This is a genomic window from Kitasatospora sp. NPDC056446 (genome assembly GCF_042796115.1).
Classification (GTDB): Bacteria; Actinomycetota; Actinomycetes; order Streptomycetales; family Streptomycetaceae; genus Kitasatospora.
This window is the reverse complement of record NZ_JBHTRF010000033.1, coordinates 1-55,903: the sequence shown is the minus strand read 5'-3', so window position 1 is coordinate 55,903 and position 55,903 is coordinate 1. Positions and strand designations below refer to the sequence as shown.

General features: G+C 74.3%; 49 protein-coding genes and 3 pseudogenes (1 of these 52 cut by a window edge). 23 read left to right on the top strand and 29 right to left on the bottom strand.

Annotated elements, in window-relative coordinates; genetic code table 11:
• Window positions 1-204: the final stretch of an MFS transporter gene (locus ACFQ6N_RS21555; RefSeq protein WP_380651207.1), read on the top strand. The gene continues 1,329 nt to the left of window position 1, outside the view; 204 of the gene's 1,533 nt are visible here — the last part of the coding sequence; its start codon lies off the left edge, out of view; the stop codon is at window positions 202-204.
• Here the strand turns inward: ACFQ6N_RS21555 and pth are convergent.
• From pth to ACFQ6N_RS21535, 4 genes are all read right to left on the bottom strand, one after another.
• Window positions 201-950 (bottom strand): aminoacyl-tRNA hydrolase, encoded by a 750-nt coding sequence (gene pth, locus ACFQ6N_RS21550; RefSeq protein WP_380651204.1) that lies wholly within the window; start codon window positions 948-950, stop codon window positions 201-203. The two genes, ACFQ6N_RS21555 and pth, sit on opposite strands and share 4 nt — an antisense overlap.
• Window positions 951-1,113: 163 nt before the next feature.
• On the bottom strand, window positions 1,114-1,743 hold the full coding sequence (locus ACFQ6N_RS21545) for a DUF305 domain-containing protein (protein ID WP_380651282.1): 630 nt from the start codon (window positions 1,741-1,743) through the stop codon (window positions 1,114-1,116).
• Between the two features lie 122 nt (window positions 1,744-1,865).
• Window positions 1,866-2,531, bottom strand: a complete 666-nt coding sequence (locus ACFQ6N_RS21540) for a DUF3105 domain-containing protein (protein WP_380651202.1) — start codon at window positions 2,529-2,531, stop codon at window positions 1,866-1,868.
• A 102-nt stretch (window positions 2,532-2,633) separates the two neighbouring features.
• Window positions 2,634-3,308: a hypothetical protein gene (locus ACFQ6N_RS21535; RefSeq protein ID WP_380651199.1), complete on the bottom strand. Its 675-nt coding sequence runs from the start codon at window positions 3,306-3,308 to the stop codon at window positions 2,634-2,636.
• 329 nt (window positions 3,309-3,637) lie between these two features.
• Between ACFQ6N_RS21535 and ACFQ6N_RS21530 the strand changes: the two genes are divergently transcribed.
• Window positions 3,638-5,359, top strand: coding sequence for a hypothetical protein (locus ACFQ6N_RS21530; protein ID WP_380651196.1), 1,722 nt, complete (start codon window positions 3,638-3,640; stop codon window positions 5,357-5,359).
• 604 nt (window positions 5,360-5,963) lie between these two features.
• Here ACFQ6N_RS21530 and ACFQ6N_RS21525 read toward each other — a convergent pair.
• The 4 genes from ACFQ6N_RS21525 to ACFQ6N_RS21510 all read right to left on the bottom strand — a co-directional run bounded on the left by ACFQ6N_RS21525 (window position 5,964) and on the right by ACFQ6N_RS21510 (window position 10,208).
• Entirely contained in the window at window positions 5,964-6,563 is a 600-nt protein-coding gene (locus tag ACFQ6N_RS21525) for a TetR/AcrR family transcriptional regulator (protein ID WP_380651193.1), read from the bottom strand.
• Between the two features lie 80 nt (window positions 6,564-6,643).
• Window positions 6,644-7,687: an agmatine/peptidylarginine deiminase gene (locus ACFQ6N_RS21520; protein ID WP_380651190.1), complete on the bottom strand. Its 1,044-nt coding sequence runs from the start codon at window positions 7,685-7,687 to the stop codon at window positions 6,644-6,646.
• A 92-nt stretch (window positions 7,688-7,779) separates the two neighbouring features.
• A complete protein-coding gene (locus tag ACFQ6N_RS21515; protein WP_380651187.1) occupies window positions 7,780-9,501 on the bottom strand; it encodes an urease subunit alpha in 1,722 nt (573 codons plus the stop codon).
• Window positions 9,498-10,208 carry an urease subunit gamma gene (locus ACFQ6N_RS21510; RefSeq protein WP_380651184.1) on the bottom strand — a complete coding sequence of 237 codons (711 nt, stop codon included), beginning with the start codon at window positions 10,206-10,208 and terminating at the stop codon, window positions 9,498-9,500. The genes ACFQ6N_RS21515 and ACFQ6N_RS21510 overlap by 4 nt, the downstream gene beginning before the upstream one ends.
• 570 nt (window positions 10,209-10,778) lie before the next feature.
• Between ACFQ6N_RS21510 and ACFQ6N_RS21505 the strand changes: the two genes are divergently transcribed.
• The gene (locus ACFQ6N_RS21505; protein ID WP_380651182.1) at window positions 10,779-11,366 is read left to right on the top strand and encodes an ATP-binding protein; all 588 of its coding nucleotides are present in this window, start codon (window positions 10,779-10,781) and stop codon (window positions 11,364-11,366) included.
• Window positions 11,367-11,719: 353 nt separating this feature from the next.
• Window positions 11,720-14,074: a SpoIIE family protein phosphatase gene (locus ACFQ6N_RS21500; RefSeq protein WP_380651180.1), complete on the top strand. Its 2,355-nt coding sequence runs from the start codon at window positions 11,720-11,722 to the stop codon at window positions 14,072-14,074.
• Window positions 14,075-14,138: 64 nt separating this feature from the next.
• On the opposite strand, the gene ACFQ6N_RS21495 is transcribed toward ACFQ6N_RS21500, so the two are convergent.
• The 5 genes from ACFQ6N_RS21495 to ACFQ6N_RS21475 form a co-directional block, all read right to left on the bottom strand.
• Window positions 14,139-15,257, bottom strand: coding sequence for a DUF2637 domain-containing protein (locus tag ACFQ6N_RS21495; RefSeq protein ID WP_380651177.1), 1,119 nt, complete (start codon window positions 15,255-15,257; stop codon window positions 14,139-14,141).
• A gap of 213 nt (window positions 15,258-15,470) precedes the next feature.
• Window positions 15,471-16,484, bottom strand: a complete 1,014-nt coding sequence (locus ACFQ6N_RS21490) for a (2Fe-2S)-binding protein (protein WP_380651173.1) — start codon at window positions 16,482-16,484, stop codon at window positions 15,471-15,473.
• A 160-nt stretch (window positions 16,485-16,644) separates the two neighbouring features.
• Window positions 16,645-17,505: a hypothetical protein gene (locus tag ACFQ6N_RS21485; RefSeq protein WP_380651169.1), complete on the bottom strand. Its 861-nt coding sequence runs from the start codon at window positions 17,503-17,505 to the stop codon at window positions 16,645-16,647.
• A 204-nt stretch (window positions 17,506-17,709) separates the two neighbouring features.
• Window positions 17,710-18,564 (bottom strand): hypothetical protein, encoded by an 855-nt coding sequence (locus ACFQ6N_RS21480; RefSeq protein WP_380651166.1) that lies wholly within the window; start codon window positions 18,562-18,564, stop codon window positions 17,710-17,712.
• Window positions 18,565-18,712: 148 nt separating this feature from the next.
• Complete coding sequence (locus tag ACFQ6N_RS21475; protein ID WP_380651279.1) at window positions 18,713-19,285, bottom strand: NTP transferase domain-containing protein; 573 nt, start codon at window positions 19,283-19,285, stop codon at window positions 18,713-18,715.
• A gap of 246 nt (window positions 19,286-19,531) precedes the next feature.
• Here ACFQ6N_RS21475 and moaA point away from each other — a divergent pair, with 246 nt between their 5' ends.
• The 3 genes from moaA to ACFQ6N_RS21460 all read left to right on the top strand — a co-directional run bounded on the left by moaA (window position 19,532) and on the right by ACFQ6N_RS21460 (window position 23,252).
• Window positions 19,532-20,527, top strand: coding sequence for a GTP 3',8-cyclase MoaA (gene moaA, locus ACFQ6N_RS21470; RefSeq protein ID WP_380651162.1), 996 nt, complete (start codon window positions 19,532-19,534; stop codon window positions 20,525-20,527).
• 213 nt (window positions 20,528-20,740) lie between these two features.
• The gene (locus ACFQ6N_RS21465; RefSeq protein WP_380651159.1) at window positions 20,741-21,514 is read left to right on the top strand and encodes an HNH endonuclease family protein; all 774 of its coding nucleotides are present in this window, start codon (window positions 20,741-20,743) and stop codon (window positions 21,512-21,514) included.
• 94 nt (window positions 21,515-21,608) lie between these two features.
• Window positions 21,609-23,252 (top strand): alpha/beta hydrolase, encoded by a 1,644-nt coding sequence (locus ACFQ6N_RS21460; RefSeq protein ID WP_380651156.1) that lies wholly within the window; start codon window positions 21,609-21,611, stop codon window positions 23,250-23,252.
• Window positions 23,253-23,334: 82 nt separating this feature from the next.
• Here the strand turns inward: ACFQ6N_RS21460 and ACFQ6N_RS21455 are convergent, their stop codons facing one another.
• Together ACFQ6N_RS21455 and ACFQ6N_RS21450 are read right to left on the bottom strand one after the other, a co-directional pair.
• Complete coding sequence (locus ACFQ6N_RS21455) at window positions 23,335-25,707, bottom strand: glycosyltransferase family 39 protein (RefSeq protein ID WP_380651153.1); 2,373 nt, start codon at window positions 25,705-25,707, stop codon at window positions 23,335-23,337.
• 206 nt (window positions 25,708-25,913) lie between these two features.
• Window positions 25,914-27,035, bottom strand: a complete 1,122-nt coding sequence (locus ACFQ6N_RS21450) for an alpha/beta hydrolase (RefSeq protein WP_380651150.1) — start codon at window positions 27,033-27,035, stop codon at window positions 25,914-25,916.
• Window positions 27,036-27,349: 314 nt separating this feature from the next.
• Between ACFQ6N_RS21450 and ACFQ6N_RS21445 the strand changes: the two are divergent.
• The 5 genes and pseudogenes from ACFQ6N_RS21445 to ACFQ6N_RS21425 form a co-directional block, all read left to right on the top strand.
• Window positions 27,350-28,036, top strand: a pseudogene (locus ACFQ6N_RS21445) (trypsin-like peptidase domain-containing protein); the annotation flags it as partial.
• Between the two features lie 204 nt (window positions 28,037-28,240).
• Window positions 28,241-28,969 (top strand): annotated as a pseudogene (locus ACFQ6N_RS21440) (putative Ig domain-containing protein); the annotation flags it as partial.
• A 95-nt stretch (window positions 28,970-29,064) separates the two neighbouring features.
• Complete coding sequence (locus ACFQ6N_RS21435; protein WP_380651146.1) at window positions 29,065-29,739, top strand: HAD family hydrolase; 675 nt, start codon at window positions 29,065-29,067, stop codon at window positions 29,737-29,739.
• Between the two features lie 86 nt (window positions 29,740-29,825).
• Window positions 29,826-30,728, top strand: a complete 903-nt coding sequence (locus ACFQ6N_RS21430) for an aminoglycoside phosphotransferase family protein (protein WP_380651276.1) — start codon at window positions 29,826-29,828, stop codon at window positions 30,726-30,728.
• Between the two features lie 145 nt (window positions 30,729-30,873).
• Window positions 30,874-31,179 (top strand): cupin domain-containing protein, encoded by a 306-nt coding sequence (locus tag ACFQ6N_RS21425; protein ID WP_380651143.1) that lies wholly within the window; start codon window positions 30,874-30,876, stop codon window positions 31,177-31,179.
• Between the two features lie 28 nt (window positions 31,180-31,207).
• On the opposite strand, the gene ACFQ6N_RS21420 is transcribed toward ACFQ6N_RS21425, so the two are convergent.
• Complete coding sequence (locus ACFQ6N_RS21420; protein WP_380651140.1) at window positions 31,208-33,061, bottom strand: CocE/NonD family hydrolase; 1,854 nt, start codon at window positions 33,059-33,061, stop codon at window positions 31,208-31,210.
• Window positions 33,062-33,280: 219 nt separating this feature from the next.
• Window positions 33,281-34,291, bottom strand: a complete 1,011-nt coding sequence (locus ACFQ6N_RS21415) for a hydrolase (protein WP_380651137.1) — start codon at window positions 34,289-34,291, stop codon at window positions 33,281-33,283.
• Between the two features lie 236 nt (window positions 34,292-34,527).
• Between ACFQ6N_RS21415 and ACFQ6N_RS21410 the strand changes: the two genes are divergently transcribed.
• A complete protein-coding gene (locus tag ACFQ6N_RS21410) occupies window positions 34,528-35,664 on the top strand; it encodes a HoxN/HupN/NixA family nickel/cobalt transporter (RefSeq protein WP_380651134.1) in 1,137 nt (378 codons plus the stop codon).
• 117 nt (window positions 35,665-35,781) lie between these two features.
• On the opposite strand, the gene ACFQ6N_RS21405 is transcribed toward ACFQ6N_RS21410, so the two are convergent.
• The gene (locus ACFQ6N_RS21405; protein WP_380651131.1) at window positions 35,782-36,717 is read right to left on the bottom strand and encodes an SGNH/GDSL hydrolase family protein; all 936 of its coding nucleotides are present in this window, start codon (window positions 36,715-36,717) and stop codon (window positions 35,782-35,784) included.
• Window positions 36,718-37,032: 315 nt separating this feature from the next.
• Here ACFQ6N_RS21405 and ACFQ6N_RS21400 point away from each other — a divergent pair, with 315 nt between their 5' ends.
• The 5 genes from ACFQ6N_RS21400 (at window position 37,033) to ACFQ6N_RS21380 (ending at window position 41,914) form a co-directional block, all read left to right on the top strand.
• A complete protein-coding gene (locus ACFQ6N_RS21400; protein ID WP_380651128.1) occupies window positions 37,033-38,688 on the top strand; it encodes an FAD-binding dehydrogenase in 1,656 nt (551 codons plus the stop codon).
• A gap of 103 nt (window positions 38,689-38,791) precedes the next feature.
• Complete coding sequence (locus ACFQ6N_RS21395) at window positions 38,792-39,064, top strand: hypothetical protein (protein ID WP_380651125.1); 273 nt, start codon at window positions 38,792-38,794, stop codon at window positions 39,062-39,064.
• Window positions 39,065-39,234: 170 nt separating this feature from the next.
• Window positions 39,235-39,663: a (2Fe-2S) ferredoxin domain-containing protein gene (locus tag ACFQ6N_RS21390; protein ID WP_380651122.1), complete on the top strand. Its 429-nt coding sequence runs from the start codon at window positions 39,235-39,237 to the stop codon at window positions 39,661-39,663.
• A 116-nt stretch (window positions 39,664-39,779) separates the two neighbouring features.
• On the top strand, window positions 39,780-40,097 hold the full coding sequence (locus ACFQ6N_RS21385; RefSeq protein WP_380651119.1) for a hypothetical protein: 318 nt from the start codon (window positions 39,780-39,782) through the stop codon (window positions 40,095-40,097).
• Between the two features lie 149 nt (window positions 40,098-40,246).
• Window positions 40,247-41,914 (top strand): fibronectin type III domain-containing protein, encoded by a 1,668-nt coding sequence (locus ACFQ6N_RS21380; RefSeq protein WP_380651116.1) that lies wholly within the window; start codon window positions 40,247-40,249, stop codon window positions 41,912-41,914.
• Window positions 41,915-42,014: 100 nt separating this feature from the next.
• Here ACFQ6N_RS21380 and ACFQ6N_RS21375 read toward each other — a convergent pair whose 3' ends face one another.
• Together ACFQ6N_RS21375 and ACFQ6N_RS21370 are read right to left on the bottom strand one after the other, a co-directional pair.
• Window positions 42,015-42,347 carry a YnfA family protein gene (locus tag ACFQ6N_RS21375; protein ID WP_380651113.1) on the bottom strand — a complete coding sequence of 111 codons (333 nt, stop codon included), beginning with the start codon at window positions 42,345-42,347 and terminating at the stop codon, window positions 42,015-42,017.
• Between the two features lie 32 nt (window positions 42,348-42,379).
• The gene (locus ACFQ6N_RS21370) at window positions 42,380-43,594 is read right to left on the bottom strand and encodes a pyridoxal phosphate-dependent aminotransferase (RefSeq protein ID WP_380651110.1); all 1,215 of its coding nucleotides are present in this window, start codon (window positions 43,592-43,594) and stop codon (window positions 42,380-42,382) included.
• 96 nt (window positions 43,595-43,690) lie between these two features.
• On the opposite strand from ACFQ6N_RS21370, the pseudogene ACFQ6N_RS21365 reads away from it, so the two are divergent.
• Both ACFQ6N_RS21365 and ACFQ6N_RS21360 read left to right on the top strand, forming a co-directional pair.
• Window positions 43,691-44,044, top strand: a pseudogene (locus ACFQ6N_RS21365) (winged helix-turn-helix transcriptional regulator); the annotation flags it as partial.
• Between the two features lie 302 nt (window positions 44,045-44,346).
• Window positions 44,347-45,132, top strand: a complete 786-nt coding sequence (locus tag ACFQ6N_RS21360; RefSeq protein WP_380651105.1) for an SGNH/GDSL hydrolase family protein — start codon at window positions 44,347-44,349, stop codon at window positions 45,130-45,132.
• Here ACFQ6N_RS21360 and ACFQ6N_RS21355 read toward each other — a convergent pair.
• On the bottom strand, window positions 45,123-45,899 hold the full coding sequence (locus ACFQ6N_RS21355; RefSeq protein ID WP_380651102.1) for a GNAT family N-acetyltransferase: 777 nt from the start codon (window positions 45,897-45,899) through the stop codon (window positions 45,123-45,125). The two genes, ACFQ6N_RS21360 and ACFQ6N_RS21355, sit on opposite strands and share 10 nt — an antisense overlap.
• A gap of 131 nt (window positions 45,900-46,030) precedes the next feature.
• On the opposite strand from ACFQ6N_RS21355, the gene ACFQ6N_RS21350 reads away from it, so the two are divergent.
• Window positions 46,031-46,978, top strand: a complete 948-nt coding sequence (locus ACFQ6N_RS21350) for a pentapeptide repeat-containing protein (RefSeq protein ID WP_380651099.1) — start codon at window positions 46,031-46,033, stop codon at window positions 46,976-46,978.
• A 28-nt stretch (window positions 46,979-47,006) separates the two neighbouring features.
• On the opposite strand, the gene ACFQ6N_RS21345 is transcribed toward ACFQ6N_RS21350, so the two are convergent.
• The 6 genes from ACFQ6N_RS21345 to ACFQ6N_RS21320 all read right to left on the bottom strand — a co-directional run bounded on the left by ACFQ6N_RS21345 (window position 47,007) and on the right by ACFQ6N_RS21320 (window position 50,630).
• Window positions 47,007-47,567, bottom strand: a complete 561-nt coding sequence (locus ACFQ6N_RS21345; RefSeq protein ID WP_380651096.1) for a DinB family protein — start codon at window positions 47,565-47,567, stop codon at window positions 47,007-47,009.
• Between the two features lie 136 nt (window positions 47,568-47,703).
• Window positions 47,704-48,441: a tyrosine-protein phosphatase gene (locus ACFQ6N_RS21340; RefSeq protein ID WP_380651093.1), complete on the bottom strand. Its 738-nt coding sequence runs from the start codon at window positions 48,439-48,441 to the stop codon at window positions 47,704-47,706.
• A gap of 10 nt (window positions 48,442-48,451) precedes the next feature.
• Entirely contained in the window at window positions 48,452-49,144 is a 693-nt protein-coding gene (locus ACFQ6N_RS21335) for a TetR/AcrR family transcriptional regulator (protein WP_380651090.1), read from the bottom strand.
• Window positions 49,145-49,296: 152 nt separating this feature from the next.
• On the bottom strand, window positions 49,297-49,626 hold the full coding sequence (locus tag ACFQ6N_RS21330) for a hypothetical protein (protein WP_380651087.1): 330 nt from the start codon (window positions 49,624-49,626) through the stop codon (window positions 49,297-49,299).
• Entirely contained in the window at window positions 49,626-50,135 is a 510-nt protein-coding gene (locus ACFQ6N_RS21325) for a DUF6232 family protein (RefSeq protein ID WP_380651084.1), read from the bottom strand. The genes ACFQ6N_RS21330 and ACFQ6N_RS21325 overlap by 1 nt, the downstream gene beginning before the upstream one ends.
• A gap of 72 nt (window positions 50,136-50,207) precedes the next feature.
• A complete protein-coding gene (locus tag ACFQ6N_RS21320) occupies window positions 50,208-50,630 on the bottom strand; it encodes a RidA family protein (RefSeq protein WP_380651081.1) in 423 nt (140 codons plus the stop codon).
• Between the two features lie 72 nt (window positions 50,631-50,702).
• On the opposite strand from ACFQ6N_RS21320, the gene ACFQ6N_RS21315 reads away from it, so the two are divergent.
• Window positions 50,703-51,614: a LysR family transcriptional regulator gene (locus tag ACFQ6N_RS21315; RefSeq protein WP_380651078.1), complete on the top strand. Its 912-nt coding sequence runs from the start codon at window positions 50,703-50,705 to the stop codon at window positions 51,612-51,614.
• Window positions 51,615-51,636: 22 nt separating this feature from the next.
• Here ACFQ6N_RS21315 and ACFQ6N_RS21310 read toward each other — a convergent pair whose 3' ends face one another.
• Window positions 51,637-52,536, bottom strand: a complete 900-nt coding sequence (locus ACFQ6N_RS21310) for an aminoglycoside phosphotransferase family protein (protein ID WP_380651075.1) — start codon at window positions 52,534-52,536, stop codon at window positions 51,637-51,639.
• A gap of 118 nt (window positions 52,537-52,654) precedes the next feature.
• On the bottom strand, window positions 52,655-53,053 hold the full coding sequence (locus tag ACFQ6N_RS21305) for a PPOX class F420-dependent oxidoreductase (protein WP_380651072.1): 399 nt from the start codon (window positions 53,051-53,053) through the stop codon (window positions 52,655-52,657).
• Window positions 53,054-53,199: 146 nt separating this feature from the next.
• Here ACFQ6N_RS21305 and ACFQ6N_RS21300 point away from each other — a divergent pair, with 146 nt between their 5' ends.
• Window positions 53,200-55,719, top strand: coding sequence for a Tex family protein (locus tag ACFQ6N_RS21300; protein ID WP_380651068.1), 2,520 nt, complete (start codon window positions 53,200-53,202; stop codon window positions 55,717-55,719).
• Window positions 55,720-55,903: the final 184 nt, after the last annotated feature.

Below are 55,903 nucleotides of genomic sequence, written 5' to 3'. Positions count from 1 at the left end.
ATACCGGCGGAGTGCTCGGCGGTCGGCGGCGGCATGGTGAACATGGCGCGCAGCCTGGGTACGGCGCTCGGCATGGCGCTGTCCGTCCTCGGTGTCCACCTGGCGGGCGCTGCGTCCGGTGGGCGGACGGTGCTGCTGCTCCTCTCCGTGGTCGCGGCGGCGGCGGCGCTGCTCACCCGGCCACCCCGGAGCGCGGGTTCCTAGACCACGGGTTCCGGGGCCGATGGTTCCGGGGCCGGCGGTTCCTGAGCCGGCGGTTCCTGAGTCTGGGAGTCCCGGGTCGGCGGTTCCTGGGCGGCGGGGGCGTTCAGGGCGTCCTGGGCCCGGTTCAGGCCGAGCCGGACCAGGGTCTCCAGGGCGTTCGCGCAACGGTCCAACTCGCCCGGCATCGCGGCCAGTTCGTCGTCCGAGAACTTCTTCAGCACGAAGTCGCCGATGCTCTGCCCCTTCGGCGGCCGTCCGATGCCGAACCGCAGCCGGACGAAGTCGCGGGTGCCGAGCACCTCGCCCACCGAACGCACCCCGTTGTGGCCGCCGGGCCCGCCGCCGCGCTTGAGCTTGGCCGCACCGAAGGCGAGGTCCAGGTCGTCCTGCACCACCACCAACTGCTCGACCGGCACGCCGTAGCGGCGCAGCAGCCCGGCCACCGGGCGGCCGGACAGGTTGATGAACCACAGCGGCTTGGCCAGCAGTACCGTCCGGCCGTCCACCTCGGTCTCCGCGACCAGGGTGGCGAGGCCGCGCCGGCGGAAGCGGACGCCGTGCCGCTCGGCCAGCCGGTCGACGGCCAGGAAGCCCGCGTTGTGCCGGGTGAGCCGGAACCACGGGCCGGGGTTGCCCAGCCCGGCGATCAGCCAGGGGGCTTCGGAGGCCCGGGCGACGGAGGCGCGGGAGCCAGGGGCGCGGGAGCCGGAGGGGGCGGTGCGGGCACCGGGTGCGTCGGGGGTCATGCGAGGGTCTCCGCGGGACTGGAACGGCGGACGGCCGGGGCTCGGCGGGGACGGTACGGGACCGTCGGCCGAGCCCCGGCCGTCCGGGGAACGAGCGTTTCGGGCGGGGGCAAACCGGGGGGCAAGCCGGGGACGGGCTGGTCCGGGCGGTGGGTGCGCCCGGTCAGGAGGCGGGCACGCCGGGGGCGGCGCCGCGCTCCTGGAGCATGTCGGTCATCAGCTGGACCTCCGAGGTCTGGGCGATCACCATCGACTGCGCGAGCCGCTTCTCGGTGTCGTTCCTGGCCAGGTCCACGTAGCCCTGGGCCATCTCGACGCCGCCCTTGTGGTGCTCGATCATCAGCTGGAGGTAGAACACCTCGGCGTCCCGGCCGCTCAGCGAACGCAGCTTCGCGATCTGGGTATTGGTGGCCATCCCGGGCATCAGCGAACCGTCGTGCGCCTGGTAGTCGTGGCCCATCTTCATCCACGCCATCGGCTTGGCGCCCGAGTGCTGGGTGAGCCCCCACTGGTCCAGCCAGCCCATCATCATCCCGCGCTGGTTGGCCTGGGTGTTGATGATGTCGAAGGCGAGGGTGCGGGTCGGCTCGTCGCTGGTGCGGTCCCGGACCGCGAACGACAGGTCCACCGCCTGCTGGTGGTGGGTCGCCATGTCGCGGGCGAACCCGGCCTCCGGCGAGTCGTCCGCCGGGACGGACAGGGAGGTGCCGGAGGCGGAGGTCCCGCCGGCCACCAGGGCCGGCACCCCGAGCGCCAGCGCCACGGCGGCGGCCAGCGCGGCCGGCCACCACATGCGCCGACGGCGGGGGGCGGTCGTCGGACCGTCCTCGGCGGTGGCGGCCCCGGTGACGGCCTCCGCCGCCTTCCCGAGGGCGTCCTCGGCCGCGGCCCCCTCCGGGCAGCCCGCGCCGCCGGTCACATCTGCCCCATGGTGCAGGAGGCGCCGGGCTCCTGGGTCTGCTTGCCCTGGACGTACTTGGTGAAGAACTGGCCCACCCGGGGGTCACTGGCGCTGTCCACGATCAGCTGGGTGCTCCAGGCGTTCAGGGTGATGGTGCCCTGCTCGTCCGGGTACGGGCTCATCAGCGAGTACGGGGTGGTCTTGACCTTGTCCGACAGCGTCTTGATGTCGTCCGGCGTGGCCTTGCCGTTGTACGTCACCCAGACCGCGCCGTGCTCCAGCGAGTGGACGGCGCGCTCGTTCTCGACCGGCTGGTCGTAGACGTGGCCCATGCAGTCCAGCCAGATGGCGTTGTGGTCGCCGCCCACCGGCGGGGTCATCGGGTAGGTGACCTTGTCCTTGACGTGGTTGCGGGTCAGGTCGCCGAAGGTCTTCACGCCCGGGATGTCCGCGTTGGCGGCGGCTTCCTTGTCCTTCTTCTTCTGGTTCTGGTCCATGACGACCCAGGTGCCGGTGGCGATCGCGCCGACCACCAGTACGCCGGCCGCCACCGAGGCGATGATCTTGTTGCGGCGGTCGCGGCGCTGCTCGACGGCGCGCAGCTCGGCTATCCGGGCGCGGCGGTCGAGACCGACCTGCTTGCCGCCGGACTTGTTGGACTGCTTCGATGCGGAACCCATGGTGGTGTCCTTGTCCCCGCCGCGCACCGGTCGGTGGCAGCGGTCAGCTGGAGTGTGGGGCAGGGCGGATCCGCCGGCGGCAGGGCCGGCGGTGGGTTCCGCTCAGGACCGGTGGACCTGGAGCTCGTGCAGGTCGGGCACCGGGTGCGAACCGTCCAGCAGACCGGCGGGCGCCACCCGGGGCAGCGCCTCGGGCGCGGGCTGGGTCACCGGGGTCACGGCGGGCTGCGGGTGCGGCGGCGGATTCGGCAGCTGGGCGTCCTGCGGGCAGAACGGGTGGCTGGAGCAGCCGTTGTTGCGCGGGGGCTCGCCGTCGGCGGTGCAGAGGATCCAGTGACCCTGGTCCTCGGCGATCCGGTGGTGCTCGGAGGCCTTCGAAGGTTTCGTGGCCTGCGTGGCCTGCGTGGCCTTTGCAGCCTGTGCGGCTTTCGCGGCCTTGCCGGTTGCGGGCTCGGCCCCGGGCCGGGGCTCGGTCCGGGGCTCGGGCTCGGGTTCGGGCTCGGCGAGCTTCGCGGCCCTGGCGGGCCTGGTGGTCTGCGCGGCGTGGCCGGAGTGGGGCGCCTGTCCGGTCGCTACCTCGACGCTGATGACGGAGACGGCGCTGACCGGAGCCGGGGCCGGCACCGGATGGGCGGACCCGTCCAACGCCTTCGCCTGGCCCGCGCAGGGCAGCATCGTCAACAGGGCGACGATCAGCAGGACCAACAGCGCACCCACCGGGTGGCCCGCCGGTGCGGCCCTCCCCGGTCGGGGTGAGCTGGGGGCCGACGCGGTCATGCGCACATTTAATCAGCCGAACGAGTGAAGCGATGCCCCCCATCGGCCCTCATTTTCAGGGGCCGACGTGCCCGGATGACCAGGAAACACCCTGCTCCGGGCACATCCGGCAAGCACGGACGGAACGGAAACGAACCAGGCGGTGACGACCCCGCCCGCACCCACGCCGCGCGGCCGACGAACCGGCAGGTCGGCGCGGTGGCCGGGATGATCCGATGGGTGACCGGTTGTCGTCGAAACCCGGACAGGGTCGTTGCACGTGGAGAACAATGACGTCGAGCTCGGCCCGCCGGGGGCGGCGCGACCACTGACCCACCAGGAGCCGCCAGATGAGCGCACAGGGTGCACCCGCACAGCCCCACCGGCCCGACGACGGCTGGTGGGACACCGTCTACGACGGCCCGGCGGGCACCCTCCCGGACACCCCGGACGCGGACCCGGGGGACGGCAGCGTCGACGACTGGTTCGACACGGCGGCCGGGCTCATCGGACAGCAGCGGTCGGCGGAGCCGGAACCGGTGTCCGAGCCGGAACCAGTGTCGGAGCCGGTCTCGGAGCCGGTGTCGGAGCCGGAGTCGGCGTCCGAGCCGGAACCGGTGCAGGCGGTGGCGTCGGACAGCCGGGACATCCTGGACGACTGGTTCGACACCGCAGTCGGTGTGATCGGCGGGGCGGAGGGGATCGGGCGCCAGCGGACGCCCACGGAGACCCCCCGGTCCAAGGCGCCCTCGCCCGCCGACGACGCGCCGGCCCCGGTTCCCGTGACAGAGTCGGAGCCGGCGCCGGCGCTGGCGGCAGAGCCCGCTCCGGAGCCGGAGGCGGAGCCACTCTCGCTGGAGAAGCCCACCCCGCCGCCCGCTCCCGAGCCGGAGCCCGAGCCGGAACTCGCTCCCGAGCCGGAGCTGGAACTCTCTCCTGAGCCGGAGCCGGAACTCGCTCCCGAGCCCGAGCCCGCCGCCGAAACGCCCGTAGCGCCCGCAGCGCCTGTGGCAGCCGAAGAACCCGTCTCGGCCCCGGCCCCGGAACCCGAGCCCGACCATGCCCCGGCGCCCGAGCCCGCCCCGGAGCCGCTGCCTCCCACCGCCACCATCCCCGACCCCCGTCTGGCCGTCCGCGCGCCGCTCGCCGACGGCGGGGCCGCCGTCCCGCACGTCGGCGAGCGCCCCCCGACGTACGGGCCCGAGCCGACGTCCGTACCGGAGGCGGACCCGGGCGCGCTCCGCTCGCTCGTACCGGACACCGTGCTGGAGGGGGCGCAGTACGGGCCGTCCGTGCTGCGGGCCGTCTCCGTCCGGGGCGACTCCGCGCGCTACCGGGGCGAGCCGCGCCGGGACTCCCTGCTGGTCACCCGGTTCGGCGACGGGCCCGACGGACTGCTGCTCGCCGTCCTCGGCGGCTTCGAACGGACCGGCGGGGCCGAGGACGACGCGGTCACCCCGGAGGCCGTCGCCACCGCCGCCGGTGAGGCGTGCCGCCAACTCGCCGCCGCGATCGGACGCAGCCGGACCGGACTGGCCGCCGACCTGCGCGACGGCGCCCGGGACCGGCTCCGCTACGGCCTCCAGCGGCTGGCCACCGGTGCCGCCGCCCCGCTGCGCGCGCTGGCGCCCCGGGGGGAGGGGGACGACACCCCGTCACCGGCGTCGCTGCACTGCCTGATGGTGTCGCTGGACCCGGAGGCCGGCTACCGGGCCGCATTCGGCGTCGGCCCGGGCGGCCTCTACCTGCTGCGCTCCGGCCACTGGATCGACGCGTACGCGGCCCGGCTGCTGCACCACCCGGACGGTCAGCCGCCGGTGGCCGAGGCCCCGGTCCCGGACCCGCGGCCGTTCCGCTTCCGGCTCGTCCCGGCGACCCTGGGGGACATCCTGCTCCTCTGCACCCCCGGCCTGGCCCGCCCGATCGCCGACGAACCGGCCGTCGCCCACTTCCTCTCCACCCACTGGGCCCACCCGCACCCCCCGGGCACCGTCGACTTCCTGCGCCAGGTCCAGGTACGCGCCAAGGGCTACGCCGACGACCGCACCGCCGCCGCCATCTGGACCGAGTGACCGCAGACCGCTCCCCACGCCTCACGCCTCACGTCCCGCCCGGCCCCGCCCGGCGAGCGGACCTGTGCGCAGGAAGTCGACCAGGCCGACTTTCTGCGCCGGGGCTCCAGCAGCGGCCCGGGAAAAAATCTCTGGACCGGTCTACATATTTCCTGGACCCCTCCCACGGCACCGGCTGCGCGAGAAGTCGGACGGGCCGACTTCTCGCGCGAGCAGGGCGTCACGTACGGAGCGGCCGCGCCTGCGAGAGGGAAAAATTAGTAGACCAGTCTACCTATTTTGCTGGAGCGGATGACGGTCGCTGCGCAGGAAGTCGGGCAGGTCGACTTCCTGTGCACGTGGCCATTCGGCTACCCGGCAATCTGTGGCTCACAGCTAAATCAGTAGACCGGTCTGCATATTTTTCCTCCCGCCGCACCGCACGGAGAAGCGCGGCAGCGGGCTGCGCGAGAAGTCGGACTGGCCGACTTCTCGCGCGCGTGTGGCCGCGGGTGCGGGTGCGGGTGCGGCGTCGGGGTGCAGGTGCGGGGTGGCTGGGCCCGGTGGAGGGGCGAATCAGTAGACCGGTCTACATATTTCCCCCGCCCCCGCCCCCGAGCCGCGCTCAGGTGCGGAGGAGGATGCCGGCCACGGTGGTGGCCTGGGTGAGGGCGGTCGGGGGGTGGGTGTCGGGGAGGCCGATGGCGATGGGGACGGCGAGGCCGTCGAGGAGGGCGCGGATCTGGGTGGCGCGGTCGGCGGCGGGGCCCGGGGTGAAGTGCCCGGTGGCGGTGCCGTCCTCGATCAGGGCGACCAGGTCGGCCTGCCAGGGCGCCTCGATCTCCTGCTGCCCCTGCCGGATCTCGGCGCTGGCGGGGGAGCGTCCCCACACCTCGACCCAGAGGATCCAGCGCGGGTCCCCGGCCCCTTCGGGCAGGTAGAGGCGCAGGTACGCGTCGAGGCGCTGCCAGGGGTCGAGGGTGCGGTCGGCGAGGGTGTCGCGGCGGCGGGCGCCGAGCTGGTCCTCGCTCCAGCGGAGGGTCTCCAGCAGCAGTTGGTCCTTGCTGCCGAAGTAGTAGAGCAGGTGTCCGGCGCTCATCTGGAGCTGTTTGCCGAGCCCGGCCATGGTGAGTCGGGCGAGCCCGTGTTCGGCGATCGCGGCCCGGGCGGTGGCGAAGACCTCCTCGCGCGGGCGTGCCGGGCGGCGCGGGCGGGGGTCCGCCATGTGTGGTGCTCCCTCGGTGGGACGGAGGTTCGGAGGTTACCGGAGCGGGGGCGGCGGCTCCCGCTCCGGCCACCCCGGGGTCACGCCTGGGGCTGCTGCTGGGTGATGCAGTGGATGCCGCCGCCGTTGGCGAAGATCTCGCGGGCGTCGACGAGTTCGACGGTGCGGCCCGGGTAGGCGCGGCCGAGGATGGCGGCGGCTTCCTGGTCGCGGGGGTCGGCGAAGGCGCAGAGGATCACGGCGCCGTTGGCCACGTAGTGGTTGATGTAGGAGTAGTCGACCGGTTCGCCGTCCTCGTCCAGCAGGACGGTGGGGGCGGGCAGTTCGATGACCTCCAGCTGCCGGCCCCGCGCGTCGGTGGAGGCGCGCAGGACGGCGACGAGTTCCCGGCAGACCTCGTGGTCCGGGTGGGAGGGGTCGGGCTGGACGTGGGCGACCACGACGCCCGGGCGCACGAAGGAGGCGACGATGTCGATGTGCCCGCGGGTGCCGAACTCGTCGTAGTCGCGGGTGAGTCCGCGCGGCAGCCAGATCGCCTTGGTGGTGCCGAGGAAGGCGTGCAGCTCGGCCTCGACCTCCTCCTTGGTCCAGTCGGCGTTGCGGCCCTCGCCGAGTTGGACGGTCTCGGTGACCAGTACGGTGCCCTCGCCGTCGACGTGGATGCCGCCGCCCTCGTTGATCAGCCGGGAGGCGAAGCGCCGGACCCCGGTCAGTTCGCCGATGTGCTCGGCGATCTGCTCGTCCTTGTCCCAGCGGGCCCAGGACTGCGCGCCCCAGCCGTTGAAGATCCAGTCGGCGGCGGCGACCGAGCCCTTGCCGTCGATCAGGAAGGACGGGCCGATGTCGCGCATCCACGCGTCGTTCAGCGGGCGCTCGACGATCTCGACCCGCTCGGAGACGTACTTGCGGGCCTCGTCCGTCTCACCGGTGTTGACGATCAGCGTCACGGGCTCGTAGCCGACGATGGTGTCGGCGACGGCGGCCCAGGCCTGGCGGGCGGCGTGCAGGGCCTCCGGGCTGTCGAAGGTGGGGTTGGTGGTGGGGAAGGCCATCCAGGTGCGGTCGTGCGGGTGCCATTCGGCGGGCATCCGGTAGCCGAGCGAGGCGGGCGTGGGGGTGGTCATCGTGAAGTCCTATACGGGTCAGAGGAGTTCGGAGGATTACGAAGGAGTACGAAGGAGGTCCGGCAGAGGTCCGGCGGCAGGCCGGCGGTGGGTCAGAGGAAGTAGAGGCGGCTGAGCGGGACGCTGTCGGCCGGTTCGGAGCGCAGTGGCGAGCCGTCCAGGGAGACCAGTCCGGTCTCGGTGACGTCGACGCGGCCGAGGCGGGCGTTGCGGACCATGTCGCGGGGGCCGATGCCGCGGGTGCCCCGGACGCCGACGCGGCGGCGGCGGGTGGGCAGTCCGTCGGCGGGGCAGTCGAGGTAGGCGCCGTCGGCGGCGGCCTGGGCGACGAAGGCGACCGAGATGTCGGCGGCGGTCGCGCCGTGGGCGCCGAACTGGGGCCCCAGGACCAGTGGTTCGCAGCGGTCGGTGGAGGCGTTGGGGTCGCCGGTCACGCCGTACGCGGGGAAGCCCGACTTGAGGACGAGTTGCGGTTTGGCGCCGAAGTGGTCCGGCCGCCACAGCACGATGTCGGCGAGCTTGCCGATCTCGATCGAGCCGACCTCGTGCGAGAGCCCGTGGGCGATGGCCGGGTTGATGGTCAGCTTGGCGATGTAGCGCAGCACCCGTTCGTTGTCGTCGCCGCCCTCCGTCGTGCCGTACGAGCCGGTGCCGTCGAGCGGGCCGAGTTCGGCCTTCATCTTCCCGGCCATGGCGAAGGTGCGGCGGACGGTCTCGCCGGCCCGGCCCATGCCCTGGGCGTCGGAGGAGGTGATCCCGATGACCCCGAGGTCGTGCAGCACGTCCTCGGCGCCCATGGTGCCGGCCCGGATCCGGTCGCGGGCCATGGCGGCGTCGCCGGGCAGGTCGACCTTGAGGTCGTGCGCGGAGACGATCATGCCGAAGTGCTCGCCGAGCGCGTCCCGGCCGAACGGGAGGGTGGGGTTGGTGGAGGAGCCGATGACGTTCGGCACGCCCGCCATCTTCAGCACGTTGGGGACGTGTCCGCCGCCGCAGCCCTCGATGTGGAAGGCGTGGACGGTCCGGCCCTCCAGCGCCGCGAGGGTGTCCTCGACGGACAGGCACTCGTTCAACCCGTCGGTGTGCAGGGCGACTTGGACGTCGTACTCCTCGGCGACCCGTAGCGCGGTGTCCAGTGCGCGGGTGTGCGCCCCCATGTCCTCGTGCACCTTGAAGCCGGAGGCGCCGCCCTCGGCCAGCGCCTCCACGAGCGGCGCCGGGTCGGAGGACGAACCGCGGCCGAGGAAGCCGATGTTGACCGGCCAGGCGTCGAAGGCGTTGAACGCGTGGCGCAGCGCCCAGGGCGAGTTGACGCCGACGCCCCAGACCGGGCCGAACTCCTGGCCGATGATCGTGGTGACGCCGGAGGCCAGCGAGGCCTCCATGATCCGCGGCGAGAGCAGGTGGACGTGGGTGTCGACGGCGCCGGCGGTGGCGATCATGCCCTCGCCGGAGACGATCGTCGTCCCGGTGCCGACGACCACGTCCACCCCGTCGAGGGTGTCGGGGTTGCCCGCCCGGCCGATCGAGGCGATCCGGCCGCCGATCAGGCCGATCGAGGTCTTGCGGATGCCCTGGACCGCGTCGATCACCAGCACGTTGCTGATCACGACGTCGCAGGTGTCGCGGACGGCGGCGGGCTTGAGGTGCAGGCCGTCGCGGGCGGTCTTGCCGAAGCCGGCCAGGAACTCGTCGCCGGGCGCCTGGGAGTCGGACTCGACGCGGACGATCAGGCCGCTGTCGCCGAGCCGGATCCGGTCGCCGGCGCGCGGGCCGTGGACGGAGATGTAGTCGTGGGGGGTGATGGCCGTCACGACGGCACCTCCGAGTCGTCGAAGCCGGTCAGGTAGCCGGTCGCGCGCGCCTTGGCCAGCGCTGCCTCCTTCGCGCCGGGCGCGTCCAGGGGGCCGTCCACGAGCCCGGCGAAGCCGATCGCGACCCGTTCGCCGCCGATCGGGACCAGGCCGACCTCGACGGTGGCGCCCGGGTCGAAGCGCACCGAGGAGCCGGCCGGGACGGCCAGGTGAGTGCCGTACGCGGCGGCGCGGTCGAAGGCGAGCCGCGGGTTGGCCTCGAAGAAGTGGAAGTGCGAGGTGACGGAGATCGGCACCCCGGAGGTGTTGTGGACGGGGAGCAGCAGTGTCTCCTCGACCGGGTCGTAGCCGGCGCCGTCGCCGGGCAGCGCGCCGCCGGGGGCCTCGTCGCCGAGCGAGCCGGCGCCCCGGAACGGGTCGTTGACGACGGCGAGGCGGGTGCCGTCGTCGAAGACGGCCTCGACCTGGACGACGGTGACCACGTCGGGCACGCCGGGCAGCACGTCGTCGGCGGTCAGGACGGAGCGGCCGGCCTCGACGGCCTCGGCCAGGCGCCGGCCGTCGCGGGCGGCCTCGCAGACGGTGTCCGCGATCAGGGCGGTGGCCTCGGGGATGTTGAGGCGTACGCCCCGGGCGCGGCGGGTGCGGGCCAGCTCGGCCGCCGTGAAGATCAGCAGCCGGTCCCGCTCGGTGGGGGTCAGTCGCACGGTTCCTCGCTCACGGTCGCCGGGGAGGGGGCTCGGGGGCTCGGGGGCTCGGGGGTGGGGGGATTCGGGTGAGGCCTGGGTGGGGCCCGGGTGGGGGCCCGGGCTTCCTGGGAGTGATGTTAGAACGCCGTTCAAACATCTCGGGCCATTGAACCCGGACCGGGCCGCCCTGTCCAGCGTTGCCGCTCCGCGCGGGTTCGGCCCCCTGGGCGGGGGATGGGGGTGAGCGGGCCCTGGGCGGACGAGCGGCGGACGGACGGCGAGCGGGAGGCGGCCGGGGAGCGGGGCAGGGGGCGCGCAGGCGGGCGCACGGTCCGTACGGGCGCCGGGTGTGCGCGGGATCGGGCAGCGGCGGGTTCGAAAAGTGCCTCTGCGCTCAGCAAACCTGTCCGGCGCGAGCAGTTGGATCACGTGAACCTTCCCGTGCCCCTTTCACCCCACGTGATCGGACGCACACTGTTGCAAACGCCGTCAACTGGGCATGAGGATGGTGGTCAGATCGAGGGGGCCACCCGGCCGGCGGGGGATCCGGAGGCGGGGGCCCGGATTCCAGGGCGGGGGCATGTGGTGATGGACGGTCAGTCGCGATTCCCGCGGCAGCGGACGAGTTCGGGCGACGCCTACCGGTCCGGGCCGGTCCAGGGCCGGCTCGGCGGCGCCGGGGCGACCGGCGTGGCAGGGCCCGCCGGCGTACCGGGGGCGGCCGGGGCCTCCGGGCCTGCCGGGGCCGGCGGTCCGGGCCTGCCGGGTACACCGGCCCCCGGGTGCGCGCTGCATCGGCGGCTGCACCTGACGCTCGACCCGGCCGACCTGGTCGCGGTGGGCGCGGTCCGGCGCCGGCTGCGCTCGGCGCTGAGCCACTGGGGGGCGTCGGAGCTGTCCGACACCGCCGAGCTGCTCTCCTCCGAGCTGGTCACCAACGCACTGCTGCACACCACCAAGGGCGCGGTGTTCGACGCGGTGCTCGGCTCGGACCACCGGCTGCGCATCGAGGTGCAGGACGGCACGAGCCGGCTGCCCGGGCGCCGGCGCGATCCGGAGGCCGAGTACGCGACCTCGGGGCGCGGCCTGCTGCTGGTGGAGGCGCTCGCGGACTCCTGGGGCGTGCAGCTGAGAGGGGACGGCAAGGTCACCTGGTTCGAGCTCGCCCTGCCGTAGGCCCGGGCCCGGGCCTACGGCAGGTCCGGATCGGTCGGTCCGGATCGGTCGGTTCGATCGGGCGTATCCGTTCGCGAGGCCCGTACGATTGTTCGTCATCGATTGATTCGCTGTCGAAGCAAGCCCTGAACAGAAGGCGGAACGGAAGATTTCCGGCCCGTTGGCATTGCCGCTGGGCCGAACATTGGCCAGGATGGTGGGAATGTGTGTCCACGTGCGGGAAGCAGCGGGGAGACCGAACCTCGACTGGCCACCGTCCGTCGGCACCGTCCCATCCAGCTTCACCCATCTCACCGCCAGGCGGCCCGTCCGGACGGTCGGCGCGGTCCGCCCACGGCAGCGGCAGGAGCAGCATGCCCACTGAGCCCGAGTCGCCGGGGCCGGCGCTCCCTCCCGGCGCGTCCGCCGTCGAGCCGCGAGCCGTGGAACCCAGAACCGCAGAACCGCGCACCGCAGAACCGCGCACCGCCGAGCAGCGCGTCACGGACCAGCGCACCGCCGAGCAGCCGACCGGCACCGGCCGGGCCCGGCCGCCCGCTCAGTCGACCCGGCGGACCCCGGCCGTGCGCCCGTCCCCCAGCCTCGCCGCCGCCCGTCTGGCGCCCGTGCTGTCCGGCGGACTGCCGCCCGCCTCCGCCGACACCATGCCGGACTGGCTGGAGCCGGCGATGGCCGCCAACGGCATCGGCTCCTTCGACTGGGACATCCGCCGGGACGTCCTGGAGGGCGACCCGCGGGCCTGCGCGATCATCGGCCTGGACGCCTCCGGGCAGGCCCGCTTCGACCGCACCGCCACCTCCTTCCTGGCCCTGCTGCACCCCGAGGACGCGCCGGTGGTGCGCCGCCGGGTCGAGCGCGCCGTCGCCGAGCTCGGCCAGTGCGGCGCCTACTACCGCACCGTCGGGCCCAGCGGCGCCATGCGCGCGGTGCGCTTCCGCGGCCGGGTCCTCGCGGACGCCTTCGGCCGCGCGTCCCGGATGGTGGGCTTCGTCTGGGACGCCACCGTCGAACTGCACAAGCGGGACCGGGCCGACCGGATGGCCCTCCTGCGGGAGGCGCGCTCCCGGTTCATCAAGGAGGCGGCGCGCGCCCTCTCCGAAGCCGTCACCGTCCGTGACGTGGCCCGGGTGTTCACCGAGCTGCCGCTGCCCGGGCTGCCGCCGGACGGCCTGGTGCTGGCCTCCTTCGAGGCCGGCCGGGCCCGGATCCTCGGCGCCTCCGGCTACCGCACCGACTCCCTCGCGGTCTGGGACCGCACCGTGCTGCCGGCCGGCCACCCGGCCGCCGAGGCGCTCCGGCACCGCACGCCGGTGTTCGTCTCGACCCGCGAGGACTTCCGCGAGAACTACCCCGAGGTGTGGGAGCCGACCAGCCGCACCGGCCGCAGCTCCTGGGCGTACCTGCCGCTGGTGGCCAGCGGCCGGGCGATCGGCGTCTGCGTGGTCAGCTTCGACGACGAGCGCGAGCTGGACGCCGACGAGCGCACCCTGCTGACCACCCTGGGCGGACTGGTCGCCCAGTCACTGGCCCGGGCCCGGCTGCACGACGCCGAGCACGAGCTGGCGGCCGGCCTGCAGCGGGTGATGCTGCCGCGCACCGTCCCGTCCGTCCCGGGCGTGACCACCGCCGTGCGCTACCTCGCGGCCGGCTCCGGCCTGCAGATCGGCGGCGACTGGTACGACGTGGTGCCGCTGCCCGGCGGGCACGTCGGCCTGGTGATCGGCGACGTCCAGGGCCACGACGTGCACGCCGCCGGGATCATGGGCCAGCTGCGGATCGCGCTGCGCGCCTACGCGGCCGAGGGCCACCCGCCCGCCGCCGTGATGGCCCGCGCCTCCCGCTTCCTCGCCGACCTGGACACCGACCACTTCGCGACCTGCACCTACGCCGAGGTCAACGTGGACTACGGCGTGGTCTACGCCGTCCGGGCCGGCCACCTGGACCCGGTGGTGCGCCGTGCGGACGGCACCGCCGCCGTGGTGCCGGTGGCCGGCGGGCTGCCGCTGGGCATCGACCCGGACCAGGAGTACCGGGTCACCCGGTTCAGCCTCGACCCGGGCGAGACCGTGGTGCTCTGTACCGACGGCCTGGTCGAGGCGCGCGGCATGGACCTGGACGAGGGCATCGCCCGCCTCACCAGGGCCCTCGCCCGCCCGCTGCCGTCGGCCGGGGAGTCCGCCCGCGACCCGCTGGAGGAGCTGGCCGACCGGATCGCCTCCCAGGCCGCCGACTCCAACGAGCGCGAGGACGACATAGCGCTGCTGCTCCTGCGCTGGGACGGCCCGGCGGGCGGTCTCGCCGCCCAGCAGCTGCGCCGCCGGATCGGCCAGGCCGACCTGGCGCGGGTCGCCGAGGTCCGGGCCGAGCTGCGGGACGCGCTGCGCCGCTGGGGCGTCGCCGAGTTCATCGACACCGCCGAGCTGCTCTCCTCCGAGCTGGTCACCAACGCCATCCGGCACACCGACCGGGACGCCATGTTCACCGCCCGGCTCTACCGGGAGCCGGAGGCGGACGGCGGCCGGGCCCGGCTGCGGGTCGAGGTGGAGGACGAGTCGGACCTGTGGCCGACCCGCCGGACGCCGGGGGAGCAGGCCTCCTCCGGGCGCGGGCTGATGCTGGTCGAGGCGCTGGCGGACTCCTGGGGCGTGGAGCCGCGCGGGTCCGGCAAGCGGATGTGGTTCGAGCTCAGCGGGGCGGCCGCGGCCTGAGCGTGCGGTGCTCCGGGGACGTCGCGGTCCCCGGAGCACCGGCCTGTCCGGCAGGTCGGCGGCATCAGCCGAACTGCTGCTCCAGGTCCTTCAGTTTGCGCTCCAGCGAGTCAAGCCGGGGCAGTGTGACGGTGTCCTCCTCCATGGTGAGGTCGATGGTGCGCCGCTCCGGACGGGCCGGCAGGCCGGGCTGGACGACGGTGCCCTCGGCGGGCGGCTCGACCTCCTTCGGCGCCGCGGACCCCACCTCGCGGGGCGCGGCGGACCGCTCCACCCCGGGGCGCTCGGCGGTGGCCCGTTCGCCGGCGGCCCGTTCGCCGGCGGCCCGTTCGGCCCCGGGCCCGCCGGCTATGGCCGACTCCGGGCCGGACTCCAGCTGCCGCGCGGTGCCGCCGCGGCGCCAGGAGCTGTGCGAGCGGTTGATCGCCCGGATCTCGGCCCGTTCGCGGCGCCCGGCCAGCTTGCGGCGCTCCTTGTCCAAGGCGCGCTCCCGCTTGTCGTCCCGGACCTCGTCCACCGCCTCGTCCAGGCTGCGCACGCCCTCCAGGAGCATCAGCGACCAGGCCGCGTAGGTCTCGCGCGGGGCGCGCAGCCAGCGGACGATGCGGATCTGCGGCAGCGGGCGGGGCACCAGGCCCTGCTCGCGCAGCGCGGCCCGGCGGGTCTGCTTGAGCGCCCGGTCGAACAGGATCGCCGCCGAGAGGGACATGCCGGAGAAGAACTGCGGGGACCCGGCGTGGCCGAAGCCGCGCGGGGCGTGCACCCAGTTGAACCAGGCCGAGGCACCGGCGAAGAGCCAGACCAGCAGCCGGGAGCCGAAGGCCGCGTCGCCGTGGCTGGCCTCGCGGACGGCGAGCACCGAGCAGAACATCGCGGCACCGTCGAGCCCGAACGGGACGAGGTACTCCCAGCCGCCGGACAGGCCCAGGTTCTGCACACCGAAGCCGACCAGCCCGTGGAAGGACAGCGCGGCCGCGACACCGGCACAGCAGAACAGCAGTGTGTACGAGGCGGCGCCGTAGAGGGATTCCTTGCGGCGGCGCCGTTCCTCGGAGCGCTCCCAGGAATCCGGGCCGGTGTTGGCGGATCCCCGGCTGCGGAGCAGGGCCACCAGGAGCGCGCTGACCAGCAGCCCCGCGACTCCGGTGACGGCCCACCCGAGCGGTATGTCGGACAATTTCATCGCCGGAACCAGCCTCGCTTTCTGCGTCGCTTTCCTGCGTCGTGATGGCGGGGACCATCATGGCGGATGCTCGGCGGGCGAATGACCGATTTGCTGTCAATGCGCTGGGGAGAGGGATTTCTGACTCAGCGACAAGCTGATTGTCTGACTTATTGAACGTGGATTGTTCCTGAAATTCCGGGCTTTCCGGATCTGGAATCGGACAGGTTTTCGTCAACGCCGCATGACGCGGGGGCAGCCGTTGCACATGTCCTGCCGTTCCACGGTGTAGACGAGGCAGCAACTGGCCCGGACCCGGTCCGCGGTCGGAGCGCCGCCGTCGGCGGGCGCCGGGGGCGCGAAGCCGGCGCCCGGGGTGAAGGGGGCCGGGGCGGGCGCGGGCCTCCCGACCGCGCCGGGCGCGGACGCGTCCCCGGCACGCCCTCCCGGTGCGTCGAGCGCGTCGAGCGCGTCACGCGCACCGGGCGCACCGCACGTACTGGGCGTACTGGGCGCGCCGGACGCACCCGGCGGACCGGGCGCCAGCAGTGCGGACAGCTCGGCGCGGGCCCGGTCCGCCTCCCCGAGCAGCCCGCCCGCGAAGCAGAGCCCCTCCACCACCGCGTCGGTGGCCATCGCCCACAGCACCCGGGGCCCGCGCCGCGCCTCCGGGCCGAACGCGGCCAGGACCGGGGCCAGGAACCCGCCCAGCGCGCCGCGCAGCCCGGCGGCCAGCGCCTCCTCGTCCGGTGCCGTACGGGCCTGCGGCGAGCCGGCCGCCGGATCGTCCGGCAGGCAGGCGAACCCGGTGGGACGGACGGTGAGTTCCACCGCGTCGGGCCGTCGGCGCAGGGCCACGTCCGCGGGGGTGAGCAGCGGGACGCGCCGTTCCAGGAACCACGGCAGCGTGAACAGCAGCGAGACCGGCCAGACGAAGCGGTGCAGTCCGAACCCGGCCGCGACGTCCGGGCGCAGCGGCTGCCCGTAGCGGGCGAGGCCCTGCCGGGCGTCGTGGGCGATCAGCTCGCGCACCGCTTCGGGGCGGTCGGTCAGGTCGGCGGCGGTCAGCCAGCCGCCGCCGCGCCGGGGCGGTGCGCAGCGCACGTCCAGGACGGGGGTGAGTCCGGTCAGCCGGTGGTACGAAGGGGCGCCGGGGACGGCAGCGGCCGGCGTGGGGGAGGGGGCGTGCGCCCCGGTGCTGCGGGGGGCGCACGGCGTGGGGCCGGGCCTGGTGCTGCTCGCGGTCATGGACGGCCCCATCGGGTCGACCGGGGCCGCCCATGGACCGCCCGGCGGTGCCCGGCGGCGTGGCGCGCCGGGCGCGGCCGGACCGGGGCATGGCGGTGCCCGGGGAACGGCAAGGCGACCCGGCCGGGGTACTGCTCGCCCCGGCCAGGTTAGGCTCACCTTAGCTGATTGTTCCCCGGGTCTCGCCGGCGATGCGCCCGTCCGGGGGAGGCCCCGGCGTACGAACGGCTCCCGAGGGGCGTGCCTGCCCCAACTGGCGCGCGAGCCAGACCGGCACCCCGCCCAGGGCCTGCACCAGCCGGGTCGCCTCGGCGCGCAGCCGGGCGGCCTCGGCGGGCTCGGACACCTCGGCGAGCGCCGCGAGCGCCGGAGCCACCCCCACCGTGAAGCCGAGTTGCTCACGCAGCCGCAACGAGGCGTCGAAGCCCTCCCGGGCGTTCCCCCGGTCCCCCCGGGAGAGCGCCAGGGCGGCCAGGTGGCGCCAGGTGTAGGAGCGCAGCAGTTCGTCCCCGCGTTCGCCGGCGCCGTCGTGCGCCCGGCGGTAGGCGATCCAGGCCGCGCTGCGGTCGCGCAGCAGGTTCTCGGCGACCAGTCCGCGCCGGAAGTCCAGCAGCGGGCGGCCCGGGGCGTCCGGCGGCAGCAGGGCCGAGGTCCGGCCGAGCGCGGCCTGGGCCTCGTCCAGCCGGTCCCGCGGGCCGAGCACGCTCGCCACGTACGCGAGGAAGCCTCGGGCGCAGGCCGCCGCCGCGCGCTGCTCGGTGCCCACCGCCAGGGCCTCCGCCAGCCGTAGCGCCTGCTCCGCCGGGGTCCAGTTCGCCGCGGTGAACAGGCACTGTTCGATGAGGAGTTCGGCCCGCCCGAGGGCCGCTTCCGGGTCGCGCTCGGCAGCCGGGCGCAGTAGTTCGGCGGCCTCCTGCCAGCACGCCCTGGACCTCAGCCGCCACACGGTGTCGCCCGGTTCCTCCGTCGCCGCCCGCCCCTGTCCGTCCGGGTCGTTCGGGCCCCATCCGTGCTCCGACAACGCCACCTCCTTGTGTGCGCCATCCAGCAGGGCACGGGCCTGCCCATGAGGGGCCCTGCCGCCACGCCCCGTGCACATGGCAACGGCAGGGCGAAAGGCCCGCGCTGTGGCGGCAATTCAACACGTGGGTGAGCTTGTGCACCAGATCACGAGCGGAGGTTGTTGCTTTCGCGAAGGAAATGATCTAGAGGGGCGTCCGGTCGGTCAGGAGGTCCAGCCGGTCTCCATCAGGGCCTCGGCGGCGCCGTTCGCGGGCTGCGGCACGCCCGCCAGGTCCAGGCTGAACAGGGCGACCAGCAGTTGTTCGCCGCGCACGGTGGCCTGGTGCGAGTACCCCGCGAGGGTGAACATCGCGGCGGCCATCTCCTCGGCGTGCAGGGTCTGGAGCCACAGGCACTCCACGGACTTGACGTCGGCCGGCTCGGTCCAGGTGTCGACCTGGGCGACCATCCGGCCGCCGAGCAGGGTGACCCCGTCGCGCTCCTGCGCCTCGGTCAGTTCCAGGTCGTCGAAGCCGAGCCACTCCAGGTAGCGGGCGGCGGTGAACACCGCGTCCTGTGAGGTGCGCACCGGGTGCGGGCGGAACGGGGCGCGGTGGCGGAACGGGCGGGAGCGGCCGGAGGAGGCGCCGGGCGGCGCGGGCGGGGTGGGCACCGGGGCGCCCAGCGGGTGGGTCGGGTGGGGGCGGGAGGTCTGCGGGCCGGGGGCGGCGAGCGGGGCGGCCGTGCCGGTGCCCAGGCGGGTGGCGCGGTCCACCGGCAGCCGGACGGTCGCGCCGCAGTTGCAGGTGAACTCGGGCTGCGGCCACTGGTCGGAACGGCCGCAGTGCGGGCAGCGCATGCTCAGCCAGGAGTCCTCCCAGGAGCGGAAGCGCACCTGTACCGGCACCCCGCCGCGCAGCAGCGGCACCTTGAGCGAGGCGCCGCACGGGCACGGCAGCGACGGCGGCTCGTACAGGTGCTCCCGTCGGCAGGCCGGGCAGCGGATCGCCCGGGCGCCACCGCCCGCCCCCGGCCGCGAGGGGTCGTGTCCGGTGAAGTCGTCGGGCAGTCCGGCCATCGCGGGCTCCGTCCGTGTCGGTAGGCGGGGACGAATCCCATGCTCCCCGAAATGTCCGGCGATGGGCGCGGAATGGGGCAATCCTCAGGGACGGATCAGGGACGCCTCCGCGCCGGGGCCGAGGCGTTCTCCCCCGTGGGGAGGAGGGTCAGCCGGCGGACCAGCGGGCCAGGTCGGCGGGGGTGTCCAGGTCGTCCGGGACGGCGATGTCGGCGCACTCGACGAGGGTCACGTCCGCCGCGTGGGCCGCCAGCAGGGCGCGGGCACCGGCGTCGCCGGAGGCGCCCGCGGCGGCCTCGGCGAAGTGCCGTGCGCCGATCAGCACCGGGTGCCCGCGCCGCCCGCCGTAGGCCGCCGCGGCCAGCTCGGCGCCCGCCCGGTGCGCGGCCAGCAGCCGGGCCACCGCGGCCGGGGTGACGCCCGGGGTGTCCACCAGCATCACCAGCACCGCCGGGGCGCTCGGGGGCAGCGCGGCCAGTCCGGCCCGCAGCGAGGAGCCCATGCCGTCCGCCCAGTCCGGGTTGGCCACCAGGCGGCAGCCCGGCAGGTGCGCGGTGGCCCGGACCCGCTCGCCGGCCGCGCCCAGCACCACCGTGACGTCCGCGCAGCCGCCGGCCCGGACCACCGCCACCGCGTGCTCCACCAGGGGCCGGCCGCCGTACCGGATCAGGGCCTTGGGCCGGCCGCCGAGCCGCCGTCCGCCCCCGGCGGCGAGCACCAGCGCGGCGACCGGGGCGGCCTGCGGGTCGGCGGCCGGGGCGCCGGCCGGAGTGGTGTCCGGAGCGGCTGCCGGGTCGTCGGCCGGGGGGTGTCCGGCGGGTGGCGGCGCAGTCTGCATGGGCCCAGCCTGCCCGGCCGGGGCGGGGGCGCGCATTGTGGGATTCCACAAGGCGAAGCCGCAGGTGGCGGCCGCTCCCCGGCGGTTCGGCCGCTGGCCCTGCGGGCGCCCGCCGCCTGTACTGGGGCGATGAACACCGCACCGCGCCCGCTGGTGGACCGATTCGGCCGGGTCCACTCCGATCTCCGGGTCTCGTTGACCGATCGCTGCAACCTGCGCTGCACCTACTGCATGCCGGCCGAGGGGCTGGACTGGCTGCCCCGGCCCGAGGTGCTGACGGACGACGAGGTGGTGCGGCTGGTGCGGGTCGCGGTGCGGCGGCTGGGGGTGTCCTCGGTGCGCCTGACCGGCGGGGAGCCGCTGCTGCGACGGGGGCTGACGGGGCTGGTCGGGCGCATCGCGGCGCTGGGCGCCGAGGTGTCGCTGACGACGAACGGGGTCGGCCTGGCCCGGACGGCGGTCGCCCTGCGCGAGGCCGGACTCGGGCGGGTGAACGTCAGCCTGGACACGCTGCGCCCGGAGCGGTTCGCGGCGATCACGCGCCGGGACCGGCTCGCCGACGTGCTGGCGGGCCTGGCCGCGGCCCGGGCGGCGGGGCTCGGGCCGGTGAAGGTGAACGCGGTGCCGGTGCGGGGCGTCAACGAGGACGAGATCGCGGAGCTGGCGTCCTTCGCGGTCGAGCACGGCTACCTGATGCGGTTCATCGAGTCGATGCCGCTGGACGCGCAGGGGGCCTGGGACCGGTCGGCCATGGTGACGGCCGACGAGATCCTGGCCGCGCTGGGGGAGCGCTTCGAGCTGGTGCCGGTGGGGCGGCACGGCAGCGCGCCGGCCGAGGAGTGGCGGATCGCGGGGACGGACGCGGTGGTCGGGGTGATCGCCTCGGTGACCCGGCCGTTCTGCGGGGGCTGCGACCGGGTCCGGCTGACCGCCGACGGGCAGCTGCGCAACTGCCTGTTCGCGACGGAGGAGTCGGACCTGCGGGCGCTGCTGCGCGGCGGGGCGGACGACGCGGCGGTGGAGGCGGCCTGGCGGGTGTCGGTGGCGGGCAAGGGGCCCGGACACGCCATCGGCAGCGCGGAGTTCGTCCGGCCGGACCGTCCGATGTCGGCGATCGGGGGGTAGCGCGCCAAGGCGGGGGCGGGGGCGGGGGCAGGGGCGAGACGGGGGCGCGGGGGTGGCGCCCGGTCCGAGCTGGTCCGAGCAGGCGTGAGCGGACGTGAGCCGGTGTGAGCTTCGACATGCTCGGGGGCTCCCCGTGGCGTCGGCTTGACCTGCTCTTGGGGTGGCTGGTCTGCTGGTTCGCCGTCAACCCACCCCTGACTCCTGGAGTTCCCCGTGCCCGCCCGCCGCACCACCCTGTCCGCCGCCACCGTGTTCCTGATATGCGCGCTCGCGCTGGTCGGCTGGTTGATCGGCGGCCGTGACCACAAGCCGAACTCCTCCAAGGGCGGCGGCACCGCCGCTCCCGCCGGGGGCCGGGGCACCAGCCCGCTGCAGAACCCGGACGGCACCAAGCCCGGCCTGGCGCCGCTGACCACCGCCGAGGACCAGAAGGCCGGCCGGGACCTGATAGCGAAGGTCGCCACCGCCGCCGTCGGCACCAAGGACGGCTACGACCGCAACGAGTTCGGCCCCGCCTGGACGGACAACGTCGAGGGCGTCCCGCTCGGCGGGAACAAGTGCGACACCCGTAACGACCTGCTCGCCCGGGACGGCACCGGCGTCGAGCACAAGGACGGCTCGGACTGCACGGTCACCGCGATGACCATCTGGGACCCGTACACCGGCAAGAGCGTCGAGTGGACCAAGCAGCAGGCGAGCAAGATCCAGATCGACCACGTGATGCCGCTGTCCTACGACTGGCAGATGGGCGCCAACAAGTGGGAGAAGACCAAGCGCGTCCAGATCGCCAACGACCCGCTCAACCTGATCCCCGCCGACGGCTCGCAGAACGCCTCCAAGGGCGACTCCGGCCCGGCCGCCTGGCTCCCCGCCAACACCGAGATCCGCTGCGCCTACGCGGTGCGCTTCGCCCAGGTCTCGCTGAAGTACCAGCTGCCCGTCACCGAGGCGGACAAGAAGGCCATGCTGCAGCAGTGCGGCGGCTGACGAAACGTTACCTCCGGGATGTGAGGGGCCGGTGTGGTGCGACCCCGGGTCGGGTCGGGTACGGACCGGATGGTATTCGTGGGCGGTGGCCCCGATGATCTCCAGGTTCCCCCGGTCCGTCCGGTCTCCCCGGTCCCGCCGTTCCGCACGGCTCGCCCGTTCCGTACGGCTCCCCGGGGCCGTCCGGTTCCCCCGGCGCGCCCTGCCCGCCCTCGCCGTCGCCTCCGCCCTCGCCCTGCTGAGCGGCTGCACCGGCGCGGGCGGCGCGGGCCGTACGGGCAGCCGCCCGCCGCTCGACGAACGGGTCGCCGCCACCACCGCCCCGGCCCTGCGCGCGTTCTACGACCAGCGGATCGACTGGCGGCCCTGCCCCGACCAGGACGGCGCCGACCGGGACGCCGCCGCCGTCCGGTGCGCCACCCTCACCGTGCCGCTGGACTACGCCGACCCCGGCGGCCGCACCATCGACGTCGCCCTCGCCCGGGTGCCCGCCGCCGACCCGCGCCGACGGCTCGGCGCCCTCCTGCTCAACCCCGGTGGCCCCGGCAACTCCGGTGTCGACACGGTCCGTTGGGGCTGGAAGGGCTACCCGGAGCTGCACGAACGCTACGACCTGGTCGGCTTCGACCCGCGCGGCGCCGGAGCCACCACCCCCGTCCACTGCCTGGACGACCGCACCCGCGACCAGTGGAACGCCACCGACGACCAGGCCTACGACCACGGCCGGGTCCTCGCCGACGCCTGTCGCGCCGCCCACGCCGACCTGCTCCCGCACCTCGCCACCCGCGACACCGCCCGCGACCTCGACGTCCTGCGCGGTGCCCTCGGCGAACGCAAGCTGGACTTCCTCGGCTTCTCCTACGGCACCCACCTCGGCGCGCTCTACGCCGAGGAGTTCCCCGACCGCACCGGCCGGCTCGCCCTCGACGGCGCCGTCGAGCACAGCGTCCCCCCGATGGGGCTGAACGTCGAACAGGCCGCCGCCGCCGAGACCGCCTTCCGGGCCTTCGCCACCGCCTGCGCCACCGACGACCCGGGCACCTGCCCGCTCGGCGCCGACCCGGCCGCCGCCCCGCAGCGCCTCGCCGACTTCCTCGACGGCCTGCGCTCCCGCCCGCTGCGCGCCGCCGACGGCCGCACCCTCACCGCCGCCCTCGGCTGGGACGCCGCCCGCAACGTCCTCGACGACGGCCACCGCTCCTGGCCCCGACTGGTCGACGCCCTCGCACCGGCCTTCACCCAGGGCCAGGCGGACGACCTGCTCGCCCTCGCCGACGGCTCCAACGGCCGTGCGGAGGACGGCCGTTACGCGACCGCGGCGGACGCCTACACCGCCATCTCCTGCGCCGACGCACTGGCGCAGCCCACCGAGGCGGAACTGCGCGCAGCCCTCGCCGACCTCGCCGTCCGGGCCCCGCTGACCAGCCGGCACGCCCCCGTCGTCGCCCTGCTCGACCCGGACTGCCGGTCCTGGCCGTACCGTTCGCCCGAGCGCCCGCACGCCGTCCGGGCACCCGGCAGCGCCCCGATCCTGGTGATCGGCTCCACGGGCGACCCGGTCACCCCGTACCCGTGGGCGCAGCGGCTGGCGGCCGGGCTGGAGCACGGCGTGCTGCTCACCCGCGAGGGGGACGGGCACACCGCGTACGACAAGAGCGGGTGCGTCCGGGCGGCCGTCGCCGGGTACCTGCTGGACGGGCGGATGCCGGCGGCGGGGACGGTCTGCGGGTCCGACTGAGCTGCGCGGCCGAGTGGCTCCGGCCGGGCGTACGGAAGGGGGCGTGCCGCGCGAACGCGGCACGCCCCCTTGGGAGTTGCGGTCAGGAGGTCGGGGCCGTCAGGTCGTAGAAGGTGGCCGAGCCGACCGTCTTGGCGGTGAAGTGCGCCACCACCCACGCCTCGATCTGGGCGCTCTCCGACTGCTGCTGCCCGTCGCCGCCCGACGTGCCGCCCGCGCCGCCGAAGCCGCCCCGGGAGCCGCCGGCCACGAACCAGTGCACCTTGCCCTCCTGGACGTACTTCTGGAAGCCCGCCACGCTCAGCGAGGGGTCGGTGCCGTTGAAGCCGCCGAGGGACATCACCGGCTCACCGGTGGCGAGCTGGTAGCTGGCGGCGTTCTGCGAGCCGACCGTGGCGGCCGCCCAGGTGTAGTGGCCGGCGTTCTCCTTGAGCAGGGACGCGGCCTCCTCGCTCACCTTGGTGCCGCCGAGCAGGCCGCCCATGCCGCCGCCGCCCATGCCGCCGGGGAAGCCGCCGGTGCCGGTGCCGCCGGTGCCGTCGTTGCCGGTCGCGCCGGGGAGGTTGCCCGTGCCGTCGGCACCGCGCTCGTGGCGGCCGTTCGCGCGGTCCGAGCCGCTGCCGGACCCGGCGCCGTTGCCGCCCTGGAAGCCGCCGGGGAAACCGCCCTGGCCGCCCGGGAAGCCGCCGCCGTTCTGCCCGCGCGGGGCCTGGCCGCCCGGGAAGCCCGGCGCCCCCTTGCGCCCGACGCTGCCCGGCCCGAACGCGCCCTTCACATCCGGTCCGGCGGTCACGATCGAGCCGCCGTGCGTCTTGTTGACGGTGTCCACCGCGTACGCGGCCGGGCCGCCGAGCGCCGCCGCCAGGCCCACCAGGCCCGCGACCGAGGCGATCCGCGCACCGGTGCGGCCGGAGGTCCGCCCGGCGACCTGCCCGCCGACCAGCGCCGCCGCCGCGACCAGCCCGCCGACCAGCACCGCCCAGCGCAGCCACGGCAGGAACTCCGAGCTGCGGCCGAGCAGCACGAACGCCCACACCGCCGTCACCGCGAGCGTGCCCGCCAGCACCAGCGCCCACGGCAGCCGGTGCCGGGCCCGCCACAGTCCGTCCACACCCATGCCGACCAGCGCCGCGACCGCCGGGGCCAGGGCCACCGTGTAGTACTGGTGGAAGATCCCGGACATGAAGCTGAAGATCAGGGCGGTGGAGACCAGCCAGCCGCCCCAGACCAGGAACGCCGCCCGGGCGCTGTCCGTCCGGGCGTAGCGGCGGGTCGCCCAGAGGCCGACCAGCAGCAGGATCAGCGCGGCCGGCAGCAGCCAGGCGATCTGCCCGCCGATGTCGGTGCCGAACATCCGGGTGATCCCGGTCGAGCCCCAGCCGCGCCCGCCGTTGTGCATCGGGCCGCCCGCCAGGTCCGCCCCGGCCGGGAGCCGGCTGCCGCCGCCGACGCTGCCGCGCTCGTTGCCGTCCACCCGGCCGAGGCCGTTGTAGCCGAAGGTGAGCGAGAGGAAGCTGTTGTCCTGCGAGCCGCCGACGTACGGGCGGGCCGAGGCGGGCAGCAGCTCGACGACGGCGACCCACCAGCCGCCCGAGACCGCCATCGCCGCCCCCGCGAGCAGGGTCTGCCGCACCCGCCGCCAGAAGCCGGTGGGCGCCACGACCAGGTAGATCACCGCGAAGGCGGGCAGGATCAGGAAGGCCGCCAGGGTCTTGGTGAGGAAGGCGAAACCGAACATGACCCCGGTGAACAGCAGCCACCGGGTGCCCGCCGCCTCGATCGCGCGCACCATGCCGTACGCGGCCAGCGTCAGCAGCAGCACCAGCAGCGCGTCGGGGTTGTTGAAGCGGAACATCAGCGCCGCCACCGGGGTGAGCGCCAGCGCGGCACCCGCCAGCAGCCCGCCGAGCGGGGAGAAGCGGCGGCGCACCGTCGCGTACAGCACGCCGACGGTGGCCGCGCCCATCAGCGCCTGCGGGGCCAGCACCGACCAGGGGGAGAGGCCGAAGACCCGCGCCGACAGCGCCATCGGCCAGAGCGAGGCCGGCGGCTTGTCGACGGTGATGAAGTTCCCGGCGTCGGACGAGCCGAAGAAGAAGGCCTTCCAGCTCTGGCTGCCGGCCTGGACCGCCGCCGAGTAGAAGGAGTTCGCCCAGCCGGAGGCGCTCAGGCCCCACAGGTAGAGGACGGCCGTCGCGGCCAGCAGCGCCAGCAGGGCCGGGCGCACCCAGCGCGGGTCGTCCGCGCGCCCGCGCCAGGCGCGGGCCGGCAGGGTGCGCAGCCGCCCGGACCAGGTGGCGGGGCCCTTGGGGCCGACGGGCGGCAGGGCCTGCCCGGGGAAGAGCGGCGCCGGCTCCGTCCGGGCGGGGTCCGGCTGCGGCGCCTCCGGCGGCGGGAAGTTCGCGGCCTCGGGCCACGGGTCGCCGGCCGGAGGGGTGTAGCTGCTCGTGGTCATGCGCCATACGGTGCGTGGCGAGGCTGAGAGAACCGTGAGACGGGGCTGTGAGGCGCGTGTGATCTGCCGGATCCGCCGGGTTTCAGGCGGATGGCGGTACGGCCGCCCGGCCGGCGGTACGGCTCACCCGGGCGGCCGTACGGCGGCGGTGCGTGGTGCCGGCGGTACGGCTGCGGCGTGCGGCGACGGCGCTACGGCTCCGACTCTCAGGCGGCCGGCGGCATGGTGATGTGCTTGCCCAGCCACTCCAGGGCCGGGGGGATCTCGCGGGTCCACGTGTGGAAGTTGTGGCCGGCGGTGTCCAGGGTGATGGTCGACATCTTGGTGGGGGCCTTGAACGAGGCGACCATGGCCTTGGTCTCGTCGTAGTTGTTCTCGTCGTACGCGGTGGTCAGCAGCAGCGAGACCGGGGCGGCCGGCTGGTTCTTCAGCCGCCACAGCAGGTCGTTCTCCTGCTTCAGCTGGGCGCTGCCGCCGAAGAGGTCGCCGGTGGTCTCGTCGTGGGCGGCGCTGTAGTAGCCGGAGAGGGCGACCGCCGCCGGGTAGGAGTCGGGCTTGCGCAGCGCGAACTTGAGCGCGCAGTAGCCGCCGGTGGAGTTGCCGATCACGGCCCGGTTGGCCGGGTCGGTGCCGATCCGGTAGGTGGTGGCGAGGGCCTTGGGCAGGTCGCTGGTGAAGAAGGTCTCCACCTGCGGGCCGTTCGGCACGTCCACGCACTCGGTGTCCCGGTTGCCGGCGAGGGTGGGGCGGGCCATCACCAGGATGGTCGGCGGCAGCTTCTTCTGCTCGATCGCGGCGAGCGTGGACGCCGGGTACTGCATCAGCGAGATGAGCTTCTCCGGGGTGCCCGGGTACCCGGTGAGCACCAGGGCCATCGGGAAGCGCTGCTTGGTGTAGTCCGGCTGGAAGTACTGCGGCGGCAGGTAGACGTACGCCTCGGTGCTCAGACCGCTGCCCGCCCCTTTCACGGCGACCTGCTGGATCATGCCGGAACGCTCGGGGTCGGAGCCCTGGGCGGAGTAGAACTTCTGCTCGCCGGTGACGGCCACCCCGGAGGCGTTCGGGGTGTGGTCGACCACGGTGCCGAGCTTGCCGCTGGTGCCGAGGAGGTCGGTCCAGGAGCTGTAGAAGCCGAAGTAGCTGTTGGCGATGAGGCCCATCGCGACCAGTACCGAGAGCTGGGCGGCCAGGAAGGCGCCGAGCCGGCCCAGCCAGGACTTCCAGCCCTTGCCGCCGAACCTCGGCCAGAGCCACATGGTGGCGGCGAAGACGGCGATCGCGATGACCGAGGCGATGATCTGGAGGGGGAGTCCGGTGAGGCTGAGCACGAGCCCGATCGTAGTTGACCGTGACCGGGGGGCCTGGACGGGCCCTGTGGGGCGATTGTCCGGAACCGGTCGACCGGGGTCGTTCGTACCCGGCGGCGGGGTGTCCCGGGGCGGGTGGACGGACATGCCGGAGGTCCCCGGGGCAGGAGCCGCGGAGCCGTCGGGGCCGGGGGCCGGGCCGGCGCCTACGGCGGTACGGGCTCCGAAGCCGTAGCGCTTAACGGGCATACCGGGACGGGTTGTCGCGGCCGGTGGCACAACAGGCGGCGGGGAGTGGCGAGTTCGGCCGGAACGGTTGACCGTTTGAAGTGACCATGGCACTTTCGTGCGGCGCGGGCGTCGGCGACCAGTCGTACACCCCGCGATCCCCCACAAGGAGAGCCATGTTCAAACGACTTGTCGCGATGGTCGGCACGGGTGCCGTCGTCGCGGGCGGGCTGGCCTTCGCCGCCGCCCCCGCGCACGCCGTCCAGGCCGCCGACCTGACGGCCACCATCGCCCTGAGCAACTGCTCGGCCTCGCTGGTCCGTTACCCCGTCTCGGCGGCCGGCGACCGGGCGCTGATGCTCACCAACGGGCACTGCCTGCCCAGCATGCCCCCGTACGGCCAGGTCATCCAGAACGTCAGCGCCAGCCGCAGCGGCACCCTGCTCGACGGCGCGGGCAACAGCCTCGGCACCGTCCAGGCCGACAAGCTGCTCTACGGGACGATGACCGGCACCGATGTCGCGCTCTACCAGCTCACCGACACCTACGGCTCGATCAGCTCCAAGTACGGCATCAGCGCGCTGACGATCAACGACACGCACCCGGTCGACGGCGCCGCGATGTACATACCCTCGTCGTACTGGAAGCAGGTCTGGAACTGCTCCGTCAACGGGTTCGTGCCCACCCTCCGCGAGGACGAGTGGAGCTGGCAGGACTCGCTGCGCTACAGCGCCGGCTGCAACACCACGCACGGCACCTCCGGCTCGCCGATCGTCGACGCCGCCAGCGGGCGGATCGTCGGCATCAACAACACCGGCAACGACGACGGCGCGATGTGCACCCTGAACAACCCGTGCGAGGTCGCCGCGGACGGCACCACCAAGGCCGTCAAGGGCCAGAGCTACGGCGAGGAGACCTACTGGTTCACCACCTGCCTGAACTCCAGCCGGGCCATCGACCTCACCGTGCCCGGCTGCCTGCTCACCAAGCCGGCCGGCAGCGGCACCGTCTCGGTGACCAGCCCCGGTGACCAGTCCACGGCGGTCGGCGGCGCGGCGAACGTCCGGATCAGCGCCTCGGGCGGGACCGCTCCGCTGTCCTACGCGGCCACCGGCCTGCCCGCCGGGCTGGCCATCGGCGCCTCCACCGGCGCGATCACCGGCACCGCCACCACCGCGGGCAGCTACCCGGTCACCGTCACGGTGACGGACGCGGCGGGCAAGACCGGCTCGACCGGCTTCACCTGGACCGTGACCGGCGGTGGCGGCGGCACCTGCACCCCGGCCCAGCTCCTGGGCAACCCCGGCTTCGAGACCGGCTCGGCCGCGCCGTGGACCACGAGCTCCGGCGTGGTCGACAACAGCTCCGGCCAGGCCGCGCACGGCGGCTCCTGGAAGGCCTGGCTGAACGGCTACGGCAGCACCCACACCGACACGCTCGCCCAGACGGTGAGCATCCCGGCGGGCTGCAAGGCGACGCTGAGCTTCTGGCTGCACATCGACACCGCCGAGACCGGCACCACCGCCTACGACAAGCTGGCCGTGTCGGTGAACGGCACCACGCTGAAGACCTACTCCAACGTGGACGCCGCGGCCGGCTACCAGCAGCGCACCTTCGACCTCTCGGCCTACGCGGGCCAGAGCGTCACCCTGAAGTTCACCGGGACCGAGGACTCCTCGCTCCAGACGAGCTTCGTGATCGACGACACCGCGATCCAGACCGGCTGATCCCGGACCTGCTGACCCGGCACTGACGGACGGGCCCGGCGGCTTCGGCCGCCGGGCCTTCCGGGAGCCTCGGGGGCGGCGCCTATGCTGCCGGGATGATCGACCCGATAGAGCTGGTGATATTCGACTGTGACGGCGTCCTGGTGGACAGCGAGGTGATCGCCGTGCGGGTGGTCGGGCAGTTGGCGGCCGGGCTCGGCTGGGCGCTGACCGAGGCCGAGGTGGTCGAGAAGTTCGTCGGGCGGTCCGAGGCGGCCAATCATGTGATGGTGGCGGAGCGGTTCGGGGAGGAGGCCGCGACGCTGTTCGACAAGCGGTTCCGTGAGTTGCACGCCGAGGCCGTGGACGCCGGGCTGAGGCCGGTGGACGGGCTGCCGGAGGCGTTGGACGCCCTGGAGGCGCTCGGGCTGCCGATGTGCGTGGCGTCCAGCGGGACGCACGAGAAGATGCGGCACACGCTGGGCCGGACCGGGTTGTACGGGCGGTTCGCCGGGCGGATCTTCAGTGCCACCGAGGTCGGGCGCGGCAAGCCCGCGCCCGATCTGTTCCTGCACGCCGCGCGGAGCATGGGTGTCGACCCGGCCGCCTGTGTGGTGGTCGAGGACAGCGGCCCCGGCGTGACGGCGGCCCGCGCGGCCGGGATGCGGGCGCTCGGCTACGCGGGCGGTGTCACGGCGGCGGAGCGGCTGGCCGGTCCGGGCACGGTGGTGTTCGCGTCCATGCGCGAGCTGCCCGGGCTGATCGCCGCCGGCGCGGTCGGGTCGGACTGACGCCCGCCGCCGGGGGCGGGCCCGAATTCGCTTGCCCGGTCCGGCCGTTTCGGGCAGGGTCGGACGCCGTGTCCTCCTCCCGCAAGATGCACGCCGACGAGATCGACATCGACGACGCCCTGGTCCGCCGGATGGTGGCCGAGCGGTTCCCGCAGTGGGCGGGCCTGCCGGTCGAGGAGGTCGCCACGGCCGGGACCAGCAACGCGATGTACCGGCTGGGCGCGGACCTGGTGGTGCGCATCCCCCGGATCCCGGGCGCGGCCGAGGACATCGGGAAGGAGTGCGCCTGGCTGGGGCGCCTGGCGCCGGAGCTGCCGGTCGCGGTGCCCGTGCCGCTGGCCCTGGGCGGGCCGGTGGACGGCTGTCCGTGGCCCTGGTCGGTGCTGCGCTGGCTCGACGGGGTGAACCCGGCGGCCGGGCGGCCGGCCGAACCGGCGCTGCTGGCAGCCGGGTTGGCGGACTTCGTGAACGCCATGCGGCGGATCGACCCGGCCGGTGGCCCGGCCTCCTACCGCGGTGAGCCGCTGGCGGAGCGGGACGGTGCGGTCCGGGCGGCGATCGCGGCACTGGCCGGCGCCGTCGACGCCCGGGCCGCGGCCTCCGTCTGGGAGCGGGCGCTGCGGGCTCCCGGCCACCCGGGCCCGCCGGTCTGGATCCACGCCGACCTCCAGCCCGGCAACCTGCTGGTGGACGGGCGGGGCCGGCTGAGCGCCGTCATCGACTTCGGCTGCGCGGGCCTCGGCGACCCGGCCGTGGACCTGATCCCCGCCTGGTACGTGCTCCCCGCGCCGGTCCGCGCGGCCTTCCGGGCGGCGGTGGGCGCCGACGACGCGGCCTGGGCCCGGGGCCGGGGCTGGGCGCTGTCCGTCGCCCTGCTGGAGCTGGCCTACTACCGCGAGACCAGTCCTCGGATGACGGGCATCGCCCGCCATGTGATCGCCGAGGTCCTGGCCGGTCACTCCTCCCCGGCGGGCAGCCGCCACGCGTAGGGGAACAGCTCCCGCTCCCAGCCGGGTGCGGCGGCGAGCGCGGCGGCGGCCTCGGGGGTGCGCAGGAGGCAGCGGTGGGCCGGTCCTCGCAGGTTTTGCCAAACGGTCGACCAACTCGCGGCCCGGTCCGGATAGCGTCCGGGGCATGGACGTGATCGACGTGAACGAGCGTGCGGCCGGCTTGCCCGATGCCTGGCGTTCGCAGGTGCTGGGGCTGGTCGGGACGGCCGCGGTGAAGGTGCTGCGGATGGACGGGCGGGAGCTGGAGCCGGAGGTGCACGGTACGGCGGAGGTGCTGTTCGTCGTCGAGGGGTGCCTCGAACTCCTGCTGGACGGTGAGGAGTCGACGGTGCGGGCCGGCGGGTTGTGCCGGGTGCCGGCGGGCGCGTGGCACGCAGTGCGGGCGGGCAGCCGGGGGACGCTGCTGATCGTGGAGGTGCCGGAGTCCTGAGGCCCGCCGCCCGCGGTGGGGCCCCTTGTCAGGGCCTTTCTCGGGGCACCCGGTGCTGCCACTCCCGGGTGAACACGACGGATCCCGCCTCCAGCGCCCGCAGTTGTACGGTGCTGAGGAAGTGCCCGGCGTCGCAGCGCAGTTGGGTGCGGGTCTGGACGGTGATGTCCCAGCCGGCGTCGGGGCGCTCCAGCCGGACGGTGTGGTCGGTGCGGGCCTGGGCGCTGAGCGGGGCGTCGGTGAGGATGCGGTAGGCGGTGACGGTGTGCTCGTCGCGGACCAGGCCGTCGGGGTGGGTGCGGGTGCCGTCGGTGGCGGGGGAGAGTTCGGTGCGCCACTCGTGGCGGCCGATGTCGTGCACGGTGAGGTGTTCGGGCCGGGCGGTGAGCGGCTCGGTGAGGTGGATGTCGAGCGGCTCGGGCAGGGCGGGCGTCTCGAAGGTGACGGGGGCGGCGCCGATGTCGGCGGCGAGGTGGCGGACGGGCAGGCTGAGGGTGGAGCGGGACGGGTCGAGCCCGTACCCGGTGGTGTCGGCGGGCGGCCAGACCCAGGGCCAGTAGGTCGAGGAGAAGGCGAGCCGGAGCCGGTGCCCGGCGGGGACGGTCCGGGCGCAGGCCGCGAGCTCGACCTCGGCGTCCGGCCCGGTGGGGGTCAGGACGCCCCGGGTGACCAGGTCCGAGGTGCCGTCCGGGTGGACCGCGCAGAGCCGGACCGCGACCAGCGTCGGGGGCCCGCCCTCCCGCAGCCGCAGCCGTACGGTCGGCGCGCCGAGCAGTTCGACGGGTTCGGGCAGCGGCTGGGAGTCGAAGCAGACCGAGCGGCCGTCCTCCTCGCGCTGGTCGGGCGGCTGGTCGGCGGGGCGCCCGCGCGGGACGTACGCGCCCGCGTTGAGGCCGGTGTGCTGCGGGGAGCGGACCCGGACGTAGCGCTCGTCGGAGCTGGTGCCGGCGGTGCGCAGCGCCCCGTCGAGGCCGTAGTGGATGGTGCGGACGTCGGGGGAGGGCCAGGACTCGTCGCCGGCCCAGCGGTCGCCGATCCGGCTGCGCAGGGCCGGTTCCTGGTCGGCGCCGGTGTCGACGCCGCGCAGCCAGTGGTCCCACCAGCGCAGGGTCTCGGGCAGGACGTCCTCGGGCAGGCCGTGCGGCCAGGGGCCGATCAGGGCGCGCGCGGTGGGGGACTCGGCGAGCAGGCGCAGGACGAAGGAGCAGGACGGGTCGCCCCAGCCGGCGATGGCGAGGGTGGGGACGGAGACCGGGACGGTGGTGTCGCCGGCGGCGAGCCAGGCGTCGACGGGCGGTTGCAGGGCGTCCAGGCGGGCCAGCCACCGGTCGCGCCAGGCGTCGCCGAGCCGGCGCGGGTCGGGGGGCAGGGCGGCGTCGGCGACCAGGGCGGTGAGCCGGGTGTGCAGGTCGGCGGCGAGGAGGGCGCCGCCGAGCCGGTGGCCGCCCTCGGGGCAGGCGGTGACCGCGGCGCCGACGGTGCCGGGTGCGCGGGCGGCGAGGCGCAGTGCGGTGGTGCCGGCGCCGCCGACGCCGAGCAGGCCGACCCGGCCGGTGCTCCAGGGGCGGCGGGCGAGCCAGTCGGTCACGGCGGTGCCGTCGGCGAGTTCCTGCTCGCCGCCGGGTTCGCCGGGGGTGCCGCCGGAGTCGCCGTGGCCGCGGGTGTCGACCCGGAGGGCGGCGTAGCCGTGGCCGGCGTACCAGGGGTGGCGGCGGGCGTCCTGGGCGGCGGTCCGGTCGGCGAGGCGGTCGCCGGAGTACTCCAGCAGGGCCGGGACGGGCTCCTCGCCGACCGGCCGCCACAGCCGGGCGGCCAGCTCGGTGCCGTCGGGCAGCGGGATGCGGAGGTCCTCGCGGGTGGTGTGGAAGGGGTACGACGGCATGGCCGCTCCCATCGGGTCCCGGGCCGGGTGGGCGCCGGCGGGCCCGCGGCGCGCACGGGGACGGGTGTCGTTCCGTCCGGGCGCGCCGCGGGCGTCGGCATTCCGACCCTAGGGGAGGAGTCGGCCGTTTTCCTGGCGAGGGTTCCTGGCGGGGGGTCCTCGACCGGGGGTCCTCCGACCGGGGTTCCTGGCGGGGGTCCCGGCCGAGGCCCCAGGCGGCTACGCCTTGCTCAGCCAGGCGGTGGCGTTGAGGGCGAGCGCGGCGTTGGTGCCCGCGGGGTCGTCCCAGCCGTCGAAGAGGGTGTTGCCGGGCTGGCCGGTGCCGTCGTCGATGGCGGAGCTGTCGCCCCAGACGGCGACCCGCCCGGAGCCGAAGGTGCTGGTGACGAAGAACGCGCCGGTGTTGCCGCTGGAGCCGGTCCGGTAGACCAGGCCCTTGACCGACGGGTTGTCGGCGGGCTTGAGGGTGAAGGTGGTGCCGTTGCGCAGGATCGAGCCGGTGACGGTGCCGAAGGGGCCGTGCAGGACGGGGTCGGTGGGGTCGTTGACCGCGCGCGGGTTGTCGGTGGTGATGTTGAGCAGGTCGACGGAGAAGCCGAAGGGGTCGTTGTTGTTCACGCCGTTGCTGGTCAACAGGTCGTTGATGATCTTCGGCGAGTCCCAGCCGTCGTTGTTGCGGTCGCTGCCGGTGTGGTCGGAGACCAGGAAGAGCCCGCCGCCGTTCTGGACGAACTTCATGATCGCGGTCTTCTCGGCGGCGCCGAAGCGGGTGTTGGGCTCCGGGACGACGAAGGTGTCGAAGTTGGCGAGGTCGAGCGCGCCGCCGGTGCCGTAGGTGATGGTGGAGCCGGCCGGGAGGGTCTTGAGGCTGTACTGGCCGGTCTTCTGGAGGGCGACGCCCCAGGCGGACAGGGCGCCGGTCCAACTCTTCTCGGTGGTGGGGCTGGGGTTCTGGGCGAGCGGGTCGGGCTGGCTGGTGCTGATGATCCAGTCGGCGTTGCCGGCGGTCTCGGCCTTGCTGTTGTCGAACAGCACCCGGTGCGGGGTGGTGCCCGCGGCGTGCGCGGTCCGGCCTGCGGGGGTGGCCGTGGCGGGGGCGGCTGCGGCGGCTGCGGCGGCTGCGGGGGTCGCGGTGGGGGCGGCGGTGGCGGCCGGGGCGAGGGTGGTGAGGCCGGCCGCGAGCAGGGCCGCGCCGGAGAGGGCCGCGACGTTTCGGATACGGATCGTCATGTGCCGTTCCTCCGTGGGGAGTCGAGGTGTTCGGCGCCCGATTTTTCGCGCGTGGTACGGGAGTATCCGCGCGTAGAGCGGCCGGAGACAGCCCCGGGAGGTGACGAGGTCCTGTACGAGTTGTGGTGATCCCGGGGCGGGCGGGCGCAGATCTGCACTTGCGTATGACTTGCAACTGCGCGCGTCCAGGCGGAAAGATGGCCCAGCTCTGCCCGCTCCGCCGAAAGGACCCCACGATGACCGCCCCTCGCTGGCGAGACCGCCTCACCCGTGAGGAGTGGATCCGCCTGGCCGGAATGGGCGGGTTCATCCTCGCGCTGCACGTCGTCGGCTGGTTCACCCTGCTCGCGCTGGTCGCGCCCGAGCACTACACCGTCGGCGGCCAGGTGTTCGGCGCGGGCATGGGTCTGACCGCCTACACCCTCGGCATGCGGCACGCCTTCGACGCCGACCACATCGCCGCCATCGACAACACCACCCGCAAGCTGATGGGCCAGGGCAAGCGCCCGCTGTCGGTCGGCTTCTGGTTCTCGCTCGGGCACTCCTCGATCGTCTTCGGCCTGTGCGCGCTGCTGGCCTTCGGCATCCGCTCGCTGGCCGGCCAGGTGGAGGCCGACGACTCGACGCTGCACAAGACGACCGGCCTGATCGGCGTCACCGTCTCCGGGACCTTCCTGCTGCTCCTCGGCCTGATCAACCTGGGCGCCTTCAACGGCATCCTCAAGGTCTTCCGCCGGATGCGCGACGGCGACTACGACGAGGCCGAGCTGGAGCGCCAGCTGGAGCGGCGCGGGCTGATGAACCGCATCCTCGGCCGGGTCACCAGGGCCGTCACCAAGCCCTGGCACATGTACCCGGTGGGCCTGCTGTTCGGCCTGGGCTTCGACACCGCCACCGAGGTGTCCCTGCTGGTGCTGGCGGGCGGCGCGGCGGCCTTCTCGCTGCCCTGGTACGCGCTGCTCACCCTGCCGATCCTGTTCGCGGCCGGGATGAGCCTGCTGGACACCATCGACGGCTCGTTCATGAACTTCGCCTACGAGTGGGCGTTCTCCAAGCCGGTCCGCAAGATCTACTACAACCTGACCGTCACCGGGCTGTCGGTGCTGGTCGCGCTGGTCATCGGCTCGGTCGAGCTGATCGGCCTGATCGGCGAGAAGCTGGACATCACCAGCGGGCCGATCGCCTGGATCGGCGGGCTGGACCTCAACTTCGTCGGCTACGCGATCGTCGGACTGTTCGTGCTCACCTGGGCGGCGGCGATCGCCTACTGGAAGTTCGGCAGGGTCGAGGAGAAGTGGTCGGCCGGGCTGGCCGCCGGGGCCGCGGCCTCCGCCGCTCCTGCCGCCTCCGCCGGTTCCGGCAAGCCGGAGTAGCACGCGGGCGAACCGAGGGGCCGGCGACCGGGGGTACGGTCACCGGCCCTTCGGGGCTTTCCGGCCGGGGTTCTCGGGGCGCGGGGAGCCTGCGGGAAGGCCCTGCGCCGGGGTCGCCTACCGCAGCGCGGCGAGCACCGCGTCCGCCATGGCCTTCTCGCCGGTCGCGTTCGGGTGGAACGGCACGGCGGGCGAGCCGGGCAGCGCGCCCTCGACCCAGCGGTCGTCCGAGCAGGCGTCGTGCCCGGCGGTCGGCGTCTGGGTGTCCACGTAGACCGCGCCGTTGGCCGCGGCGGTGGACTCGAGCATCGCGTTGAGCGCGCCCAGCGTGCGGTGCAGGTACGGGATGTCGCGCGGCGCGAGGGGCTGGCGCAGCACGCAGGAGGAGCCGTCGGCGGGCAGCACGGACGGGTAGCCGACCAGCAGCACCTTGGCCTTGGGGGCCTTGGCGTGGATCCGCCGGAGCGTGTCGGCGAGCTTGGGGCGCGCGGTGTCGATCCGGGCGGCGAGGTCGTCCGTGCCGTACTGCCAGGACCAGCTGCTCCAGTCCCAGTAGCCGTGGTTGTAGACGTCCTGGCACGGGGTGCCCAGCGGGTTGACCACCGCGCCGGCCATGCAGGTGGCGATCACGTCGCCGATGCCGAGGTCGCTGGTGCCGAGGTCGTTGCCGCCGATCCCGAGGGTGACCAGGTCGGCGTCGGAGGTCAGCGAGTCCAGCTGCGGGTCGTTGACCCTGATGAACGCGTCGTACTGGGGCTCCGTCATCGCCTTGATCTTGGCGGCGGCGCAGGTCACGTCGGTGTACGCGCCGGCCTTGAGGGCGGCGGCGACCAGGTGGCCGTAGTTGTGGTCGGAGCGCAGGCAGAGTCCGGCGGACTGGCCGGGCACGCCGGCGCCGGCGGCGTAGGAGTCGCCGAGCGCCACGTAGTGCTTCGGCGCCGGGACGGCGGCCTGGGCGGTGGTGGAGGTGAGCGCGAGCGCGGCGCCGAGGGCGACCGCCGCGAGCGGGGCGGAATTCCGGAGGTGCCGGGATTTCCGGGCAGGGCGGAGCACGGTTCCTCCTGGGGGAGAGAAACGACGGGTGGGGGTCGTGCCGAGCCGGGCCACAGCTACTCGCAAGTAAGTTACTGCCAGGTTTCGCGCACGTCCATGGTGTGCGCGGAAATTCCCGAAATCCCGTCAGCAGGATTTCGAATTCCGCTCCACCGCGTATCGGAGGTATTTCCGAAACGCGGTGGAGCGGAATTCGCGCACTCGCTTGTCACCCGGCGGTTGACCACGCGTCACCGCAAGCCGCAGTATCGGGCGCACAGCGGCGGCAGGCCCCCGGGCCCGCCGCCCCCGCGACCCGCGACGGAGGACTTGCGCATGGCCCTGGACGCCGACGTCATCGTCATCGGAGCGGGACTCGCCGGCCTCGCCGCCACCGCCGAACTCGCCGACGCCGGACGGAAGGTGATCCTGCTCGACCAGGAACCGGCGGCCTCGCTCGGCGGACAGGCGCACTGGTCCTTCGGCGGCCTCTTCCTGGTCGACTCGCCCGAACAGCGCCGGATGCGGATCCGCGACTCGCACGCCCTCGCCTGGCAGGACTGGCTCGGCAGCGCCGGCTTCGACCGGCCCGAGGACGCCTGGCCGCGCCGCTGGGCCGAGGCGTACGTGGACTTCGCGGCGGGCGAGAAGCGCTCCTGGCTGCACGGCATGGGCGTGCGGTTCTTCCCGGTCGTCGGCTGGGCCGAACGCGGCGGCTTCCTCGCCGACGGGCCCGGCAACTCGGTGCCGCGCTTCCACATCACCTGGGGCACCGGGCCGGGCCTGCTGGCCCCCTTCCTCCGCCGGGTCCGGGACGCCGCCGACCGCGGGCTGGTGGACCTGCGCTTCCGCCACCGCGTCACCGGGCTGTCCGCCACCGCGGGTGCCGTCGACACCGTCACCGGCGAGGTGCTGGAGCCGAGCCCGGCCGGCCGGGGCGAGGCCAGCTCCCGCGAGGTCGCCGGGCGCTTCGACCTGCGCGCCCAAGCCGTCGTCGTCACCTCCGGCGGCATCGGCGGCAACCACGACCTGGTCCGCGAGGCCTGGCCCGCCCGGCTCGGCACCCCGCCCGCCAAACTGCTTTCCGGCGTGCCCGCGCACGTGGACGGCCTGATGCTGGACGTCGCCGGCGCGGCCGGGGCCAGCCGCATCAACGGGGACCGGATGTGGCACTACACCGAGGGCATCGAGAACTGGGACCCGGTCTGGGCCCGGCACGGCATCCGGATCCTGCCCGGACCGTCCTCGCTCTGGCTGGACGCGCGCGGCCGGCGGCTGCCCGTCCCGCTGTTCCCCGGTTTCGACACCCTCGGGACGCTCGAACACATCATGTCCACCGGGTACGGGTACACCTGGTTCGTGCTCAACCAGCGGATCATCGAGAAGGAGTTCACCCTCTCCGGCTCCGAACAGAACCCCGACCTGACCGGCAGGTCCCTGCGCGGCGTGCTCGGCCGCGCCCTGCCCGGCGCCCCCGGCCCGGTCCGGGGCCACCTGCGGCGCGGCCGGGACTTCGTCGTCGCGGGCAACCTCGCCGACCTCGCCCGGGGCATGAACGCCAAGACCCGCGAACCGCTGATCGACCCGGACGAACTGCGCCGCACGGTCGAGGACCGCGACCGGCAACTGGCCAACCCCTTCGCCAAGGACCTCCAGGTCACCGCCATCCACGGCGCCCGCCGCTACCTCGGCGACAGGCTCGTCCGCACCGCCGCCCCGCACCGCGTCCTCGACCCCGCCGCGGCCCCGCTGATCGCCGTCCGGCTCAACATCCTGACCCGCAAGTCCCTGGGCGGGCTGGAGACCGACCTCTCCTCCCGGGTGCTGCGCCCGGATGGGGAGGTGCTGCCGGGGCTGTACGCGGCGGGCGAGGCCGCGGGCTTCGGCGGCGGCGGCGTCCACGGCTACCGCTCCCTGGAGGGGACCTTCCTCGGCGGCTGCCTGTTCTCCGGCCGCGCCGCGGGCCGGGCGGCCGCCCGGGCGGTGGGGTAGCGCCGCCCGGGGCCCCTCCTGCCGGGAAGAAGGCGGTACCGGACCGGCCCCCGGGGGAGGAGACTGGTAGCGGTCCCGCCCGCACGAGACGTTCGGAGGAACGGTGAGCGCAGCACCCCTGCACGGTCACCACGACAGCCGCCAGCCCGTCCCCCGCACCCAGGACGGCGTCGCCGCGGCCCTGCCGCCCGCGCAGCGCATGGAGTTCTACCGAGAGATGGGCGAAGCCGACATCGAGACGATCGGCGGCGTGCTGAAACGGTGGTGGCTGCGGGCGGAGCTGTACCGAGACCCGGAGGGCGACCGGATCCACGCCGCCGTCCAGGCCGGCACCGCCCCCGGCGCCCCCGCTTCCGCGGTCCTGCGCGCGGACTGACCGGCCCGCCTTCAGCGGGGCTGGGGGCCGGCGGTCGGGCCGGTCCGGGCGGGTGGCGGTGACGGTCCCCGTGGACCGTGCGCACCCCAAGGGCCTGGCGGGCGCCCCCTGACCGGCGGGTACAGTGCCGGTGCAGAGCGCGCCGCCGACCACGAGGGGTACCAGAAGCGATGAGCCGCCGAGACCGCGACCGCGACGGCGCCCGGACGCACGACCGGAAGCGGGGTGCCGCCTCCCCGGTGACCGTCACCGTCTGCCGGGGCTGCTGCTGCGGCACCGAGGCGAAGCACCCCGGGGTGGACCACGCGGGGCAGTACGAGCGGCTGCGGTCGGCGGTGGGCCCGGCGGGCCGGGTCCGTGCGGTGAAGTGCCTGGACGTGTGCTCCCAGTCCAACGTGGTGGTGGTCGGCCCGTCCGCCGAGGGGCGGGCGGCGGGCGGCCGTCCGGTCTGGCTCGGCTTCGTGCTGATGGACGAGATGATCGACGACATAGCCGCCTGGGTGCGCGCGGGCGGCCCGGGTCTGGCCGATCCGCCGGGCCTGCTCGACCTCCAGTTGATCTCGGTCTCCCGCCGGGTGCGGGAGGGGCTGGCGGAGTGAGTCCGGGCCCGCGAGAAGCTGACTGATCGTCAGATCGTCGTCCCGGGGTGGTCCTGGGGTCCGCACCACTACCATGACCGGTGGCGTCGAGCCGTGCCGCGCGAGGGAGGAAGACGATGACGACGGTCTGCCGCATCTGCGCGGGCACCGGCCGGACCGCCGGCCTCAGCTGCCGCACCTGCCAGGGCACCGGCACCACCGAGGTCGGCGGCGGCGGCGGCAACTGCTTCCTGTGCGACGGCACCGGCGTGTACGTCCGCTACCGGGTGGACGCGACCGGCGCCAAGCACGCCTACCGGGACGAGATCTGCCGCACCTGCGACGGCACCGGCAACCGCACCGCCGAGCGCTGGGAGGAGCCCGCCCCCAGGCCCGCCCGCCCGCCGGTCCCGCCGGTTTCTCCGGTCCCGCCGACGCCCGCTCAGGCCGAGTGACCGGTGGGGGCATGATCCGGCGTCGGATCGGTACGGACACGCCCTTTGCCAATCCATGGTCGAACATTGGTGTTCGAATGGGGGACACGCTGCGGCCCGTTCACCGGGCGTCCCCGTGCGATCCATGAGCCGCTGACAGAGTCCCGCGCATGGATATCCCCAACATGGGCGTGCCGGCCAAGCTCGCCGACCGCATGAGCATGGCCGAGCAGCACGAGTACCTGCGGGCCCGTTTCTCCCGCCGCCGGATGCTGCGCGCCGGTGCCGTGACCGTCGGTGCCGTCGCCGTCGGCGGTGCCATGGGCAGCGGTACCGCCTTCGCGGCGCCGGCCGGCCCGCAGCTGCTGACGGGCGGCACGACGGACGGCATCGACGGCTCGCTGGTCGCGCCGGTCGGGCGCCACCTCCAGTTCGGCCCCGAGCCGGACACCCAGTTCCGTGTCTCCTGGCAGGTCCCGGCGCCGGTCAAGAAGCCGTTCCTGCGCTACGGCAAGACCCCGTGGGAGCTGAGCCACAAGGTCCAGGCCGAGGTCCGCGCGCTGCACACCCCGGCGCTGACCCCGACCGGCCAGCCGGTGGACCAGTACTACCTGCACGTGGCGCTGGAGGACCTGCGCCCCGACACCACCTACTACTACGGCGTCGGCCACGAGGGCTTCGACCCCGCCTCGCAGCAGCAGATCTCCACCCTGCACACCTTCCGCACCGCGCCGTCCCGCGACCACCGCTGGGGCAAGGTGTACGAGCCGTTCACCTTCACCGCCTTCGGCGACCAGGGCGTCAGCTCGCACGCGGCGGGCAACGACCACATCATCAAGGCCCAGAAGCCGGCCTTCCACCTGCACGCCGGCGACATCTGCTACGCCGACCCGGCGGGCTCCGGCACCGACCCGGACAAGTCCGTCTTCAACGCGAAGACCTGGGACGACTTCCTGGTCCAGACCGAGACGGTCGCCGCCGAGATCCCGTGGATGGTCGCCTACGGCAACCACGACATCGAGGCCTGGTACTCGCCCAACGGCTACGGCGGCGAGAACACCCGCTTCTTCCTGCCGAACAACGGCCCGGACCCGCGCAACGTCCCGGGCGTCTACACCTTCCGCTACAAGAACGTCGGCGTCATCTCCCTGGACGCCAACGACGTCTCGTACGAGATCCCGGCGAACCTGGGCCTCTCGGCGGGCAAGCAGACCAAGTGGCTGGAGCGCACCCTCAAGGACCTGCGCAACGACGAGACCATCGACTTCGTCGTGGTCTTCTTCCACCACTGCGCCTTCTCCACCACCGTCGCGCACGCCTCCGAGGGCGGCGTCCGCGAGGCCTGGGTGCCGCTGTTCGAGAAGTACCGGGTGGACCTGGTCATCAACGGCCACAACCACATCTACGAGCGCACCGACGCCATCCTGGGCAACAAGGTCTCGAAGCAGGTGCCGAGCGGCGCCACCATCGAGCCCGAGAAGGACGGCGTGGTCTACGTGACCGCGGGTGCGGCCGGCCGCAGCCTGTACAAGTTCGACGTGCCGGACACCTACGAGGGGCACGAGAACCACCAGGACGAGGTCAAGACCTACTACTGGAGCAAGGGCCGGGTGAAGACCCCCGAGACCATCCAGTGGTCGCGGGTCCGCTACACCGGCTACTCCTTCATCAAGGTCGACGTGACCCCGGCCCACCTGGGCCAGAAGTCGGTCATGAAGGTCACCGCGCTGGCCGAGGACGGCACGCAGATCGACAACTACTCGATCCTGCGCAAGGTCGGCGAGGGCTGGGACTCCAACCGCGACGACGACGGCGAGGGCGGCGGCTGGGGCTGGTAGTCCCCGGCGGTCGTGACGGTGCCCCGGTGTCGGTCCTCGACGCCGGGGCACCGGTGCGTCCGGCGCCGGTGGGCCGGAGTCGGGGGCCGGACTCGGCGGTTCAGCGCCGGGGGCCGTACATGATGACGGTGACCCCGGCCAGGCAGACCAGCGCGCCCGCCACGTCGTAGCGGGTCGGCCGGAAGCCGTCCACGACCACGCCCCAGAGCAGCGAGCCGGCCACGAACACCCCGCCGTACGCGGCCAGTACCCGGCCGAACTGGGCGTCCGGCTGCAGCGCCGCGACGAAGCCGTACGCGCCGAGCGCCACCACCCCCAGCCCGGCCAGCCACCAGGGCCGCTGCTCGCGCACGCTCTGCCAGACCAGCCAGCAGCCGCCGATCTCGGCGAGTGCGGCGAGGACGAACAGGGAGACGGAACGCAGGACGGTCATGGTCCCCGACCCTATGACCCTCGACGGCGGGTTCAGCTCTGGCGGTAGGTCGCCAGGAAGCGGCCGATGCGGTTGACGGCCGTCTCCAGGTCGTCGGCCCGGGGCAGGGTGACGAAGCGGAAGTGGTCCGGGCGGGGCCAGTTGAAGCCGGTGCCCTGGACGACGTGGATCTTCTCGCGCAGCAGCAGGTCCAGCACGAACCGCTCGTCGTCCACGATCCGGTGCACCGCCGGGTCGAGCTTGGCGAAGGCGTACAGCGCGCCCTTGGGCTTGACGCAGCTGACGCCGGGGATCTCGTTGAGCGCGCGGACCGCGATGTCGCGCTGTTCGGTGAGCCGGCCGCCGGGCAGGACCAGGTCGTTGATGGACTGGTGGCCGCCGAGCGCGGCCTGGACGGCGTACTGGGCGGGCACGTTGGGGCACAGCCGCATGCCGGAGAGCATGGTGAGGCCCTCCAGGTAGTCGCTCGCGTGCTGCTTGGGCCCGGAGACGACCAGCCAGCCGCTGCGGAAGCCGGCCACCCGGTAGGACTTGGAGAGGCCGTTGAAGGTGAGGGTGAGCACGTCGTCGGCGAGGGCGGCCAGGCAGTGGTGCTCGGTGCCGTCGTAGAGGATCTTGTCGTAGATCTCGTCGGCCAGGACCATCAGCTGGTGGCGGCGGGCCAGGTCGAGGATGCCCTCCAGCAGTTCCTTCGGGTAGACGGCGCCGGTCGGGTTGTTGGGGTTGATGACGACGATGGCCTTGGTGCGGGGGGTGATCTTGGCCGCGATGTCGTCCAGGTCCGGGTACCACTCGGCCTCTTCGTCGCACAGGTAGTGCACGGCCTTGCCGCCGGCCAGCCGGACCACGGCCGTCCAGAGCGGGTAGTCGGGCATCGGGACGAGCACCTCGTCGCCGTCGTCCACGAGCGCGGTGACGGCCATCTGGATCAGCTCGGACGCGCCGTTGCCGAGGTAGACGTCGTTGACGGTGACGCCCTGGACCCCGCGCTGCTGGTAGTACTGCACCACCGCGCGGCGGGCCGGCAGGATGCCGCGCGAGTCGCTGTAGCCGTGCGCCTTGGGCAGGTTGCGGATGATGTCCTGGATGATCTCCTCGGGCGCCTCGAAGCCGAACGGTGCCGGGTTGCCGGTGTTCAGCCGCAGCACCGTGTGCCCGGCCTCCTCCAGGGCGTTGGCCTGGTCGACCACCGGGCCGCGGATCTCGTAGCACACGTCATTCAGCTTGCTGGACTGCCGAAACTCCACTGCGGCCTCCCGACCGTCACCACCGCTCCGCTGCTTCTGCTTTGTTCTACCAAGTAGGCACTTGGAAAGTCCAACCTTTTGGCTATGCTGATCCCCATGTCACGCCGAAGCTACGACCAGTACTGCGCCGTCGCCCGCGCCCTGGACGCGGTGGGGGAGCGCTGGAGCCTCCTGATCGTCCGTGAACTCCTGGGGGGCCAGCGCCGCTACACCGACCTGCACGCCGACCTGCCCGGCGTCTCCACCGACATCCTGGCCGGCCGGCTCAAGCAGCTGGAGGGCGACGGACTGGTCGTCCGGCGACGGCTGGAACGGCCGGCCAACGCGACGGTCTACGAGCTGACCGGGCGCGGACGCGAACTGGCGCCGGTCATCGAGGCACTGGGGGAGTGGGGCCTGGCCGCGCTCGGCGAGCAGCGGCCGACCGACGCGGTGCGCGAGCACTGGTTCACGCCCCGGAAGGCGGAGGACGAGGCGGCGGAGGACGAGGCGGCGGCGGTCGCGGGTTAGCGCTCTCCCGGCGGTGGCGGCGGTCGCGGGTTGACGGCCCCGGCGGTGGCACGGGCGGGGGCGGCGGCAAGGCCCCCGTCGCCGGCCGCCGCCCCGTGGCCCCAGGATGGCGCGGGCCGATAAACGAACGGTCGGCGCCCGATGAGCGCCGAGGTCAGGGCCCTCGCCGCGGACGGCCGCGGCCCCGCGCGTACGATCGTCTGATCGCGAAAGCCGTCCCAGGAAAGCGGAGGTCGCCTCCCGTGCCCGCCACCAGCCGCAGCTACGCCAGCTATGTCGCCGTCGGCGACTCCTTCACCGAGGGCATGTGCGACGACCTGCTGCCCGACGGCCACTACCGGGGCTGGGCCGACCGGGTCGCCTCGGCGCTGGCCGGCGAGCACCCCGACGGGGAGTTCCGCTACGCCAACCTCGCCGTCCGCGGCAAGCTCATCGGCCAGATCCACGACGAGCAGCTCGCCCCGGCCGCCGCCATGGGCGCCGAACTCGTCACCCTGGCCGGCGGCCTCAACGACGTGCTGCGCCCCGGCTGCGACATCGACCGGGTCGAGCGGCTGCTCGGCCGCTGCGCCACCGACCTGCGCGCCTCCGGCGCCACCGTCGTCCTGTTCACCAGCACGGACCCGACCCGCCGGATGGCGGGCGGCGCGCGGCTGCTGCCCACCATCCTGCGGATGAAGGCGTTCGTGCAGGAGCTCGGCGCCAGGGAGGGCATCGCGGTCGTCGACCTCTTCTCGGCGCCCTGCTTCGACGACCGTCGGCTGTGGGCCGAGGACCGGCTGCACCTGTCGCCGGAGGGCCACCGGCGGGTCGCCGAGGGCGTCCTGGAGGCGCTCGGCCGCCCCGCCGCCTTCGACTGGCGGGCCCCGCTGCCCCCCGTCGCCCCGCCCGGCCGCGCCGAGCGCCTGCGCGCCGACGCCCGCTGGCTGGGCACCCACCTCGGCCCGTGGATCGGCCGCCGGCTGACCGGCCGCTCCTCCGGCGACGGCCGCCCGCCGAAGCGGGCGGAGCTGCTGCCCTACTCCTGACCGTCGGCGGGCTGTGGCTGTGGCTGCGGCTGCGGCTCCTGCTCCTGCTCCTGCTCCTGATCTTGCTGAGGCTGAGGCTGGGGCTCCAGGACCAGGCTCGCCATCGGGGCGTGCGTGGTCCAGCCGAGCGCGGTGTAGAGCGACTGCCCCTCCGGGGTGCCGACCAGCACGCCGGTGCGCGCGCCCCGCTCGTACGCGGCGGACTGCAGCGTTCGCATCACCAGGACGCCCAGGCCCCGGCGGCGGAACTCCGGCGCGGTGGTGATCTGGTCCGGGACGGCCACGGAGCCGGCCAGGCCCGCCTGGCCGCGCGCGGCCTGGTGCCCGGCCCTGGTGCGCACCAGCACCCGGAGGACCCCGCCGCGTTCCCAGGTGGTCACGGTGTAGCCGGCCGGGGGCTCGGGCCGCTCGGCGGTCAGCGGGGTGCTCATCAGGAAGCCCGGCAGGTCCAGCCGCCACTCCGGGCCCAGCCAGGGGCGTACGGTCCCGTCCTCGGCGAACAGCTTCAGCCAGGTGGTCGGCGCGGTGACGGTCGCGGCGAGGGCGCGGACCTCGGCCTCGGTCGGCTCCGGCAGGACGTGCCGGCCCACCTCGTGGACGGGCGCGCCGACGTCGATGCTCCAGCCCCAGGGCCGGTCCACCGGATCGGCGGAGCCGCGCGAGACGGACCAGCCCGAGATCCAGAGCCGGACCAGCTCCCGGACGTCCGGCCGCCGGTCGGTGTGCTGCTCGACGTCCGGTCCGGCGTACTGCTCGGTGCGCTGCACGGAGCCCCCCTGTCATGTAATAGTCTCTGGCTGCTTTCGTACCTTACCCGCCCTGAGGGGGCTCTGCCCAGTAGGATTTCCCGGGTCCACGGCGCCGCTCCGGCGCCCAGCAGCTGGAAGGACCCCGGAACGTGCGCGAGACCGAGTCGCCGCAGGACCCCTCGGCGGCCGAGCCGACCCCGCTCCAGTCCGACTGCGGCAGCTGCTTCGGGCTCTGCTGCGCCGCCCTGCCGTTCGTGGCCGGCAACGACTTCGCGGTGAACAAGGCCGCCGGCAGCCCCTGCCGCAACCTGCGGACCGACTTCACCTGCGGCATCCACACCCGGCTCCGCGACCAGGGCTTCCGGGGCTGCACCGTCTACGACTGCTACGGCGCCGGGCAGCGGGTCTCCCAGGTGACCTTCGGCGGTCGCAGTTGGCGCGAGGAGCCCGACACCGCCGGGCCGATGTTCCAGGTCTTCCCGGTCGTCCGGCAGCTGCACGAACTGCTCCGCCACCTCACCGAGGCACTCACCTTCGCCCCCGCCGCCGCCCTCCACGACGAGCTGCGGCAGGCCCTGGCGGAGACCGACCGGCTGGCCGGCGGCACCCCCGAGGAGATCCTTGCCGTCGACGTCCCGGCCCACCGGCAGCGGGTCAGCGACCTCCTGCTGCGGGCCGGCGAACTCGTCCGCGCCGCCGTCCCGCGCCGCCGGGAGCACCGCGGCGCCGACTTCTTCGGCGCCCGACTGCGCGGCGCCGACCTGCGGGGCGCCAACCTGCGCGGGGCCCTGCTGGTCGCCGCCGACCTCTCCGGCGCCGACCTGCGCCTCGCCGACCTGATCGGCGCCGACCTGCGCGACACCGACCTGGCCGGCGCGGACCTCAGCACGGCGCTCTACCTCACCCAGCCCCAGCTCGACGCGGCCCGCGGCGACGCCGCCACCCGCCTGCCGGCCGCCCTCGTCCGCCCCGCCCACTGGCCCGCCACGGCGGCGCCGGACCGCTCGGGCCGGTCGGCTCAGACGGCCCGGGCGGCGAAGCCCCGGTCCGGGGCCGGCACGTCCGACGGCCGCCCGCCCCGGGGCCGTCGCCGCTAGATCCGCTCTACCGGATCCGCTCCGGGGTTCACTGCCCGACCCGGCCGTCGACGCACTCGCGCAGCAGGTCGGCGTGGCCGCAGTGCCGGGCGTACTCGTCGATGCGGTGCACCAGCAGCTCGCGGATCGCGACCCCGCCCCGGCCGACCCGTTCGCCCAGGTCGGGGAACGCGGCCAGGGCGGCGTCGGTGGTCGCCTGCTCGCGCTCCAGGTCCCGGAACGAGGCCTCCACCACGGCCTGTTCGGGCAGCGCCCCGTCGAAGTCCGCGTCCCGCTCGCCGTACAGCCTCGGCAGCGGTTCGTCCTTGCTGAGCCAGTTCCGCCAGTCCCGCTCCACCGAGGCCAGGTGCCGGACCAGGCCGAGCAGCGACATCGTCGACGGCGGTACGGAGCGCCGGGCCAGCTGTTCGGCGTCCAGGCCCGCGCACTTCATCCGCAGGGTCAGCCGGTAGTTCGTCAGACAGTCCTCCAGGGCGCCCAGTTCGCCGTCGGGGCTCGGGCCTTCGCTGTTGCGGGGGTCGTCGTCAGGGTCGGCCCACATGTCGGGGTAGACGGTCGCTTCGGTCCATCGCACGGGTTGCTGTTCCATGCCGTGCATGCTGGTGTGCAACCACCGGTTTCCGCCAGCGAGTTACCGCCGTCCCCGCGCGGGAGGTCGGCGGGCCCGACTTCCCGTGCGGCGAGCGGTTCGGTCAGCGGCCGGCCGATGGCCGGTCAGTGGCCGGTCAGTGCTCGGTCAGCAGCCGGGCGCGCAGGCGGTCGGCCTGGGCGCGGTCGATCCCGAGGGTGCCGGTGAGGTAGGCCCCGACGGAGCCGTGCCGGGCGGTGAGGTCGGCGAGGGTGAGGCGGATGACGGCCTCCGGGGCGCGGCCGTAGCCGGGCCAGCGCAGGGTGCGGCCGGGGTGGGCGGCGTGCCAGTCGGCGACCAGGTGCGGGGTGGCGAGCTCGGTGAGGGCGAAGTCGGCGGCGATGTCGTCCTCGCCGACGCCGAGCAGGGTGAGCAGCAGGGCGGCGATCAGCCCGGTGCGGTCCTTGCCGGAGGCGCAGTGGAAGACCACCGGGGCCTCGGCGTCGGCGATCACGGCGAGGACCTGGCGGATCTCCTTCACGCCGTCCTCGGCGACCTCGGCGAAGCGGTCCGCGAGGTAGCGCCACGGGTCGAGGTCCGGGTCGATCTCGGCCTGGTCGTAAGGGCGGTGCTCGATCGACAGGTTGTGGTACTCGACACCGTCGAGCTCGGGCACCCGGCCCTTGGCGGCGATCTCCCAGGGGTAGCGCAGGTCGATCACGGTCCGGACGCCGAGGGAGCGCAGCCGCTCCAGGTCGGCGGGCGAGGTGAGCTTGCCGAGGGAGTCGGAGCGGTAGAGCAGGCCCCACCGTACGGACCGGCCCCCGGCGGCCGGGAGGCCGCCCAGGTCGCGGAAGTTGTGCAGGGCTTCGAAGGTGTGGTGACGCGTCGTCATGCGCGGCACCCTAACCGGTGGCGCCGGAGCCGGTGGCGGGGGTGGGGCCGGTGGCAGGGGTCGGGCCCGAGCCGGGGGTCGGGCCGTAGCCGTGGGCGAGCAGGTCGAAGGCGCGGGTGGCGTCGCCGGCCGCCTCGGCGTGCAGGTCGTCGGCGGTCCGGCCGTCCTGGATGCGGCGCCAGTTGTGCAGGGCGAGGACGCGCTGGGTGGCGGTGGCCTGGGCGGCGAGCAGCGGGGCGGTCAGGGTGCGGGGCCCGGGGAGGTCGGGGACCTCGTGCAGGGCGTCGGCCAGCGAGCGTTCGGCGCGGGCCACGTACTCGCCGACCCGGGCACCGAGGCTGGGTGTGCCCTGGACGAGGGCGGTGAAGGCGAGCACCGCGGGGTGGTCGTTGAGGCCGGTGACGGGGTCGCGCCGGGTGAGGCCGGCCAGGAAGTCCCGGAGCAGGGCGTCGAGCACCGGCTCGCCGGGGAGCCGGGTGCGGACGACCTCCGCAGCCTGGTCCTGGTGGTCGGCGAAGCGGTGGACGACCAGGTCCTCCTTGCTGGGGAAGTAGGAGAACAGGGTCGGCTTGGAGACCTCGGCGGCCGCCGCGACGTCCGCCACCGACACCCGGTCGAAGCCGTGTTCCAGGAAGAGCGCGATGGCCGCCTCGGAGATGGCCCGCCGGGTCCGCTCCTTCTTGAGTTCGCGCAGCCCGGTCATGCCCCTGCCCCGGTCATGCCCCTGTGCCGTTCTGCCCGCGTCGCCTGCCCATGCGGTTCAGGCTAGCAGCGCGCTTGACCGGGGAAGGTTTCTGACCGGGTCGCCCGGGCGGGCCGTGTCGTCCGAGTCGCCCGGGCGGTGCGCCGGGGCCCTCAGGAGTTGATCGAGTCCATGATCCGGCGGACCGACTCCACCACCGGGGCGCCCGCCGTGACCAGCGAGGCGACGCCGGAGATGTTCCGCAGCGCCCGCCGCAGGACGGACGGCGACGGCGGGGTGCCGGTGCCGTCGCCGATGGCCTCCAGCGACTCGTCCAGCACCTCGCGGTCCTCGGCCGGCACCTGCCCGCGCAGGGCGGCGACGGCGGTGACGAGTTCGCGCATCGCGGCCTGGGGGTCGGCCGGGGCCTGGTGCTTGACGATGCCGATGTTGTGGTCGCCGTGCTGGGTGACGGAGTCGCCGAAGTGGATGTTGCCGCTCATCAACCGACCTGCTTCCCGATGTTGTGGTCCCCGTACTGGTTGATCCGGTCACCGATGTGGACGTTCTCGACCTGGAGGGCGAACTCGGCCTGGGGGTTGTCGATCGCCTCCATGATCATCTGGATCAGTCGGCCGATCTGCTGCGGGTCGTGGCTCGTCACGGCGGTCGTCGCCGCGTTGGAGGTCTCGATGACCAGCTTGTACAGCGCCCGCTGCCGCAGCCGGGTGACCAGCCGGTACACGAAGTAGGCGAGGCCCGCGAGCAGCAGGACGTTGGGCACGACCGACGCCGCCGTCGAATCGGGCGAGTTCTTGAGGATCGCGCTCAGGGCGACGCTGGCGAACGTCAGTCCGATCACCTGCCGGACGAACCGGATGACCGTCCGGGTGCGCTTGGGCGGCCACCAGACCAGCTGCCGCGCCCGGGCTATGTGCTGGAGCGGGTAGGCGTCGCCGCCGACCCACAGCACCCGCCGGCTCACGCTGACGTCGATCACGTTCCGTGCCAAGACCGTTCCCCCTGCCCGTAGTGGCGGGAGAACCATAGCAACAGCCTCCGACAGGCGGACGGTGACGGTTGATCAAGGTCCGGTCAAGATCCGGGCCGCCGGGCGGTGACCTCGATGCCGACGGGCGGTGACCTCGATCTCGATCCGCATCCGGGGGTCGGCGAGGCCGCACACCTGCATCGTGGCGGCCGGCCGGACCCCGCCGAAGCAGCGGCGCAGGACCGGCCAGCAGGGCTCGAAGTCGGCCCGCTCGGGCAGCAGGTAGCGCACCCGCACGACGTCGGCGAAGCCGCAGCCCGCCTCGGCCAGCACGGCCCCGATGGTGCGCAGGCACTGCTCGGCCTGCTCCACCACGTCCTCGGAGATGGTCATCGCGGCGTAGTCGAAGCCCGTCGTCCCGGACACGTGCACCCAGTCGCCGTCCACCACGGCGCGGGCGTAGCCGATCCGCTCCTCGAAGGTCGAACCGCTGAGGATCGCGCGTCGCTCTGTCATGCCGGAAACGCTAGGTGGCCTGCGGGGATACGTCCAAGACTCCGGAGGGGATGGTCTGATATCCCTGGAGGTATGGAGCGCCCCGAACTCCCCCTGCCGCAGCTGCACGCCTTCGTCGTGCTCGCCGAGGAACTGCACTTCGGCCACGCCGCCGCCCGGCTCGGCATCGCCCAGCCGCCGCTGAGCCAGCAGATCCGGCGGCTGGAGGACAGGGTCGGCCACCCGCTGTTCCGCCGCGACCCCGGCGGCGTCCGCCTGACCCCGGCCGGCCGCGAACTGCTGCCCGCCGCACGGCGGGCGCTGGCCGGCCTGGCGGACGGACTGGCCGCCGCCCGCGCCGTCGGCCGCGGCGAGGCCGGCCGGCTGCGGATCGGCTTCTCCGCCTCCCTCGCCCTGACCGTCCTGCCGGGCCTGCTGGACGCCTTCCGGCGGGACTGCCCCGCCGTGCGCCTGGACCTGCGCGAGATGACCAGCGCGCCGCAGACCGCCGCCCTGCACGAGCGGGCCATCGACGTCGGCCTGCTGCGCGAGCCCCCGGCGGACGAGCCCGACCTGCGCTTCCGCACGGTCCTCAGCGAGCCGTTCGTGGCCGTGCTCCCGGCGGCCCACCCGCTGGCCGGCCGACGGACCGTCCCGCTCGACCGGCTGGCGGGCGAGCCGTTCGTCCTGCTGCCCAGGGCGGAGGGGCCGCAGCTGTACGACCGGATCACCGGCCTGTGCGCCGAAGCCGGCTTCCTGCCCCGGATCGCCCAGCACGCGGTGGAGTGGCAGACGGTGTGCGCGCTGGTCGGGGCCGGGCTGGGCGTCTCGCTGGCCCCGGCGGGCATCCGCCGGATCCGGCTGCGCGGCGTCGCCTTCCGCCGGATCGAGCCCGCCACCGCCCGGACCAGGGTCGCCGTCGCCTGGCGCGCCGACGACCCCGACCCGCTGGTGGGCCGCTTCCTCGCGGCCGTCGACGAGGTCGTGGCGAGCGGGGCGTCCTAGGGGCGCTGGTGTCCGAGGGGCGCTAGACGCTGCGGTCGGCGAGCACCTCGCGGACGACGTGGCGGGCGTTGGCCGTCAGGCCCGGGTCGGTGTGCCGGTAGTACGGGATCGTCACCAGGGCGATGGAGAAGGCCCAGGCCCGGCCGCGGGCCCACATCGCGTCGTCGGTGCGCAGGGCGGCGCGGAAGACGGGGCGGGCGGCTGCGGGCAGCAGGTTCCAGGCGGCGATCAGGTCGGCGGTGGGGTCGCCGACGCCCATCAGGGCGAAGTCGATGACGGCGGCGAGCCGGCCGGTCCGGGCGAGCAGGAGGTTGCCCGGGGTGAGGTCGCCGTGCATCCAGACCGGCGGTCCGGCGTACTCGGGCAGCCGAAGTGCCTTGTCCCACAGGGCGGTCGCGGCGGCGGCGTCGATCGATCCGGCGAGCTGGGCGATGGCGGCGCGGGTCGCGCCGTCCCGGGAGGCGAGCGGGACGCTGCGATGGCCGGCCGGGGCGTTCGTCGGATTGACCGCGCGCAGGGCGTTGACGAAGGCGGCCAGGTCGCGGGCCAGTCCGGCGGGCGCGGCGAGGGCGCCGACGGCCGGGTTGACGCCGTCGATCCAGCGCAGCACCGACCAGTCCCACGGGTAGCCGGCGGCGGGCCGGCCGATCGCGAGCGGGGCGGGTATCGGCAGCGGGAGCCGCGGTGCCAGCGTGGGCAGCCACTGGTGCTCCCGGCGGACGTCCCCGGCCGCCCACTCCACCCGGGGCAGCCGGACGGCGAGTTCGGGCCCGAGGCGGAACATCGCGTTGTCCGTTCCGACCGGGCCGGCCGGCGTGATCGCGAGGCGTTCCCACTGCGGGAACTGGGCGGCGATCAGCCGCCTCACCAGGGCCGCGTCGGCCACCGGCTCGTCGGGGTGCATCCGGGTGGCTGCGCACATGCCCGGCAGCGTACAGCGCCGATCGTTTCCGTTCAGCAGTATTCGCCAACTGGACGGACCGGCGGGCCCTTCACGCGCCCGGCGGCCTGTGCCCGGGCGCCCGCGCCGGGCCGTCCGCTCACGCCGGGGTGACCCTGACCCGGACGCCGATCGTGCCGCCCTTGCCGAACCGCAGCACGTTCGCGGTCAGCGCGATCGCGCACAGCAGCCCGTACTTGCGCCGCAGCAGCTTGCGGTAGGCGGGCGCCCGGTCCGGGTCGAGGGCGGCGGTGGCCGGCACCTGGGTGCCGAGCAGGTTGCCGCGGATGTCGCTCGGCCCGACCAGTACGTCCGTGCGGTTGCGCAGGCGCTTGACCTTGCCGGTCTTCGTCACGGTGGTGAAGACCAGCGCGTCGCCGTCCCGCGCGACCCAGACCGGGGTGGCGACCGGGGTGCCGTTCTTCCGGTAGGTGGTGAACAGCAGGTACTTGGCGGCAGCGAGCCGCTCCAGTTCGGCGGCAGCATCCAGAGTGTCCATGCCCGCCAGCCTAGGAAGCGGCAACTGGGCATCGCTCAAGCCTCGTTGGGGCCGTCCCCGGCCCGCGCCACGCCCGGCGGCCCCGGGTGCGGCCGGGCGTCGTCGTCGGTACCTGCCAGAATGCAGGGCGTACGGCGAAAGCACTGATGGAGAAGGTGACCGGCTTCGTGACCACGACAGTCGAACAGGCGGCCCGGCAGGCCCAGCAGGCGATCGAACGCAAGATCGCCGAGGAACTGGGCGTCCGCGAGGGGCAGGTGAAGGCTGCCGTCGACCTGCTCGACGGCGGTGCGACCGTGCCCTTCGTCGCCCGCTACCGCAAGGAGGTCACCGGCTCCCTCGACGACGCCCAGCTGCGCGGCCTGGAGGAGCGGCTGCGCTACCTGCGCGAACTGGAGGAGCGCCGGGCGGCCGTCCTGGAGTCGATCGACTCCCAGGGCAAGCTGGACGACGCGCTGCGCGCCCGGGTGCTGGCCGCCGACTCCAAGGCCCGGCTGGAGGACATCTACCTGCCGTTCAAGCCGAAGCGGCGGACGAAGGCGCAGATCGCCCGCGAGGCCGGGCTGGAGCCGCTGGCCGACTCCCTGCTCGCGGACCCGTCGCAGGACCCGGCCGCGCTCGCCGGCGGCTATCTCAACGAGTCGGTGGCGGACGGCGCGGCGGCCCTGGAGGGCGCCCGGGCGATCCTGGTGGAGCGCTTCGGCGAGGACGCCGACCTGGTCGGCACGCTGCGCGAGCGGATGTGGACCCGGGGCCGCGTGGTCGCCACCGTCCGTGCGGGCAAGGAGCAGGACGGCGCCAAGTTCGCCGACTACTTCGACTTCTCCGAGCCGTACACCAAGCTCCCCTCGCACCGCATCCTGGCGATGCTGCGCGGTGAGAAGGAGGAGGTGCTCGACCTCGAACTGTCGCCCTTCGACGGCGACTCCGAGGGCGACCTGCCCGGCGGCAGCGACTACGAGCAGCGGATCGCCGCCCGCTTCGGCATCGCCGACCGCGGCCGCCCGGCCGACAAGTGGCTCGGCGACACCGTCCGCTGGGCCTGGCGCACCCGGATCCTGGTCCGGCTGGGCATCGACCTGCGGGGCCGGCTGCGCGCGGAGGCGGAGGAGGAGGCGGTGCGCGTGTTCGCCGCCAACCTGCGCGACCTGCTGCTCGCGGCCCCGGCCGGCACCCGCGCCACGATGGGTCTGGACCCGGGCTTCCGCACCGGTGTGAAGGTCGCCGTGGTGGACGCCACCGGCAAGGTCGTCGCGTACGACACGATCTACCCGCACCAGCCCGCCAACAAGTGGGACGCGGCGCTGAACACCCTGGCCGCGCTGGCGAAGAAGTACGACGTCGACCTGGTGGCGATCGGCAACGGCACCGCCTCGCGGGAGACCGACAAGCTCGCCGAGGACCTGATCAAGCGCCACCCCGAGCTGAAGCTCACCAAGGCGATGGTCAGCGAGGCCGGGGCCTCGGTCTACTCGGCCTCGGCGTTCGCCTCGCAGGAGTTGCCAGAGCTGGACGTGTCGATCCGCGGCGCGGTCTCGATCGCCCGCCGCCTCCAGGACCCGCTGGCCGAGCTGGTCAAGATCGACCCGAAGTCGATCGGGGTCGGCCAGTACCAGCACGACCTGAGCGAGGTGAAGCTCTCCCGCTCGCTGGACGCCGTGGTCGAGGACTGCGTCAACGCCGTCGGGGTGGACGTCAACACGGCCTCGGCGCCGCTGCTCACCCGGGTCTCCGGCGTCACCGGCACGCTCGCCGACAACATCGTCGCCCACCGCGACGCCAACGGCCCGTTCCGCACCCGCCGGCAGCTCAAGGACGTCGCCCGGCTCGGCCCCAAGGCCTTCGAGCAGTGCGCGGGCTTCCTGCGCATCCCCGACGGGGACGACCCGCTGGACGCCTCCAGCGTGCACCCCGAGGCCTACCCGGTGGTGCGCCGCATCCTCGCCGCGACCGGCGGGGAGCTGCGCGGGCTTATCGGCAACGGCGCGGCGCTGCGGGCGTTGCGGCCCGGCGACTTCGCCGACGACAAGTTCGGTGTGCCGACCGTCACCGACATCCTCGGCGAGCTGGACAAGCCCGGCCGCGACCCGCGCCCGGCCTTCCGTACCGCGGTCTTCAAGGAGGGCGTCGACAAGATCGGCGACCTGGAGGTCGGCATGGTGCTGGAGGGCGTGGTCACCAATGTCGCCGCCTTCGGCGCCTTCGTGGACGTGGGCGTGCACCAGGACGGCCTGGTGCACGTCTCGGCGCTGTCCAGGACCTTCGTCAAGGACCCGCGCGAGGTGGTCAAGCCGGGCGACATCGTGAAGGTCCGGGTGCTCACGGTGGACGTGCCGCGCAAGCGGATCGGGCTCACCCTGCGGCTGGACGACGAGGTCGGGGGGCGAGCGCGCGGCGACCGGGGTGACCGGGGCGGCGAGCGCGGTGGCGAGCGCGGTGGAGAGCGGGGCGGCGACCGGCAGGCCCGCCCGCCGCGCCAGGAGCGTCGCGGCGGCGGCCAGGGCGGCCAGGGCGGACGCGGTGGTCAGAGCGGCCAAGGCGGCCAGGGCGGCTCCGGTGGCGGCGCGGCGCCGGCCAACAGTGCCATGGCGGACGCGCTGCGCCGGGCCGGCCTGACCGGTGGCGACGGCGGCGGCTCCGGCGGCCGCCGCTCCGGGCGGCGCTGACCGGGGACGGGAGTACGACGGCGGGGGCGGGGGGGCCCCCCGGCCCCCGCCCCCCCCGGGGGGCGGGGCGGCGCCCCCGCGTGCACACCCCACCCCACCCGCGGCGCGCGCCGCGGCCCGGCGGGGCGTGGCCGGTGGGATCGCAGATCCCCACCGAGCACGAACTGGCCGAGCGGCTCCAGGT

Coding starts and splice junctions, on each gene's coding strand:
- pth (WP_380651204.1), bottom strand. CDS start 950: ATGACCCCCGACGCACCCGGTGCCCGCACCGCCCCCTCCGGCTCCCGC.
- ACFQ6N_RS21545 (WP_380651282.1), bottom strand. CDS start 1,743: ATGTGGTGGCCGGCCGCGCTGGCCGCCGCCGTGGCGCTGGCGCTCGGG.
- ACFQ6N_RS21540 (WP_380651202.1), bottom strand. CDS start 2,531: ATGGGTTCCGCATCGAAGCAGTCCAACAAGTCCGGCGGCAAGCAGGTC.
- ACFQ6N_RS21535 (WP_380651199.1), bottom strand. CDS start 3,308: ATGACCGCGTCGGCCCCCAGCTCACCCCGACCGGGGAGGGCCGCACCG.
- ACFQ6N_RS21530 (WP_380651196.1), top strand. CDS start 3,638: ATGAGCGCACAGGGTGCACCCGCACAGCCCCACCGGCCCGACGACGGC.
- ACFQ6N_RS21525 (WP_380651193.1), bottom strand. CDS start 6,563: ATGGCGGACCCCCGCCCGCGCCGCCCGGCACGCCCGCGCGAGGAGGTC.
- ACFQ6N_RS21520 (WP_380651190.1), bottom strand. CDS start 7,687: ATGACCACCCCCACGCCCGCCTCGCTCGGCTACCGGATGCCCGCCGAA.
- ACFQ6N_RS21505 (WP_380651182.1), top strand. CDS start 10,779: ATGGACGGTCAGTCGCGATTCCCGCGGCAGCGGACGAGTTCGGGCGAC.
- ACFQ6N_RS21500 (WP_380651180.1), top strand. CDS start 11,720: ATGCCCACTGAGCCCGAGTCGCCGGGGCCGGCGCTCCCTCCCGGCGCG.
- ACFQ6N_RS21495 (WP_380651177.1), bottom strand. CDS start 15,257: ATGAAATTGTCCGACATACCGCTCGGGTGGGCCGTCACCGGAGTCGCG.
- ACFQ6N_RS21490 (WP_380651173.1), bottom strand. CDS start 16,484: ATGACCGCGAGCAGCACCAGGCCCGGCCCCACGCCGTGCGCCCCCCGC.
- ACFQ6N_RS21480 (WP_380651166.1), bottom strand. CDS start 18,564: ATGGCCGGACTGCCCGACGACTTCACCGGACACGACCCCTCGCGGCCG.
- moaA (WP_380651162.1), top strand. CDS start 19,532: ATGAACACCGCACCGCGCCCGCTGGTGGACCGATTCGGCCGGGTCCAC.
- ACFQ6N_RS21460 (WP_380651156.1), top strand. CDS start 21,609: ATGATCTCCAGGTTCCCCCGGTCCGTCCGGTCTCCCCGGTCCCGCCGT.
- ACFQ6N_RS21455 (WP_380651153.1), bottom strand. CDS start 25,707: ATGACCACGAGCAGCTACACCCCTCCGGCCGGCGACCCGTGGCCCGAG.
- ACFQ6N_RS21435 (WP_380651146.1), top strand. CDS start 29,065: ATGATCGACCCGATAGAGCTGGTGATATTCGACTGTGACGGCGTCCTG.
- ACFQ6N_RS21430 (WP_380651276.1), top strand. CDS start 29,826: ATGCACGCCGACGAGATCGACATCGACGACGCCCTGGTCCGCCGGATG.
- ACFQ6N_RS21425 (WP_380651143.1), top strand. CDS start 30,874: ATGGACGTGATCGACGTGAACGAGCGTGCGGCCGGCTTGCCCGATGCC.
- ACFQ6N_RS21420 (WP_380651140.1), bottom strand. CDS start 33,061: ATGCCGTCGTACCCCTTCCACACCACCCGCGAGGACCTCCGCATCCCG.
- ACFQ6N_RS21415 (WP_380651137.1), bottom strand. CDS start 34,291: ATGACGATCCGTATCCGAAACGTCGCGGCCCTCTCCGGCGCGGCCCTG.
- ACFQ6N_RS21410 (WP_380651134.1), top strand. CDS start 34,528: ATGACCGCCCCTCGCTGGCGAGACCGCCTCACCCGTGAGGAGTGGATC.
- ACFQ6N_RS21400 (WP_380651128.1), top strand. CDS start 37,033: ATGGCCCTGGACGCCGACGTCATCGTCATCGGAGCGGGACTCGCCGGC.
- ACFQ6N_RS21390 (WP_380651122.1), top strand. CDS start 39,235: ATGAGCCGCCGAGACCGCGACCGCGACGGCGCCCGGACGCACGACCGG.
- ACFQ6N_RS21385 (WP_380651119.1), top strand. CDS start 39,780: ATGACGACGGTCTGCCGCATCTGCGCGGGCACCGGCCGGACCGCCGGC.
- ACFQ6N_RS21380 (WP_380651116.1), top strand. CDS start 40,247: ATGGATATCCCCAACATGGGCGTGCCGGCCAAGCTCGCCGACCGCATG.
- ACFQ6N_RS21375 (WP_380651113.1), bottom strand. CDS start 42,347: ATGACCGTCCTGCGTTCCGTCTCCCTGTTCGTCCTCGCCGCACTCGCC.
- ACFQ6N_RS21345 (WP_380651096.1), bottom strand. CDS start 47,567: ATGGAACAGCAACCCGTGCGATGGACCGAAGCGACCGTCTACCCCGAC.
- ACFQ6N_RS21340 (WP_380651093.1), bottom strand. CDS start 48,441: ATGACGACGCGTCACCACACCTTCGAAGCCCTGCACAACTTCCGCGAC.
- ACFQ6N_RS21335 (WP_380651090.1), bottom strand. CDS start 49,144: ATGACCGGGCTGCGCGAACTCAAGAAGGAGCGGACCCGGCGGGCCATC.
- ACFQ6N_RS21330 (WP_380651087.1), bottom strand. CDS start 49,626: ATGAGCGGCAACATCCACTTCGGCGACTCCGTCACCCAGCACGGCGAC.
- ACFQ6N_RS21320 (WP_380651081.1), bottom strand. CDS start 50,630: ATGACAGAGCGACGCGCGATCCTCAGCGGTTCGACCTTCGAGGAGCGG.
- ACFQ6N_RS21315 (WP_380651078.1), top strand. CDS start 50,703: ATGGAGCGCCCCGAACTCCCCCTGCCGCAGCTGCACGCCTTCGTCGTG.
- ACFQ6N_RS21310 (WP_380651075.1), bottom strand. CDS start 52,536: ATGTGCGCAGCCACCCGGATGCACCCCGACGAGCCGGTGGCCGACGCG.
- ACFQ6N_RS21305 (WP_380651072.1), bottom strand. CDS start 53,053: ATGGACACTCTGGATGCTGCCGCCGAACTGGAGCGGCTCGCTGCCGCC.
- ACFQ6N_RS21300 (WP_380651068.1), top strand. CDS start 53,200: ATGGAGAAGGTGACCGGCTTCGTGACCACGACAGTCGAACAGGCGGCC.